The organism is Streptomyces atratus (assembly GCF_040655115.1).
GTDB classification, from domain to species: domain Bacteria; phylum Actinomycetota; class Actinomycetes; order Streptomycetales; family Streptomycetaceae; genus Streptomyces; species Streptomyces atratus_D.
The window spans coordinates 169,065-225,094 of sequence record NZ_JBFAJH010000009.1 but is presented as its reverse complement, the minus strand read 5'-3'; the positions used below and the strand labels follow the sequence as shown (position 1 = coordinate 225,094).

At 67.1% G+C, this 56,030-nt stretch carries 47 protein-coding genes, 2 tRNA genes and 1 pseudogene (1 of these 50 only partly in view); 29 read left to right on the top strand and 21 right to left on the bottom strand.

Going from position 1 to position 56,030, the window contains the following annotated elements:
* Nucleotides 1–90 (top strand): annotated as a pseudogene (locus AB0I23_RS14140) (dihydrofolate reductase family protein); the annotation flags it as partial.
* Nucleotides 91–359: 269 nt separating this feature from the next.
* Here the strand turns inward: AB0I23_RS14140 and dnaB are convergent.
* Nucleotides 360–1,820 (bottom strand): replicative DNA helicase, encoded by a 1,461-nt coding sequence (gene dnaB, locus AB0I23_RS14135; protein WP_359109487.1) that lies wholly within the window; start codon nucleotides 1,818–1,820, stop codon nucleotides 360–362.
* 478 nt (nucleotides 1,821–2,298) lie between these two features.
* Between dnaB and AB0I23_RS14130 the strand changes: the two genes are divergently transcribed.
* A complete protein-coding gene (locus tag AB0I23_RS14130; RefSeq protein WP_359109472.1) occupies nucleotides 2,299–3,636 on the top strand; it encodes an MATE family efflux transporter in 1,338 nt (445 codons plus the stop codon).
* Nucleotides 3,637–3,726: 90 nt separating this feature from the next.
* Here AB0I23_RS14130 and rplI read toward each other — a convergent pair whose 3' ends face one another.
* The 4 genes from rplI to rpsF all read right to left on the bottom strand — a co-directional run bounded on the left by rplI (nucleotide 3,727) and on the right by rpsF (nucleotide 5,442).
* Nucleotides 3,727–4,173, bottom strand: coding sequence for a 50S ribosomal protein L9 (rplI, locus tag AB0I23_RS14125; protein WP_037702131.1), 447 nt, complete (start codon nucleotides 4,171–4,173; stop codon nucleotides 3,727–3,729).
* 18 nt (nucleotides 4,174–4,191) lie between these two features.
* On the bottom strand, nucleotides 4,192–4,428 hold the full coding sequence (gene rpsR / locus AB0I23_RS14120) for a 30S ribosomal protein S18 (protein WP_003967857.1): 237 nt from the start codon (nucleotides 4,426–4,428) through the stop codon (nucleotides 4,192–4,194).
* A 43-nt stretch (nucleotides 4,429–4,471) separates the two neighbouring features.
* Nucleotides 4,472–5,077: a single-stranded DNA-binding protein gene (locus AB0I23_RS14115; RefSeq protein ID WP_037702128.1), complete on the bottom strand. Its 606-nt coding sequence runs from the start codon at nucleotides 5,075–5,077 to the stop codon at nucleotides 4,472–4,474.
* A 74-nt stretch (nucleotides 5,078–5,151) separates the two neighbouring features.
* A complete protein-coding gene (gene rpsF / locus AB0I23_RS14110) occupies nucleotides 5,152–5,442 on the bottom strand; it encodes a 30S ribosomal protein S6 (RefSeq protein ID WP_015609864.1) in 291 nt (96 codons plus the stop codon).
* A 276-nt stretch (nucleotides 5,443–5,718) separates the two neighbouring features.
* Here rpsF and AB0I23_RS14105 point away from each other — a divergent pair, with 276 nt between their 5' ends.
* From AB0I23_RS14105 to AB0I23_RS14095, 3 genes are all read left to right on the top strand, one after another.
* Nucleotides 5,719–6,030, top strand: a complete 312-nt coding sequence (locus AB0I23_RS14105; RefSeq protein WP_359109471.1) for a hypothetical protein — start codon at nucleotides 5,719–5,721, stop codon at nucleotides 6,028–6,030.
* A gap of 217 nt (nucleotides 6,031–6,247) precedes the next feature.
* The gene (locus AB0I23_RS14100) at nucleotides 6,248–7,366 is read left to right on the top strand and encodes a lipid II:glycine glycyltransferase FemX (RefSeq protein ID WP_359109470.1); all 1,119 of its coding nucleotides are present in this window, start codon (nucleotides 6,248–6,250) and stop codon (nucleotides 7,364–7,366) included.
* A 133-nt stretch (nucleotides 7,367–7,499) separates the two neighbouring features.
* Nucleotides 7,500–8,531 (top strand): alanine racemase, encoded by a 1,032-nt coding sequence (locus AB0I23_RS14095; RefSeq protein ID WP_037702122.1) that lies wholly within the window; start codon nucleotides 7,500–7,502, stop codon nucleotides 8,529–8,531.
* A gap of 89 nt (nucleotides 8,532–8,620) precedes the next feature.
* Here the strand turns inward: AB0I23_RS14095 and AB0I23_RS14090 are convergent, their stop codons facing one another.
* Both AB0I23_RS14090 and AB0I23_RS14085 read right to left on the bottom strand, forming a co-directional pair.
* Entirely contained in the window at nucleotides 8,621–10,147 is a 1,527-nt protein-coding gene (locus tag AB0I23_RS14090) for a glycosyltransferase family 87 protein (RefSeq protein ID WP_359109469.1), read from the bottom strand.
* Between the two features lie 113 nt (nucleotides 10,148–10,260).
* Entirely contained in the window at nucleotides 10,261–12,546 is a 2,286-nt protein-coding gene (locus AB0I23_RS14085) for a transglycosylase domain-containing protein (protein ID WP_359109486.1), read from the bottom strand.
* 810 nt (nucleotides 12,547–13,356) lie between these two features.
* Here AB0I23_RS14085 and AB0I23_RS14080 point away from each other — a divergent pair.
* The 4 genes from AB0I23_RS14080 (at nucleotide 13,357) to AB0I23_RS14065 (ending at nucleotide 17,208) form a co-directional block, all read left to right on the top strand.
* Nucleotides 13,357–14,064, top strand: coding sequence for a PadR family transcriptional regulator (locus tag AB0I23_RS14080; protein WP_359109467.1), 708 nt, complete (start codon nucleotides 13,357–13,359; stop codon nucleotides 14,062–14,064).
* A 67-nt stretch (nucleotides 14,065–14,131) separates the two neighbouring features.
* The gene (locus AB0I23_RS14075; protein ID WP_359109466.1) at nucleotides 14,132–15,214 is read left to right on the top strand and encodes an inositol-3-phosphate synthase; all 1,083 of its coding nucleotides are present in this window, start codon (nucleotides 14,132–14,134) and stop codon (nucleotides 15,212–15,214) included.
* 124 nt (nucleotides 15,215–15,338) lie between these two features.
* Nucleotides 15,339–16,607, top strand: coding sequence for an MFS transporter (locus AB0I23_RS14070; protein ID WP_359109465.1), 1,269 nt, complete (start codon nucleotides 15,339–15,341; stop codon nucleotides 16,605–16,607).
* Between the two features lie 49 nt (nucleotides 16,608–16,656).
* A complete protein-coding gene (locus AB0I23_RS14065) occupies nucleotides 16,657–17,208 on the top strand; it encodes an LppU/SCO3897 family protein (RefSeq protein ID WP_359109464.1) in 552 nt (183 codons plus the stop codon).
* Between the two features lie 124 nt (nucleotides 17,209–17,332).
* Here the strand turns inward: AB0I23_RS14065 and AB0I23_RS14060 are convergent, their stop codons facing one another.
* Nucleotides 17,333–18,775 (bottom strand): CCA tRNA nucleotidyltransferase, encoded by a 1,443-nt coding sequence (locus AB0I23_RS14060; RefSeq protein WP_359109463.1) that lies wholly within the window; start codon nucleotides 18,773–18,775, stop codon nucleotides 17,333–17,335.
* A gap of 192 nt (nucleotides 18,776–18,967) precedes the next feature.
* Here AB0I23_RS14060 and AB0I23_RS14055 point away from each other — a divergent pair, with 192 nt between their 5' ends.
* The 7 genes from AB0I23_RS14055 to trxA all read left to right on the top strand — a co-directional run bounded on the left by AB0I23_RS14055 (nucleotide 18,968) and on the right by trxA (nucleotide 28,621).
* Complete coding sequence (locus AB0I23_RS14055) at nucleotides 18,968–21,271, top strand: DUF6049 family protein (RefSeq protein WP_359109462.1); 2,304 nt, start codon at nucleotides 18,968–18,970, stop codon at nucleotides 21,269–21,271.
* A 49-nt stretch (nucleotides 21,272–21,320) separates the two neighbouring features.
* Complete coding sequence (gene murJ, locus AB0I23_RS14050; RefSeq protein ID WP_359109461.1) at nucleotides 21,321–23,483, top strand: murein biosynthesis integral membrane protein MurJ; 2,163 nt, start codon at nucleotides 21,321–21,323, stop codon at nucleotides 23,481–23,483.
* A 126-nt stretch (nucleotides 23,484–23,609) separates the two neighbouring features.
* Nucleotides 23,610–25,328, top strand: a complete 1,719-nt coding sequence (locus AB0I23_RS14045; protein ID WP_359109460.1) for a serine/threonine protein kinase — start codon at nucleotides 23,610–23,612, stop codon at nucleotides 25,326–25,328.
* Nucleotides 25,329–25,489: 161 nt separating this feature from the next.
* On the top strand, nucleotides 25,490–26,194 hold the full coding sequence (gene sigM / locus AB0I23_RS14040; RefSeq protein ID WP_359109485.1) for an RNA polymerase sigma factor SigM: 705 nt from the start codon (nucleotides 25,490–25,492) through the stop codon (nucleotides 26,192–26,194).
* A 101-nt stretch (nucleotides 26,195–26,295) separates the two neighbouring features.
* The gene (locus AB0I23_RS14035) at nucleotides 26,296–27,147 is read left to right on the top strand and encodes a hypothetical protein (protein WP_359109459.1); all 852 of its coding nucleotides are present in this window, start codon (nucleotides 26,296–26,298) and stop codon (nucleotides 27,145–27,147) included.
* 133 nt (nucleotides 27,148–27,280) lie between these two features.
* Entirely contained in the window at nucleotides 27,281–28,243 is a 963-nt protein-coding gene (gene trxB, locus AB0I23_RS14030) for a thioredoxin-disulfide reductase (protein WP_359109458.1), read from the top strand.
* 45 nt (nucleotides 28,244–28,288) lie between these two features.
* Nucleotides 28,289–28,621 (top strand): thioredoxin, encoded by a 333-nt coding sequence (gene trxA / locus AB0I23_RS14025; protein WP_030930508.1) that lies wholly within the window; start codon nucleotides 28,289–28,291, stop codon nucleotides 28,619–28,621.
* An 82-nt stretch (nucleotides 28,622–28,703) separates the two neighbouring features.
* On the opposite strand, the gene AB0I23_RS14020 is transcribed toward trxA, so the two are convergent.
* From AB0I23_RS14020 to rpmH, 9 genes are all read right to left on the bottom strand, one after another.
* Entirely contained in the window at nucleotides 28,704–29,321 is a 618-nt protein-coding gene (locus AB0I23_RS14020; RefSeq protein ID WP_359109457.1) for a GNAT family N-acetyltransferase, read from the bottom strand.
* 303 nt (nucleotides 29,322–29,624) lie between these two features.
* A complete protein-coding gene (locus AB0I23_RS14015; RefSeq protein ID WP_359109456.1) occupies nucleotides 29,625–30,725 on the bottom strand; it encodes a ParB/RepB/Spo0J family partition protein in 1,101 nt (366 codons plus the stop codon).
* On the bottom strand, nucleotides 30,722–31,798 hold the full coding sequence (locus AB0I23_RS14010; RefSeq protein ID WP_359109484.1) for a ParA family protein: 1,077 nt from the start codon (nucleotides 31,796–31,798) through the stop codon (nucleotides 30,722–30,724). Before AB0I23_RS14010 ends, AB0I23_RS14015 begins: the two co-directional genes overlap by 4 nt.
* Before the next feature lie 292 nt (nucleotides 31,799–32,090).
* Nucleotides 32,091–32,807, bottom strand: coding sequence for a 16S rRNA (guanine(527)-N(7))-methyltransferase RsmG (gene rsmG, locus AB0I23_RS14005; protein WP_359109455.1), 717 nt, complete (start codon nucleotides 32,805–32,807; stop codon nucleotides 32,091–32,093).
* Nucleotides 32,808–32,916: 109 nt separating this feature from the next.
* Entirely contained in the window at nucleotides 32,917–33,426 is a 510-nt protein-coding gene (locus AB0I23_RS14000) for a protein jag (protein ID WP_359109454.1), read from the bottom strand.
* Nucleotides 33,427–33,440: 14 nt separating this feature from the next.
* Entirely contained in the window at nucleotides 33,441–34,706 is a 1,266-nt protein-coding gene (gene yidC / locus AB0I23_RS13995) for a membrane protein insertase YidC (RefSeq protein WP_359109453.1), read from the bottom strand.
* Nucleotides 34,707–34,709: 3 nt separating this feature from the next.
* Nucleotides 34,710–35,069: a membrane protein insertion efficiency factor YidD gene (gene yidD / locus AB0I23_RS13990; protein WP_078840445.1), complete on the bottom strand. Its 360-nt coding sequence runs from the start codon at nucleotides 35,067–35,069 to the stop codon at nucleotides 34,710–34,712.
* Complete coding sequence (rnpA, locus tag AB0I23_RS13985; protein ID WP_078840444.1) at nucleotides 35,066–35,437, bottom strand: ribonuclease P protein component; 372 nt, start codon at nucleotides 35,435–35,437, stop codon at nucleotides 35,066–35,068. The genes yidD and rnpA overlap by 4 nt, the downstream gene beginning before the upstream one ends.
* An 18-nt stretch (nucleotides 35,438–35,455) precedes the next feature.
* A complete protein-coding gene (rpmH, locus tag AB0I23_RS13980) occupies nucleotides 35,456–35,593 on the bottom strand; it encodes a 50S ribosomal protein L34 (RefSeq protein ID WP_030930485.1) in 138 nt (45 codons plus the stop codon).
* 379 nt (nucleotides 35,594–35,972) lie between these two features.
* On the opposite strand from rpmH, the gene dnaA reads away from it, so the two are divergent.
* From dnaA to AB0I23_RS13935, 9 genes are all read left to right on the top strand, one after another.
* Nucleotides 35,973–37,778, top strand: a complete 1,806-nt coding sequence (gene dnaA / locus AB0I23_RS13975) for a chromosomal replication initiator protein DnaA (protein ID WP_359109452.1) — start codon at nucleotides 35,973–35,975, stop codon at nucleotides 37,776–37,778.
* Nucleotides 37,779–38,854: 1,076 nt separating this feature from the next.
* Nucleotides 38,855–39,985: a DNA polymerase III subunit beta gene (gene dnaN, locus AB0I23_RS13970; protein WP_030930479.1), complete on the top strand. Its 1,131-nt coding sequence runs from the start codon at nucleotides 38,855–38,857 to the stop codon at nucleotides 39,983–39,985.
* A gap of 131 nt (nucleotides 39,986–40,116) precedes the next feature.
* Nucleotides 40,117–40,995: a phosphogluconate dehydrogenase (NAD(+)-dependent, decarboxylating) gene (gene gnd / locus AB0I23_RS13965; RefSeq protein ID WP_359109450.1), complete on the top strand. Its 879-nt coding sequence runs from the start codon at nucleotides 40,117–40,119 to the stop codon at nucleotides 40,993–40,995.
* A gap of 84 nt (nucleotides 40,996–41,079) precedes the next feature.
* Nucleotides 41,080–42,210, top strand: a complete 1,131-nt coding sequence (recF, locus tag AB0I23_RS13960; RefSeq protein WP_359109449.1) for a DNA replication/repair protein RecF — start codon at nucleotides 41,080–41,082, stop codon at nucleotides 42,208–42,210.
* Complete coding sequence (locus tag AB0I23_RS13955; protein ID WP_359109448.1) at nucleotides 42,207–42,788, top strand: DUF721 domain-containing protein; 582 nt, start codon at nucleotides 42,207–42,209, stop codon at nucleotides 42,786–42,788. Before recF ends, AB0I23_RS13955 begins: the two co-directional genes overlap by 4 nt.
* Before the next feature lie 427 nt (nucleotides 42,789–43,215).
* A complete protein-coding gene (gene gyrB / locus AB0I23_RS13950; RefSeq protein WP_359109447.1) occupies nucleotides 43,216–45,285 on the top strand; it encodes a DNA topoisomerase (ATP-hydrolyzing) subunit B in 2,070 nt (689 codons plus the stop codon).
* A 47-nt stretch (nucleotides 45,286–45,332) separates the two neighbouring features.
* Nucleotides 45,333–47,954 (top strand): DNA gyrase subunit A, encoded by a 2,622-nt coding sequence (gyrA, locus tag AB0I23_RS13945; RefSeq protein ID WP_359109446.1) that lies wholly within the window; start codon nucleotides 45,333–45,335, stop codon nucleotides 47,952–47,954.
* 93 nt (nucleotides 47,955–48,047) lie between these two features.
* Nucleotides 48,048–48,659 (top strand): DUF3566 domain-containing protein, encoded by a 612-nt coding sequence (locus tag AB0I23_RS13940; RefSeq protein WP_359109445.1) that lies wholly within the window; start codon nucleotides 48,048–48,050, stop codon nucleotides 48,657–48,659.
* 70 nt (nucleotides 48,660–48,729) lie between these two features.
* A tRNA-Ile gene (locus AB0I23_RS13935) sits at nucleotides 48,730–48,803 on the top strand.
* Between the two features lie 404 nt (nucleotides 48,804–49,207).
* Here the strand turns inward: AB0I23_RS13935 and AB0I23_RS13930 are convergent.
* Nucleotides 49,208–49,573, bottom strand: coding sequence for a DUF6344 domain-containing protein (locus tag AB0I23_RS13930; RefSeq protein ID WP_359109444.1), 366 nt, complete (start codon nucleotides 49,571–49,573; stop codon nucleotides 49,208–49,210).
* 275 nt (nucleotides 49,574–49,848) lie between these two features.
* Between AB0I23_RS13930 and AB0I23_RS13925 the strand changes: the two genes are divergently transcribed.
* The 3 genes from AB0I23_RS13925 to AB0I23_RS13915 all read left to right on the top strand — a co-directional run bounded on the left by AB0I23_RS13925 (nucleotide 49,849) and on the right by AB0I23_RS13915 (nucleotide 53,445).
* A complete protein-coding gene (locus tag AB0I23_RS13925) occupies nucleotides 49,849–49,983 on the top strand; it encodes a DLW-39 family protein (protein WP_208857699.1) in 135 nt (44 codons plus the stop codon).
* Between the two features lie 229 nt (nucleotides 49,984–50,212).
* On the top strand, nucleotides 50,213–52,090 hold the full coding sequence (locus AB0I23_RS13920) for a vWA domain-containing protein (protein WP_359109483.1): 1,878 nt from the start codon (nucleotides 50,213–50,215) through the stop codon (nucleotides 52,088–52,090).
* Nucleotides 52,090–53,445 (top strand): hypothetical protein, encoded by a 1,356-nt coding sequence (locus tag AB0I23_RS13915; RefSeq protein ID WP_359109443.1) that lies wholly within the window; start codon nucleotides 52,090–52,092, stop codon nucleotides 53,443–53,445. The genes AB0I23_RS13920 and AB0I23_RS13915 overlap by 1 nt, the downstream gene beginning before the upstream one ends.
* Nucleotides 53,446–53,467: 22 nt before the next feature.
* On the opposite strand, the gene AB0I23_RS13910 is transcribed toward AB0I23_RS13915, so the two are convergent.
* Nucleotides 53,468–54,853 carry a serine/threonine-protein kinase gene (locus AB0I23_RS13910; RefSeq protein ID WP_359109442.1) on the bottom strand — a complete coding sequence of 462 codons (1,386 nt, stop codon included), beginning with the start codon at nucleotides 54,851–54,853 and terminating at the stop codon, nucleotides 53,468–53,470.
* Between the two features lie 223 nt (nucleotides 54,854–55,076).
* On the bottom strand, nucleotides 55,077–55,625 hold the full coding sequence (locus AB0I23_RS13905; protein WP_037702051.1) for a helix-turn-helix domain-containing protein: 549 nt from the start codon (nucleotides 55,623–55,625) through the stop codon (nucleotides 55,077–55,079).
* Nucleotides 55,626–55,795: 170 nt separating this feature from the next.
* Here AB0I23_RS13905 and AB0I23_RS13900 point away from each other — a divergent pair.
* A tRNA-Ala gene (locus AB0I23_RS13900) sits at nucleotides 55,796–55,868 on the top strand.
* 85 nt (nucleotides 55,869–55,953) lie between these two features.
* Here AB0I23_RS13900 and AB0I23_RS13895 read toward each other — a convergent pair.
* A protein-coding gene (locus AB0I23_RS13895; protein ID WP_359109482.1) for a DUF5324 family protein crosses the window boundary here: on the bottom strand, nucleotides 55,954–56,030 show its 3' end. 643 nt of this gene lie beyond the right edge of the window; 77 of the gene's 720 nt are visible here — the last part of the coding sequence; its start codon lies off the right edge, out of view; it ends in the stop codon at nucleotides 55,954–55,956.

Genomic DNA, 56,030 nt, shown 5'->3' with positions numbered 1-56,030 from the left:
GCGCTGGACAGCTGGGTGAACCTGAACCTGGTGGAGACGCGGACGTGTCCCGGCGGCGTGGTCCTGACCAGGTACGAGACGAGGCGCTGAGCAGCTTCCCGCTGTCTCACGGCTTGGATGGGTGTTTCCTCTCACCGTCGCGGCGATCTCCCCCACCGCACACCCCCAAGCCCACGAGCGGTGCCCTGGTAGAAGCCCACGGTGTCAGCGGGCTTCTACCAGGGCACCAGCATCAGAGCCCAATCACCCATACGAGTGGGCGGCTTGACCTGCCAGTCTCAGATTCGTGTCAGATATGCCATCGCTTGGCCATCGCTCGTGAGATTTGGCCACGAAATCTGGGACCCTACAGGCGCCTTCTAGGTCTGCGCCATGTCCACGAAGCGTGAGTAGTGGCCCTGGAATGCCACAGTGATCGTCGCCGTCGGGCCGTTACGGTGCTTGGCCACCATCAGGTCCGCCTCGCCCGCCCGCGGGGACTCCTTCTCATACGCGTCCTCGCGGTGCAGCAGGATCACCATGTCGGCGTCCTGCTCGATGGAGCCGGATTCACGAAGGTCGGAGACCATCGGCTTCTTGTCCGTACGCTGCTCCGGACCACGGTTCAGCTGGGACAGCGCGATGACCGGGAGCTCCAGCTCCTTCGCCAGCAACTTGAGGTTTCGGGACATGTCCGAGACCTCCTGCTGACGGCTTTCGGCACGCTTCGAGCCACCGGACTGCATCAGCTGCAAGTAGTCGATGATCACCAGCTTGATGTCGTTCCGCTGTTTCAGCCGACGGCACTTCGCCCGGATCTCCATCATCGACAGGTTCGGCGAATCGTCGATGTAGAGCGGCGCGGCCGAGACATCCGGCATCCGGCGGGCCAGCCGCGTCCAGTCCTCGTCGGTCATCGTGCCGGAGCGCATGTGGTGCAGAGCCACCCGCGCTTCGGCGGACAGCAGCCGCATCGCAATCTCGTTGCGGCCCATTTCGAGGGAGAAGATCACGCTCGGCAGGTTGTTCTTGATCGACGCGGCCCGCGCGAAGTCCAGGGCCAGCGTGGACTTACCCATTGCCGGACGCGCCGCGATGACGATCATCTGGCCCGGGTGCAGGCCGTTGGTCAGGGCGTCGAAGTCGGTGAAGCCGGTCGGTACGCCGGTCATCTCGCCGGAGCGCGAACCGATCGCCTCGATCTCGTCGAGCGCGCCCTCCATGATGTCCCCCAGCGGAAGATAGTCCTCGCTGGTGCGCTGCTCGGTGACCGCGTAGATCTCGGCCTGTGCCGAGTTGACGATCTCGTCGACGTCACCGTCGGCCGCGTACCCCATCTGCGTGATCTTCGTGCCCGCCTCGACAAGCCGTCGCAGGACGGCCCGTTCGTGGACGATCTCCGCGTAGTAGGAGGCGTTGGCCGCAGTCGGCACTGACTGGACGAGGGTGTGCAGATAGGGAGCGCCGCCCACCTTGGTGATCGCGCCGCGCTTGACCAGCTCGGCCGCGACCGTGATCGGGTCGGCGGGCTCGCCCTTGGCATAAAGGTCGAGGATCGCCTGGAAGACGGTCTCGTGGGCGGGGCGGTAGAAGTCGTGCCCCTTGATGATCTCCACGACGTCGGCGATGGCGTCCTTGGAGAGGAGCATGCCGCCGAGGACCGACTGCTCGGCGTCCAGGTCCTGAGGGGGCACGCGCTCGAATCCGGGCGAGCTGCCGTCCCAGCCACCGCTCTCCCTGCCGCGGTCGTGCTGCTCTCCGCGGTCCCGGCCTTCGCCACGACGCTGGCGGGAAACGGGCAGACGGTCACTGGGACCGATGTCGGCCCAGGGATCGTCCAAAGGCTCGGGAATGCTCACCGTGCCACCTCCTCCCGTCCGCTCCGCGGACCTTCGCCGTGCCACTCTTTCTTACGGCACAGCACCGACAATCAAGACGCTCGACTCCGGTTCCGGCACGTCGAGTTCTGCGGGATTCCAGAGCTGAAACGGGGTGTGGGCGCCGGTCCACGGTAGGCCCCGCTGCACCGTCAGCCAATCTGGTTATCCACAGGGCATGTGGACAGCGGACCAGATGCTGTGGAGAACTCCGCAGAACCTGTGCACGGAGCAGGGGACAGCACTGTGGACAAACTCATAACGCGACCCTCACCTCAGCCCTGACCTGCACTTTCTCCATCCACTGGCTGTGGGGGAGAAAAACTTTCCGAGTCGGCACAAGATCACGGCAAACCGCACGCAGGAGAACACCCAGTGCCAGCAAATGTAAGGATCGCTATGGCATTGCATCCGTTACCTGTGGAAGATTAGATTGGCCCTCATGCCCCTGGCCCCCGCGACCTCACATTCCAGCCGCCGACGGCACGATCGCGAGATCGTCGCACTCGCCGTCCCCGCCTTCGGCGCGCTCGTCGCCGAGCCGCTCTTCGTCATGGCCGACAGCGCCATCGTCGGCCATCTCGGCACACCACAACTGGCCGGCCTGGGCGTCGCCGCAGCCCTGCTGACCACCGCCGTGAGCATCTTCGTCTTCCTCGCCTACGCCACCACGGCGGCGGTCGCGCGACGCGTAGGTGCGGGCGATCTCGCTTCCGCGATACGGCAGGGCATGGACGGCATCTGGCTGGCGCTGCTCCTCGGCGTCGCCGTCATCGCTGTGACGCTCCCTTCTGCTCCCTGGCTCGTCGATCTCTTCGGCACCTCCGACACCGCTGCGCCGTACGCCACCACCTATCTACGGATCTCGAGCCTCGGTATCCCCGCCATGCTCATGGTGATGGCCGCTACCGGCGTGCTCCGTGGCCTGCAGGACACCAGGACCCCGCTCTATGTCGCCATCGGCGGTTTCGCGGCCAACGGAGCCCTCAACACGGGGCTTGTCTACGGCGCCGGTCTCGGTATCGCCGGATCGGCCTGGGGCACCGTGATCGCCCAGGTCGGCATGGCCGCGGCCTATCTGATCGTGGTGGTGCGGGGCGCACGCCGCCACGGCGCATCGTTGCGCCCCGACGCGGCAGGGATCAGGGCCAGTGCCCAGGCAGGCGTCCCCCTGCTCGTCCGTACGCTATCTCTCCGCGCCGTCCTGATGATCGCCACCGCCGTCGCCGCGCGCCTGGGCGACACCGATATCGCCGCCCACCAGATCATCCTCTCCCTGTGGAGCCTGATGGCCTTCGCTCTCGACGCCATTGCCATCGCCGGACAGGCCATCATCGGCCGCTACCTCGGGGCCGATGACACCACGGGTGCACGCGAGGCATGCCGCCGTATGGTGCAGTGGGGTGTTTCCTCAGGTGTGGCGCTCGGGGCACTGATCGTGCTCGCGCGTCCCTTGTTCATCCCTCTGTTCACAGGCGACCAGGACGTTCGGAGCACCCTGATCCCCGCCTTGCTGGTGGTGGCCGTCGGGCAGCCGATCGCAGGCGTGGTCTTCGTGCTGGACGGTGTACTGATGGGCGCCGGAGACGGCCGGTACCTCGCCTGGGCCATGCTGATCACCCTGGCCGTCTTCGCTCCGGTCGCCCTGCTCGTGCCCACCTACGGCGGAGGTCTGACTGCTCTGTGGTGGGCGATGGCACTGATGATGACGGTCCGTATGGTGACCCTCTGGCTGCGCACGCGGTCGGGTAAGTGGATCGTCACCGGAGCCACCCGCTGAGCAGTGACCGTCGATCCTGTTTCACGTGAAACGGCAAAGGGCTGCACCCCGCGGGGTGCAGCCCTTCACTTGCTCTGGTGAGCTGTGCCCTTAGGCAGCAACGACCTCGATGCCGAGCTTCGCCGCGACCTCGGGGTGCAGACGCACGGACACCTGGTGCCCGCCGAGCGTCTTGATCGGCGAGCCGAGCTCGACGCGACGCTTGTCGACGTCCGGGCCACCGGCAGCCTTGATCGCCGAAGCGATGTCGGCCGGAGTGACGGAGCCGAAGAGACGGCCGGCGTCGCCGGAGCGAACGGCCAGACGAACCTTCACGGCCTCAAGCTTGGCCTTGACCTCGTTGGCCTGCTCGATCGTCGCGATCTCGTGGATCTTGCGGGCGCGGCGGATCTGCGCCACGTCCTTCTCGCCACCCTTGGTCCAGCGGATGGCAAAGCCACGCGGAACCAAGTAGTTACGGGCGTACCCGTCCTTGACGTCGACGACGTCGCCGGCAGCGCCGAGGCCGGAGACCTCGTGGGTGAGGATGATCTTCATTATTCGGTCACCCTTCCCTTATCGCGCGGTGGACGTGTAGGGCAGCAGCGCCATCTCACGGCTGTTCTTCACTGCCGTGGCGACGTCACGCTGGTGCTGCGTGCAGTTGCCGGTTACGCGGCGGGCACGGATCTTGCCGCGGTCGGAAATGAACTTCCGCAGCATGTTCGTGTCCTTGTAGTCCACGTACTGGGTCTTGTCCTTGCAGAAAGCGCAGACCTTCTTCTTAGGCTTGCGCACAGGCGGCTTCGCCATGGTGTTTCTCCTGTGTGATCAAGAAGTGGGGGTACGAGCTGCCCTAGAAGGGAGGCTCGTCCGAGTAGCCGCCGCCGGAACCGCCGGAGCTTCCGCCCCAACCGCCTCCGCCGCCCTGCTGACCCCCGCCTTGCTGGCCGCCGGCCGGCGCGCTGGTGGCCCACGGGTCGTCGGCGGGAGCACCGCCGCCACCCTGCTGGCCGCCGCCACCGGGACCGCCGCCCCAGTTGCCGCCACCCTGCTGGCCACCGCCGTAACCACCCTGGCCGCCCTGGCCACCGCGACCGGTGGTCTTGGTGACCTTGGCCGTGGCGCTCTTGAGACTGGGGCCGACTTCCTCGACGTCCAGCTCGTAGACCGTGCGCTTCACGCCTTCGCGGTCTTCGTACGACCGCTGCTTCAGCCGGCCCTGCACGACAACGCGCATGCCTCGCTGGAGCGACTCGGCGACGTTCTCCGCCGCCTGCCGCCAGACCGAGCAGGTGAGGAACAGGCCTTCGCCGTCCTTCCACTCATTGGTCTGTCGGTCGAAGATGCGGGGAGTGGACGCGACACGGAACTTCGCGACCGCCGCACCGGACGGGGTGAAACGCAGCTCGGGGTCGTCGACGAGATTGCCGACGACCGTGATGACGGTCTCGCCTGCCATGGGTGAACCTCTCGGCGGGGATTGCTTCTGGCTGCTTGCTGCTACTCGAACCCGATGACCACTGAGCTAGATGCTCAGTGGATCTCGGGACGGAGGACCTTGGTCCGGAGGACCGACTCGTTCAGGTTCATCTGGCGGTCGAGCTCCTTGACGACCGCAGGCTCGGCCTGCAGGTCGATGACCGAGTAGATGCCCTCGGGCTTCTTCTTGATCTCGTAAGCGAGACGACGACGGCCCCAGGTGTCGACCTTCTCAACCTTTCCGTTGCCCTCACGGACGACGGAGAGGAAGTTCTCGATCAGCGGGGAGACAGCGCGCTCCTCGAGATCGGGGTCGAGGATGACCATCACCTCGTAGTGACGCATGTGGAACCCACCTCCTTTGGACTCAGCGGCCACGGTCGTTCCGTGGCAGGAGGGTCGTGATGCGTAAGCAACAGTGTCTCCGAGTAAAACAGCCGCCACTGACAATGCCCCCTCCGAAGAGGGCTGACGTGCTGGCCTGGGCAGACACCGGTGCAGACCGTACAGAGTACCCGCACACCGGCTTCCGGTTGAAATCCGGTGCTCAGGAGACGCAATCTGTACACATCGGGTGTGAGCGGCGCCACGATGCGCCGCCTTCGGCCAGGAGGTACTTCGATGGCACAGACAACGCAAACCCGCCGCCCTGCCGTTTCCCTTCTCGCCACGGACGGAAAGCCCCATCCGCGCCAGGACATTCTGGTGGGGGTAACGGTGGCCCTCGGTCTGATCGCCTTCGTGACGGCGATGTTCCACGGCCTGCATCTGATCAGCTCGTGGGCCGGACTCATCGGGATCCTCACGGGTGCATACGGGCAGTACATCTCGGTGACCACCCGCGAGAGGTTCCCGCTGATCCTCGGTATAGGCGCGTCCGCCATCGGGTTCTACCTGGGCATGGCCCACGGCGGTCTCTTCGGCGGCCTGTAGCCGCGCCTGTCCCGGACACCTCCGGACCGCCGGTCACGGCGGTCCACCCGCATCCCCCCAGGGGGTCGTGCAGCCCCCCTGAGGGCGGACAGCCGGGACCCACCTGGCCGACAAGGTCCGACAGGGCCAGACGACGCGCTCCCCGGTCGCAGTAGGCTTCGGCGCGAGAGCCGGAGCCCCTGACCGATGGGGACACACCTGCCGAGGAGCGCCCCGCATGAGCCTGACCCTGAGGACCATCAGCCGAGAGCAGCATCTGGCGTACATCCAGAGTCTGCCGTCGGCCAGTCACTGCCAGGTCCCGGCGTGGGCGGATGTGAAGACCGAGTGGCGCTCGGAGAACCTGGGCTGGTTCGACAGGAACGGCGAGATCGTGGGCGCCGCCCTGGTGCTGTACCGCCAACTCCCGAAGATCAAGCGGTATCTCGCGTACCTCCCTGAGGGCCCGGTCATCAACTGGTACGCGCCGAACCTCAACGACTGGCTGCAGCCGATGCTCGCGCATCTCAAGCAGCAGGGCGCCTTCTCGGTGAAGATGGGCCCGCCGGTCGTCATCCGCCGCTGGGACGCAGCCGCCATCAAGTCCGGTATCCAGGACCCCGACGTGAAGCGCCTGCGCGACGTCGAGGCCACGCACATCGAGCCGCGTGCTTTCGAAGTCGCGGACCGGCTGCGGAAGATGGGCTGGCAGCAGGGCGAGGACGGCGGCGCCGGCTTCGGTGACGTGCAGCCTCGCTACGTCTTCCAGGTGCCGCTGGCGAACCGCTCCCTCGAAGACGTTCTCAAAGGCTTCAACCAGCTGTGGCGGCGCAACATCAAGAAGGCTGAGAAGGCCGGCGTCGAGGTGGTCCAGGGCAGTTACGAAGACCTCGCCGAATGGCAGCGGTTGTACGAGATCACCGCCGTGCGCGACCACTTCAGGCCGCGTCCCCTCTCCTACTTCCAGCGCATGTGGACCGTCCTCAACTCCGAGGACCCCAACCGCATGCGGCTGTATTTCGCGCGCCACAACGGGGTGAACCTCTCCGCGGCGACGATGCTCGTCGTCGGTGGGCACGTCTGGTACTCGTACGGCGCGTCCGACAACATCGGACGCGAGGTACGGCCCTCGAACGCCATGCAGTGGCGGATGCTGCGCGACTCCTACGCGATGGGCGCCACCGTCTACGACCTGCGCGGCATCAGCGACTCGCTCGACGAGACCGACCACCTCTTCGGCCTGATCCAGTTCAAGGTCGGCACCGGTGGCGAAGCCGTCGAGTACGTCGGTGAGTGGGACTTCCCGCTCAACAAGCTGCTGCACAAGGCGCTGGACATGTATATGTCGCGCCGCTGACGACACCGGCATCATCCGTTGCGATGAGCGTTTCAGCAGGCCCGCCGGCAGGCAGGCCGACAGGCTCGGACACTTCGACAAGCTCCACATACCTCTCATACACCGCTGCCACCAGAAAGGTTCCGGACCGGCCATGGCGCTCTCCCTCTACGTCGACACCGCGCGCTGGCGGGCGCACCAGAAATCCGTCCTCGACCAGTTCCCCGGGCTCGTCCCGGTCTGCAAGGGCAACGGATACGGCTTCGGTCACGAGCGACTCGCAGACGAGGCGATCCGCTTCGGCTCCGACACACTCGCTGTCGGCACCACCTACGAGGCAGCCCGCATAAAGGACTGGTTCAGCGGCGATCTGCTGGTCCTCACCCCGTTCCGGCGTGGTGAGGAGCCCGTGCCGCTGCCCGACCGCGTCATCCGGTCGGTCTCCTCCGTGGACGGCGTGCACGCGCTGGTGGGCGCCCGGGTCGTCATCGAGTGCATGAGCTCGATGAAGCGTCACGGCGTCAAGGAGGAGGAGCTGGGGCAGCTGCACGCCGCCATCGAGGACGTCCGTCTCGAAGGCTTCGCGCTGCACCTGCCGCTGGACCGCACCGACGGCTCGGACGCGGTCGAGGAGGTCATCGGCTGGATGGACCGCCTTCGCGCCGCACGGCTGCCGCTGCACACCATGTTCGTCAGCCATCTGCGCGCCGAGGAGCAGGCCCGGCTGCAGCAGCAGTTCCCGCAGACCCGCTTCCGTGCCCGGATCGGCACACGGCTGTGGCTCGGCGACCACGACGCGACGGAGTACCGGGGGGCCGTCCTCGACGTCACGCGTGTCGCCAAGGGTGACCGCTTCGGCTACCGCCAGCAGAAGGCCGCCTCCGACGGCTGGCTGGTGGTCGTCGCCGGCGGCACGTCGCACGGCGTGGGCCTGGAGGCCCCGAAGGCGCTGCACGGCGTGATGCCGCGCGCCAAGGGCGTCGCCCGCGCGGGCCTGGCCACCGTCAACCGGAATCTGTCGCCCTTCGTCTGGGCGGGCAAGCAGCGCTGGTTCGCCGAGCCGCCCCACATGCAGGTGTCGATCCTGTTCGTGCCCGCGGACGCACAGGAACCGAAGGTCGGCGACGAGCTGGTGGCCCATCTGCGCCACACGACCACTCAGTTCGACCGCCTCGTCGACCGCTGAGGCGTCGGGCCGGACGGCATCACGACCGGCTCCACAACCGATGGGGCCAGGGCCTCGCCCCGGGTTTCGCGCCCTTGGCGAGGCCCTGTTCAGTCCGCGGCCGGTCCATGTGACCCTGCTCGGTCCGCGGTCGGCTCGTACACTGCGCCCCACTCCACCCGCGGCCCCTCGACCGCGAGTGCCGCGTGCCGCGGCGGATGTGCCGCGGCATGCCCCAGCACGAAGACGTCCTCGGCACCGTCGAACACCCCGCCCGACGGATCGTCCGAACCGTCCCTGCGTACGACGTCCCGCTCCGGCATCAGAATGTCCCGTACGACGACGGCGCAGAGGTAGAGCGTGCCCAGCAGGTGCAAAGCAATCGCCACCTGATAGCCCTCGGTCGGCAGCCCCAGGTGCTTGTCGCCGCTCGTCGTGTACGCGAGGTACATCCAGATCCCGAGGACGTACATGGCCTCGCACGCCTGCCAGATCAGGAAGTCCCGCCATCGCGGCCTGGCCAGTGCGGCGAGGGGGATCAGCCACAACACGTACTGCGGCGAGTAGACCTTGTTGGTGAGAATGAACGCCGCGACGACAAGAAGGACCAGCTGGGCGAAACGGGGCCGACGCGGGGCCATCAGCGTCAGCACCAGGATGCATACGCAGAAGAAGAGCATCAGCAGCGTCGATGCGGTGTTCACCGTGTCGACCGGGATGGGAATGCCGGTGCGCTGCGAGATGATCAGCCAGAACGAGCCGAAGTCGAGCGGCCGGTCGTGGCTGAACGTGTAGAACTTCTTCCATCCCTCGGGCGCGAACACCATCACCGGCAGGTTCACCACCAGCCATGATGCGGTCGCGCCGAGTGTCGCCACGAAGAACTCCCGCCATTTCCCCGCCCGCCAGCAGAGCACGAAGACCGGCCCCAGCAGGAGTACGGGGTAGAGCTTGGCGGCTGTGGCGAGGCCGATGAGGATGCCGAAGGCCAGCGTCCGCTGCCGGGACCACATGAGCATGGCCGCGGCCGTCAGCGCGACGGCCAGCAGGTCCCAGTTGATCGTCGCGGTGAGCGCGAAGGCCGGCGCGAGGGCGACCAGCAGTCCGTCCCACGGACGGCGCCGGTGCGTACGGGCGACACACACCGCCATGACCGCGGTGCAGATCATCAGCATGCCCGCGTTGACCATCCAGTACATCTGCTCGCGGTACTGGATGGAGCCACCGGGCGTCAGCCAGGCCGCGACCTGCATGAACACCCCGGTCAGGACGGGGTACTCCAGGTACTGCATGGTGTCGCTCAGCCGGTCGAAGTACGGCACGAGACCGTCCGCGAAACCACGTCCGACGAAAAGGTGCGGAATGTCGGAGTAGCAGGCATGCGTGTACTGCGAGCTGGCGCCCCTGAACCACGCCCAGTTGTAACAGGGCACTTTCTGCACCATGCCGAGCGCGAACATCCCGATCGCCACCAGGGCGACGACACGCACAGGCGTGAGGGGGCCGGAGCCGAGCCGCGCCCAGCGCCCCGACCGCCCGCCGATCAGCTCGCTGCCGGCCGCGGCGATCTCGTCCTGGTGCGTGGGCCGAACGACGGGCCGTTCCTGGTGCACGCTCGTGTGTTCTGCGCTTGGCATGCCGCACATCCTGCCGTACGGGGCTGTGGAAACGGCGAGGGCCGCCGCACCGAGTGGTGCGGCGGCCCTGGTGGCCTTCTTTCGGCTGCGCCTATTGGCCTGCCGTTCGGGCGCTATCCGGTCGGGCCTCCGAAGAGACCGCCGTTCCCGTTGCCGTTGCCGTTCCCGTTGCCCCCGCTGACCGACGAGGTATCCGGAGACGTGGTCCCGTCGGTCGGAGTGGGAGATCCGCCGCCGCCGCTACCGGCCGAGTTGCCTCCGTTGTTGCCTCCGTTGCTGTTCTGGCAATTCCAGTCCAACCTCCCGCAGCTGCCGCTCGGGTCGGGCGTGGGGGAGGAGGGCGTCATCGAAGGTGTGGTGGACGGCGTGTCGGAGGGGGTCTCCGAAGGCACGATGCTCGGCGTCGGCGAAGGGCTCGGTGCGCCGCCCCCGTAGAGCGTCTCGCCCCACGGCTCCGGCTTCGGGAAGGTCAGGACCTCCGCCCCCTTCAGCGCGTCGGCCATGTAGTCGTGCCAGATCTGGGCCGGGAACGAGGCACCGTGGATCGTCTTCTCGCCACCCGTGCCGTACATCTTCTCGAACTTACGGTTCTTGTGCTTCTCGTTGTCGTCGTACCGGAACATGCTGATGGCGGTCGACAGCTGCGGGGTGTACCCCACGAACCAGGCGGACTTGTTGTCGTCCGTCGTACCCGTCTTGCCCGCGACATCACGGCCGGGGAGCTGGGCGGGCGTGCCGGTCCCCTTCTCGACGACGTTCTTCAGGACGTCGGTGACGTTGTCGGCGACGGCATTGTCGAAGGCGCGCTTGGGAACCTTCTTGTGCTGATAGATGATGTCGCCGCGGTATGTGACCTTCTCGACGGAGTACGGGTCGTGCTGCATCCCGCTGTCGGCGAAGGTGCCGTAGGCCCCAGCCATCCGGATCGCGCTGGGCTGGGACGTGCCGATGGAGAACGACGGAACGGTCGAGTCGGCCATGGAGACGTCGTCGTGCAGGCCTGCGGCGACGGCAACGTCCTTCACCTTGTCGGTGCCGACGTCCATACCGAGCTGGACGTACGGGGAGTTGGCAGAATGCTGCATGGCCTCGCGAAGGGTGATGTTCCCCCTCGACTCATGGCCGTCGTTGCTCTGCAGCCACTCCTTGCCCTTCTCGTCGCGCCAGATCTCACCGTTGTACTTCTTGATCTTCAGCTTGTCGTCGGCGTTGTAGATGCTCTTCGGGGAGACCTTCGTGCGCTGCGATTCGTCCTGATCCGCCGTGCCTTTCGGGTCACGCTTGCCGTACTCCATCGCGGCAGTCAGCACGAACGGCTTGAAGGTCGAACCGACCTGCGCACCGGTGGTGTCGGCGTTGTTGGTGTAGTGCTGCGTCGCGTCCTGACCACCGTAGATCGCGCGAATGGCGCCGGTTTTCGGATCCACCGAAGCGCCGCCGAACTGGACGTGCGTGTCCGTCTTGGGGCGCTGCTTCGGCTTGATCTTGCGGTCGTAGACCTTCTTGACCGCGGTGTTGAGCGCCTCGACCTTTTTCTCGTCGAAGGTGGTGTGGATCTCGTAGCCGCCCAGGGCAAGCTTTTCCGGGGTGACGTCCTTGTTGTTGTTGAGGAAGGTCTTCCGGGCGAGGGACACCAGATAACCGGTCTGACCGCCCAGCTGCGCGTTTTGCTTCGGCGGATCCGGCATGGGGAACTCCGTGTACTTGGCGCGCTCCTTCTGGGTCATCCGCCCGTCCTTCACCTCCTCGTTGAGGATCCAGCGCCAGCGCTTCTCCGCCCGAACCTTGTTCTTCGCAGGGGTCGCCTCCTTGGGGTCGGCCTCGGTAACGCCGGCCGGGTCGAAGTAGGTCGGGCCCTTCAGCAGGGTGGCCAGGAAGGCACACTGGCTCGGATTGAGCTTGCGGGCGTCCGTGCCGTAGTACGTACGAGCCGCGGCCTGGATCCCCGATGCGCCTCGCCCGTAATACGAGATGTTCAGGTAGCCGGCCATGACAGTCCGCTTGGTCTCCGTCTTGCCGACCTTGATCGTGATGAAGAGCTCTTCGAACTTCCGGCTCAGGGTCTGCTCCTGAGAGAGACGCGAGTTCTTCACGTACTGCTGGGTGATCGTCGAGCCGCCCTGGGTCTGTCCGCCCTTGGCCATGTTGTAGAAGGCCCGGGCGATACCCATCGGGTCGATGCCGCTGTCGGTGTCGAACGACTTGTTCTCCGCCGAGATGACGGCGTTCCGCATGGCCTCGGGGATCTGCTCGTAATCGATGATCTGACGGTTGGCCTCACCGCCCGTGGCGATCATCTGCCTCCCGTCAGCCCAGTAGTAGACGTTGTTCTCCGCCTGGGCCGCAGCCTTCACACTGGGCTTCCCGACCATCGCGTACGCGATACCGCCGAGGCCCATGAGAAGGCCGAGGAAGCCGATGCACAGGCCGGAGACCAGCTTCCAGGACGGCACCCAGCGCCGCGCTCCGTACTTGCCGGCGCGCGGGTAGTCGATGAAGCGCTTCTTCACAGGACGCTGACTGCCGCGCCCGCGGCCCCGACCAGGACCCTCGTACCCGTCGCCACCACCACCGCGGCGTCGGCCACCGCCGCCGCCATGACCCGCGCCACCTCCCTCGGCGGCACGTCGGCTCCCGCTTCCACGCTGCGCGGCTCGTCTGGCCGCGGCACGCCCGCCGTACGGACTCTCGTCGTCGTACGAACCGGAAGGTGACTCAATAGTTACTTCGCGTGACGGAGCTGCGCGGCGTCCTGCGGACTGCTGGGCGGCTCGTCTGGTCGCGGCACGCCCGCCACCTTGCGGTTGCTGCGTCTTGCGACGGTGCTCGCTCATCGAACGACTACTCCTCGGGCAGGCGAGAGCGCCTGGAAGCGGCAGGTGAGATCCGGTCCCCCGAATTACGGACGGACCCTGCGACAGGTTCATCCGCAGTGCGTCCGGTCAGTCCGCGACGACTGACGCTCGGGGGCGTCGCGCGGTTCCCGGTGGTCTGCATGCCGCACAGACTACGCACGGTCAAAACCCACCTAGGGCCCAAGTTCACCCCAAATCACGCAAGTCACTTCCTACGAATTGGTGATGTGACGCCGTTCACGATGCTCCCCCTTGTCGCATCGAGGTGAGCGATCTATCGTCATGATGTATCGAGTCGATACATCAGCTCGGCATAGGGCTCCGCGAGAGCACTCGGAGAAGGAGGAGGCGAAGTTGAGCAGACGCTCCGGCATCCTCGAATTCGCCGTACTCGGTCTGCTCCGCGAGTCCCCGATGCACGGGTACGAGCTGCGCAAACGCCTCAACACCTCGTTGGGGATATTCCGCGCCTTCAGCTACGGCACCCTCTACCCCTGCCTCAAGACGCTGGTGGCCAGCGGCTGGTTGATCGAGGAGCCGGGAAACGGTCCCGCAGAGGTTCCGCCCGCCGGCGGGCGTGCGGTCGCCCCTTCCTCTTCACTGGCAGGACGCCGCGCCAAGATCGTCTACCGGCTGACGGCAGAAGGTAAGGAGCACTTCGAGGAGCTGCTCTCGCACACCGGCCCCGACTCCTGGGAGGACGAGCACTTCGCAGCCCGTTTCGCCTTCTTCGGACAGACGGAGCACGAGGTGCGGATGCGGGTACTGGAAGGGCGCCGCAGCCGGCTGGAGGAGCGCCTGGAGAAGATGCGTGCCTCTCTGGCACGCACCCGCGAACGACTCGACGACTACACACTTGAGCTGCAGCGGCACGGCATGGAATCCGTGGAGCGCGAAGTGCGCTGGCTGAACGAGCTCATCGAGAGCGAGCGGTCGGGACGGGATCAGCAACGGTCCTCGCCCGAGGGCTCCGCTCAGCAGAACACAGCAGGGGAGACGGACGGCCTGCCCCGGCACCGGGGTCCTACCCCGCCGGATCCGTCCGCCGACACCGGCAAGTGAAGTCCCGGCACTTCCGCAGGGCCTTCATCGGAATGACCAAGAACACTCAACACAGGGAGCAACCGGAATGGGTTCGGTTCGCGTAGCCATCGTCGGCGTGGGCAACTGCGCCGCCTCGCTGGTGCAGGGCGTCGAGTACTACAAGGACGCCGATCCGGCCGGCAAGGTGCCCGGTCTGATGCACGTCCAGTTCGGCGAGTACCACGTGCGTGACGTCGAGTTCGTCGCCGCCTTCGATGTCGACGCGAAGAAGGTCGGCCTCGACCTCGCGGACGCCATCGGTGCCAGCGAGAACAACACCATCAAGATCGCCGACGTTCCGAACACCGGCGTGACCGTTCAGCGCGGCCACACCCACGACGGCCTGGGCAAGTACTACCGCGAGACCATCGAGGAGTCCACCGAGGCCCCGGTCGACGTCGTCCAGGTCCTCAAGGACAAGCAGGTCGACGTTCTCGTCTGCTACCTGCCCGTTGGTTCCGAGGTCGCTGCGAAGTTCTACGCGCAGTGCGCCATCGACGCGAAGGTCGCGTTCGTCAACGCCCTCCCGGTCTTCATCGCCGGCACCAAGGAGTGGGCGGACAAGTTCACCGAGGCCGGTGTCCCGATCGTCGGCGACGACATCAAGTCCCAGGTCGGCGCCACCATCACGCACCGTGTGATGGCGAAGCTCTTCGAGGACCGCGGTGTCATCCTGGACCGCACGATGCAGCTGAACGTCGGCGGCAACATGGACTTCAAGAACATGCTCGAGCGTGAGCGCCTGGAGTCCAAGAAGATCTCCAAGACGCAGGCCGTCACCTCGCAGATCCGTGACCGCGAGCTCGGTGCGGACAACGTCCACATCGGTCCGTCGGACTACGTGGCCTGGCTGGACGACCGCAAGTGGGCGTACGTGCGCCTCGAGGGCCGCGCCTTCGGTGACGTTCCGCTGAACCTGGAGTACAAGCTCGAGGTCTGGGACTCCCCGAACTCCGCCGGTGTCATCATCGACGCCGTGCGCGCCGCGAAGATCGCCAAGGACCGTGGCATCGGTGGCCCGATCCTCTCCGCGTCCTCATACTTCATGAAGTCCCCGCCGGTCCAGTACTTCGACGACGAGGCCCGCGAAAACGTCGAGAAGTTCATCAACGGCGACGTCGAGCGCTGACACGACCGGGAACGGCGTGTGACCGTGGCAGGGTGATGAACGGCAACGCTTCTCCCCTTCCGCCTCGTTGAGGGTCCCCGGGCAATCCGCCCGGGGACCCTCAACGTATGTGACCCTTGCCCACATGCCCGTCGTACGTGATCTGCGCGTACTCCTGCGCCTACGGAACTTCCGTCGCCTGCTGGCCGTACGGCTCCTCTCCCAGTCCGCCGACGGCGTCTATCAGGTCGCCCTCGCCGCACACGTCGTCTTCTCCCCGGAGAAGCAGACGTCGGCAGCAGCCATCGCCTCCGCGATGGCCGTACTGCTGCTGCCGTACTCGCTCATCGGCCCTTTCGCCGGTGTCCTGCTGGACCGCTGGCGGCGCCGCCAGGTCTTCCTGTACGGCAATCTGTTGCGCGCAGCCCTCGCCTGCTGCACCGCCCTGCTGATCCTCGGCTCCGCACCCGCTTGGCTCTTCTACGCCTCCGCGCTGTGCGTCACAGGGGTCAACCGCTTTGTGCTGGCGGGACTCTCGGCCGCGCTGCCGCGGGTTGTCGACAGAGACCGGCTGGTCATGGCCAACTCGCTCTCACCGACCGCAGGCACGCTCGCCGCCACGGCGGGCGGCGGCCTCGCCTTCGCCGTACGCCTGGTGGCGGCGGACTCGGATGCCGCGGTGGTGCTATTGGGCGCGGGGCTCTACCTCGCCTCGGCGCTGGCCTCCCTGCGCCTTGCCACCCAACTCCTCGGACCGGACACGAACGGCGGTCCTCTCCCGCTCAGGGACGCGCTGGCCATCACCGCTCACGGGCTCGTCGCCGGGCTGCGCCATCTGGCGGGACGGAAGGACGCCGCACGGGCACTGGCCGCCATGACAGTGATCCGGTTCTGCTACGGGGCGCTGACCGTGATGGTGCTGATGCTGTGCCGGTACGCCTGGTCCGACAGCGAATCCGGCGGCCTGGCCCTGCTCGGACTGGCCGTGGGCGCCTCGGGGGCGGGATTCTTCACGGCGGCCGTACTGACGCCTTGGGCTGTGGGGCAGCTCGGCCGGTTCCGCTGGATAGCGACTTGCGCCGCAGCGGCTGCCGTCCTAGAACCCGCGCTCGGACTGTGGTTCACCCCCGGGCCGATGCTGGTCGCGGCGTTCGTCCTCGGAGTCGTCACTCAAGGAGCGAAGATCACGACGGACACGGTGGTACAGACCGCGGTGGACGACTCATTCCGCGGTCGCGTCTTCTCCCTTTACGACGTGCTGTTCAACGTGGCCTTCGTGGGCGCTGCCGCAGTAGCCGCTGTGGCTCTGCCTCCTGACGGACGGTCGGCCACGGTGGTGATCGGACTTGCCGCGCTCTACGGGATCGTCGCCGTGACGACGTTCCGGTGGAGCCCTGTCGGTGAGGTGCTATAGCGTGCGCGCGTCGAGGGAAAAGCGGCGCACGATCCACGGGGGTATCAGCATGACCTATCCGCCTCAGCAAGGCCCTGGACCATACGGGCAACAGCCCCAACAGCCGTACCCGCCCCAGCAACCCGCGTACGGCTATCCGCAACAGCAGCCGTATCCGCAGCATCAGGGTCAGCAGCCGTACGGCGGCTATCCCGGCGGCCCTCCGTCCCAGGGAATGCCCCCACAGGGCCTGCCGCCTCAGAACATGCCCGGCGGCAAGAAAGCTTTCCTGGCAGTGCGCAACATCGTCATCATCGTAGTGGCGCTCGGCGCGCTCGCGGGCCTGAAGTTCGGCTGGGACAAGCTATTCGAGTCGGACGCCAAGGCCGCCTCGGTCGGTGACTGCCTGGAGAACAAGGGCTCCGACATCAGCCCAAACATGGCATCGGCCGACTGCGGTTCGTCGGCGGCCGAGTACAGGGTGACCGAGGTGCACGACGACACCGCGGACACGGACCTGTGCGACGCCAAGAAGTACATCGCCTACACCGAGACCTCCGGCAGCCGTAAGAGCCGGACCAGCGTGGTCCTCTGTCTGACACCGATGAAGTCGACGGGGTGACCGTCCGTCTTCCGAGGTGAGCACCGATAGCTGCATCGAGGGGTGCCGTTTCACGTGAAACAGCACCCCTCCGCACATCCGGCCGGGGTCATGTTTCACGTGAAACATGACCCCGGTTCCACCCTCAGCTCTGCTCGGCCCACCACTTCTTGAGCTCCGCGACGGCCACGTCATGCTCCATCGGGCCGTTCTCCAGCCGCATCTCCAGCAGGAACGCGTACGCCTTGCCGATCACCGGCCCAGGACCGACGCCCAGCGTCTTCATGATCGCGTTGCCGTCCAGGTCGGGCCGGATGGCGTCCAGCTCCTCTTGTTCCTTCAACTGTGCGATGCGCTCCTCAAGCGCGTCATAGGTGCGCGAGAGCGCGCCGGCCTTGCGCTTGTTCCGCGTCGTGCAGTCCGAACGCGTCAGCTTGTGCAGCCGCTCCAGCAGCGGGCCCGCATCCCGCACATACCGACGGACGGCGGAGTCGGTCCACTCGCCGTCGCCATAGCCGTGGAAGCGCAGATGCAGCTCCACCAGCTTCGAGACGTCCTTGACCAGGTCATTGGAGTACTTGAGCTCCGTCATGCGCTTCTTGACCATCTTGGCGCCCACCACCTCGTGGTGATGGAACGAGACGCGTCCGTCCTTCTCGAAGCGTCGGGTCCGCGGCTTACCGATGTCATGGAGCAGCGCAGCGAGCCGCAGAGTCAGATCGGGCCCGTCCTCCTCAAGGCCGATCGCCTGCTCCAGGACTGTCAGCGAGTGCTCATAGACGTCCTTGTGACGGTGATGCTCGTCACTTTCCAGTCGCAGCGCGGGCAGCTCCGGCAGCACCTGCTGTGCCAGTCCCGTACCGACCAGGAGTGCCAGTCCCTTGCGGGGGTGCGCGGAGAGCAGCAGCTTGTTGAGTTCCTCACGGACCCGCTCGGCGGAGACGATCTCGATACGGCCCGCCATCTCCGTCATCGCAGTGATGACATCAGGGGCGACCTCGAAATCCAGCTGCGCGGCGAAGCGCGCGGCACGCAGCATGCGCAGGGGATCGTCGGAGAAGGACTCCTCGGGTGTCCCGGGGGTGCGCAGCACCCGCTCCGCCAGGTCTTCGAGACCGCCGTGCGGGTCGACGAATTCCTTCTGCGGCAGCGCGACGGCCATGGCGTTGACCGTGAAGTCGCGGCGTACGAGGTCCTCCTCGATGGAGTGGCCGTAGGAGACCTCGGGCTTGCGCGAAGTCCTGTCGTACGCTTCCGACCGGAACGTGGTGACTTCGATCTGGTAGCCGTTCTTCTGGCAGCCCACCGTGCCGAAGGCGATACCGACCTCCCACACCGAGTCGGCCCATGGACGCACGATCTTCAGTACGTCCTCGGGCCGGGCGTCGGTGGTGAAGTCCAGGTCGTTCCCGAGCCTGCCGAGAAGCGCGTCCCGGACCGAGCCGCCGACCAGGGCCAGACTGAATCCGGCATCCTGGAATCGGCGGGCAAGGTCGTCGGCGACCGGGGAGACCCGCAGCAGTTCACTGACTGCCCGATGCTGCACCTGGGTCAGGGCACTGGAATTCTCTTCATTGGCGTTCGGCACAACAGAAAAGGGTACGTGCCCGGACCGGCCCGGGTGTCATCGTTTCTCTTCGCCCTGCAAGACTCTCCCGATCATGTAGCGCACACTCCAGCACGTAGCCCCCGCGCACATCGTTACCATGCGGGGACGCAGCAGACGCAGCAACCGACAACCATCGACAGCAGCTGACGACGACGAGGGACGGGTAGGCGCGTGGCCGAGGCGGCAGACATTCAGGGGATCAGTCCTGCTCCTGCCCGCCGGTGGCTGCGGCGCACAGCATCCTTGATCGTCGCAGCGCCGCTCGTCGCCGCGCTGCTGGCCGGTACGGCCGCGCCCACGGCGCAGGCCGACGTGGCGAGCAGGGCTCCCACCGGCTCCAGCACCGTCGATGTGTCCCTGGACACTCTGGCTCCCAGCGCGCCGGTCAAGGGGGACACGCTCACCGTCTCCGGCACCCTGACCAACAGGAGCAAGGAATCGGTCACCGATGCCCGGGTCGATCTACGCGTCGGGCCGAGGCTCTTCGGCAGGACATCGATCGACGCTTCCACCGAGCGCACCGGGTATGTGCCCGGCAGCGATCCCGCGGCGATCGGCGGCAAGTACACAGTGGAATTCGCGAAGCTCCCTTCAGGCATCAGCCAGGACTTCACGCTGTCCGTGCCCGTCGACAAGCTGGGACTCGACGATGCGGGTGTCTACCAGATCGGTGTCTCCCTGTCCGGACGGACCGCCCGCGCCCCCTCCGAGCAGGTGCTCGGAATCCAGCGCACCTTCCTCCCCTGGCAGGCGGAGGAGAGCGATTCGAAAACTCGTGTCACCTATCTCTGGCCGCTGATCGCATCCGCGCATGTCACTGCCGAGACCGGCTCGGACGAGCAGCAGACACCAGTCTTCGCCGATGACGACCTGGCGGCCGAGATCGCTCCGGGCGGGCGCCTTGACCAGATGGTCTCGCTGGGCAGCCAGCTGCCCGTCACCTGGGTGATCGACCCGGATCTGCTGGCCGGCGTCGATGCGATGGCGAAGAACTACCGCGTCAAGGTCGGCGACACCACCGTTCCCGGGAAGAAGGAGAACCAGGCCGTCGCCAAGAAGTGGCTCAACTCACTGGAGACGGCGGTGGCGGACGGCAAGGTCGTGGCGCTGCCTTTCGCCGACCCGGATCTTGCGTCCATCGCGCACCGCGGCAAGAACGTCTCAGGGACCCTCAGCCACCTGCAGACCGCCACCGAGGTGGCCGGCACGACGGTGGAGACGATCCTGCACGTGAAGCCGTCCATCGACTTCGCATGGCCGGTCGACGGCGCGATCGATCCTTCGATCGTCGATGTCGCCACATCGGCTGGTGCCCACAACGTGATCGCCCGCAGTGACAGCCTCCAGGAAACAGGGCGGCTGCCGTACACACCGACCGCAGCCCGGCCGATCGGTGGCGGTACCACCGCCGTCGTGGCCGACTCCCGCCTCTCCAAGGCCTTCGAGGGAGACATGTCGCATGCGGAGGATTCCACTCTCGCCGTACAGAAGTTCCTCGCCACAACTCTCGCGCTGACCGAGCAGGACACGGACACCGAGCGCAGCATCGTCGTCGCGCCACAACGGATGCCGACCGCCGCGCAGGCGCAGTCGATGGCACGTGCACTGCACGCACTCGACGACGAACGGTGGACGCAGCCTCTCGACCTGGTGGGCGCGGCCGAGGCCGAGCCCGACGCCCAGGCGACGACGAGGGTCCCCGGAACCTCCCAGTACCCGAAGAGGCTCCGCAGCCAGGAGCTGCCCACCCAAGCCTTCCAGGACATCAAGTCCACGCAGATCTCGCTGAGCAGCTTCCAGGTCATCCTCACTCAGCCGGAGCGGGTGGTGACCCCCTTCGGCAACGCGATCAACCGGTCCATGTCGACGTCGTGGCGCGGCAGGTCGCTGGAGGCGCAGCAGTACCGGGATTCCGTACGCACGTATCTGCAGGGCCTCATCAACGAGGTGCAGCTCATTTCGAAGTCGGACGTCACGCTGTCCGGCCGCAGCGCCACGATCCCGGTGACCGTGCAGAACAGGCTGTTGCAGGATGTCGATCATCTAAAGCTCCGGCTGAAGTCGGAGAACGCGACGCGGCTCAGGCTGAACAACGGCGGCGCAGTGGCCGAGCAGCCGATCCGTATCGCCGGTGGCCACAGCCAGTCCGTGAAGTTCGACGCAGCTGCGAACGCCAACGGCCAGGTGCAGGTTGTGGCCCAGCTGTACACCGAGGACGGCATGCCGTACGGCGAAGAGATGACCTTCACGGTAAAGGTCTCCGAGGTCACACCCACCGTGCTGCTGGTGATCGCCGGCGGGCTGCTGATGCTGGTCCTCGCAGGTATCAGGATGTACACCCATCGCAAGCGCGCCAACGCAAGCGACCCTGCCGGAGATGACGGCGGTGAACCCGAGCAGCCGAGTGACCCGACGCCGGACACCGGTCCGGAAAGCGGGGAGCCGTCAGGCACGGGTGAGAAAGTAGACCGTTGAGCGATGTCTGTCGTGGCCGGTCGGCCGGGGACGATGAGGTGGGGTTTCGATGAACGCGCCGTACGACGGTGACCGGGGCCAGAGTGCGGGCGGAGATGGCTCTTCCGGTGGCCCTCCCGTGTCACCTGGCCCGGGCCAGGTGACACCGCCGCCCGACCCGTACGTCCAGGACGCGTACGACCGCGATCCGTACCACGCCCAGGATCTGTCCGCCCAGGACCCCGTGGCCGAGGCGCTGTACGACCGCGCCGCCCACCCGCCACCTCCCCCTGGCACGTACCAGCAGCCGCAGCCGCTCTACCAGCAGCCGCCTACAGCGCAGTACGCCCCCGATCCACGCATCTGGGCGCAGGCCCCGCCGCCCGAGCCCGCCGGCCCGTCCCGGCACCTGCCGTACGGGGAAGACGCGTCGACCACTCAGTTCGTCGGTGTGGACGACCTCGTCACCCAGGCGTCCGAGCACCATGAGGAACCGGACGCGTTCGCTCACCTGTTCCGGGATCAGGAGGGCCCGGCCGGGTCCCCCGTTCCGTCCGAGCCGGAACCGGCTCCGGCTCCGGCACCCGCCCCGCCGAAGTCCGGCGGCCGGGCCTCCGGCCTGCTGAAGTCCAGCGCGGTGATGGCGGCCGGCACACTCGTGTCCCGTCTTACCGGCTTCGTCCGCAGCCTGGTGATCACCGCCGCACTGGGTGCGGCGCTGCTCGGTGACAGCTTCACCATCGCCTACACGCTACCGACGATGATCTACATCCTCACCGTGGGCGGCGGGCTCAACTCGGTCTTCGTTCCCCAGCTTGTCCGTTCCATGAAGGACGACGAGGACGGCGGCGAGGCGTACGCCAACCGTCTGCTCACGCTCGTGATGGTCGCGCTCGGCGTGATCGTCGCGATCGCGGTCTTCGCCGCTCCCCTGCTGATCCATCTGATGTCGAGCACGATCGCGAACGATCCGGCGGCCGACAATGTGGCCACCACCTTTGCCCGGTACTGCCTGCCGACCATCTTCTTCATGGGCGTGCACGTGGTGATGGGCCAGATCCTCAACGCCCGCGGAAAGTTCGGCGCGATGATGTGGACCCCGGTCCTCAACAACATCGTCATGATCTTCACGTTCGGCATGTTCATCTGGGTCTACGGCACCTCTGCCGAATCCCACATGGGTGTGCAGACGATTCCGCCGGAGGGCGTCCGGCTGCTGGGTATCGGCACACTGCTCGGCCTTGTCGTCCAGGCCCTGGCGATGATTCCGTACCTACGCGAGGCCGGCTTCCGCTTCCGTCCGCGCTTCGACTGGAAGGGCCACGGGCTCGGCAAGACGGTCAAGCTGGCCAAGTGGACCGTTCTGTTCGTCTTCGCCAACCAGGCCGGTGTACTGGTCGTCACGCAGCTCGCAACCGCTGCCGGTAAGGCTTCCGACAAGAACGGCACGGGTTTCCTCGCCTACTCCAATGCCCAGCTGATCTGGGGCATGCCTCAGGCGATCATCACCGTTTCGGTCATGGCAGCCCTGCTGCCCCGTATCTCCCGGGCCGCCCACGACAACGACCCGGGCGCAGTCCGTGACGACATCTCACAGGGGCTGCGCAACTCCGCCGTGGCGATCGTGCCGGTCGCCTTCGCGTTCCTCGCGCTGGGCGTACCGATGTGCACGCTGCTGTACTCCTCCAGCGGCACCGAGGCCGCCAGGTCCATGGGTTTCATCCTGATGGCCTTCGCCCTCGGCCTCATCCCGTACTCCGTGCAGTACGTGGTGCTCCGTGGCTTCTACGCCTACGAGGACACCCGCACACCCTTCTACAACACGGTCATCGTCGCCGGGGTCAACGCCGCCGCCTCCGCTCTCTGCTACGCGGTGCTTCCGGCCCAGTGGGCGGTCGTCGGCATGGCGGCTTCGTACGGGCTGGCCTATGCCGTCGGCGTGGGCATCGCCTGGCGCCGACTGCGCAACCGGCTGGGCGGCGATCTGGACGGCGCACACGTCGTCCGTACCTACGCCCGTCTGTGCCTCGCGGCGATTCCTGCGGCGATTCTCGGCGGTGGCGTGGGCTTCGCACTGCTCCAGGCACTGGGCGAGGGTGCCTTCGGTTCGCTGATCGCGCTGCTCTGCGGTGGGATCGTACTGATGGGGGTCTTCTTCGTCGCGGCAAAGCGCATGCGGATCGAAGAGATCAACGGCATGGTCGGGATGGTCCGGGGGCGGCTCGGACGCTGAGGATCAGTCCACCCGCACAACCATCGCCGGTCTCCGTGTGTCGTGCATAGCGCTGGAGTGTGGGCACAATTGGCGTGACTGTGCAGAGCTGGCTGGCGCGCAACGGATGGGGAGGCAGGAACGACGGTGGCGGAACGTAGCACGGCTGCCGTCGACGTGGCCGACAACAGCGGCGATGAGCCGCTGGCCGCCAAGGCGGACGAGGCCACGACCGACGGGACGGCAGAAGCCCAGGAAACGGCGGGCACCAGCCCCCAGGACGCAGACGATGAGCAAAGCAGCTCAGAGGCCGCCTCGGCGACCCCGGATCTGCACAGCGGCCACAGACTTGCCCAGCGGTACCGGCTGGAAGAGTGCGTCACCCGTCTGGACGGATTCAGCAGCTGGCGTGCCGTCGACGAGAAGCTGCGCCGCGCGGTGGGTGTCCATCTGCTCCCCGCGGACCACCCGCGAGCCCGCTCCGTGCTGGCTGCGGCCCGGTCCTCCGCCCTGCTCGGCGACCCCCGCTTCGTGCAGGTCCTCGACGCGGTCGAGGAGGACGACCTCGTCTACGTCGTCCATGAATGGCTTCCCGACGCCACTGAGCTCACGGCTCTGCTGGCCTCCGGCCCCATGGACGCTCACGACGCGTACCAGATGGTCAGCCAGATCTCCCAGGCCATGGCGGCCGCGCACCGTGAGGGCCTCGCGCATCTGAGGCTCACTCCGGGAGCGGTGCTGCGGAGCTCGACCGGTCAGTACCGGATCCGCGGCCTCGCGGTTAACGCTGCCTTGCGCGGCATCACCGCAGAGCGTCCTCAGCGCACGGACACAGAAGCGATCGGCGCCCTGCTCTACGCCGCGCTGACACTGCGCTGGCCGTACGAGAACGACGCGTACGGTCTCTCCGGACTGCCCAAGGGCGTGGGGCTGATCGCCCCCGACCAGGTGCGGGCCGGCATACACCGCGGCCTCTCCGAACTCGCCATGCGCGCCCTGGCCAACGACGGCGCCACCGCCTCCCGGCAGGAACAGCCGTGCACCACCCCGGACGACCTCGCCAAGGCCGTCGCGGCGATGCCGCGCATCCGCCCGCCCGAGCCCACGTTCACCGCTCCGCCCGAGTACCAGCGGACCACGTACCAGCAAGGCACCTACGGGCGCCCGGCCAGGCCCGGCGTCGGCGTGACGCAGCCGGTGCTCGCCGCGCCCCCCGCCCCGCTCCAGAGCCGTACCGGCAAGGTCCTCAAATGGGCCGTGTCCGCATTGCTGATCGCGGCCCTGGGCCTCGGTAGCTGGCAGCTCGCAGAGACGCTCCTCGACCGCGACAACGACCCGGGGAATCCCGGCAGCACACAGACCAACCCGGAGAACGGTGACAAGCACGCTCCCGCTCCGCCCAAGCCGCTGCGGATCGTCGAAGCGACGGAGTTCATGCCCGGCGGCTCGGGGATAAAGCAGGAGGACGTGCCCTATGCCGTGGACGGGAAGTCAGACACCGCCTGGATCACCCCTCAGTACAAGGGCTACGCGAATTTCGGCAACCTCGCGAACCGCAAGCAAGGCAGCGGCATAGTCGTTGACCTCGGCAGTGTGCAGGACGTCAGAGGCATCAAGATCGAGATGTATCGCAGTGGGCAGAAGGCCGAAGTGCTGGCCGCCGACAAGAGCGCATCCGCGCCGTCGTCCCTCTCCGACTTCTCACACCGCCTCACGGAGCTCGCTACGGCCGGGGGCGGCCTGGAGAAGAACCTCGACGAACCGATGCGGACCCGCTACATCCTGATCCACATCACCGAACTTCCGCCGGATGGGTCAGCGAGCCTCTTCCGCGGCGGTATCTCGGAAATCTCCGTTCTCGGCTGACGGCACAGGCCGACAGGGATTCGTCCTCCCCGTCGGCCTGCCGCGCGAGCAGCTGCGGACGACCACAGCACTCACCGGACCCAGCTTCCTCATCCCTCTGACCCCGCTCGCCTGAATCGTGATAGACAGACGAACCTGACGCACAGAGGGAGGGAGGGGTGGTGGCCGCCGAGCCCTCAGAGCCACTCAGCGACTTAGACCTCCTCGCTCGTCACGTAGCCGGTGAACCGGACGCCTTCAGTGAACTCGTAAGGCGCCACCGCGACCGGCTTTGGGCCGTGGCCCTGCGGACGCTGGGAGACCGCGAGGAAGCAGCCGACGCGGTCCAGGACGCCCTGGTCTCCGCCTTCCGGGCAGCTCATACCTTCCGCGGCCAGTCTGCCGTCACTACCTGGCTGCATCGCATCACGGTCAACGCCTGCCTCGACCGGGTCCGCAAGGCGACCTCACGCAAGACCTCACCCGTCGACGACACCGAGCGACTCGAACAACTTCTGGAGCCCCACGAGTCCGCCGAGGCACCAGCCGAACGTCAGGATCTTCACCGCGAACTTCTGGCGGCGCTCGGGACCCTTCCCGCCGAACAACGGGCCGCACTGGTTCTCGTGGACATGCAGGGCTATCCCGTGGCGGAGGCCGCCCGAATCCTCGAGGTGCCGACAGGCACTGTGAAGAGTCGCTGTGCACGAGGCCGAGCCCGGCTGGCCCCCCTCCTCGCCCACCTCCGCGGTGAAGTCGGAGAGAGCAGTGAACTCGGCGTGGGAAGGAACCGGACACAGAGGGCATCCGTCCCACCCGCATCGAGGCCAAAGGATGCAGAGAACAGCGACCCTGCTGGAGTGAAGGGCGGAGGTGGGCGCACATGACATCAACGTCCGACACGACGCAGCACCCGGACGTCTCGGAGATCTCCGAGCTCACCGAAGGGCTGCTCTCGCCGTCCCGTACAGCGGAAGTACGCCGCCACGTGGACGACTGCGAACTCTGTGGCGACGTCCGGTCCACCCTCGAAGAAATTCGCGGACTGCTCGGCACTCTGCCCGCTCCCGCGCGGATGCCCGATGACGTCGCAGACCGTATTGATGCCGAACTGGTCGCCGAGGCAGATGTTTCACGTGAAACAGAGACCGCCACAGAGCAGGTTCAGGAAGCGGGAAGGGACAAGGCGCGGGGCCCGGGCGCGGAGAACAGGGCGGTTCAGTCCAACGCTGCGGACCGTCCCGCAGGGCACCCTCGGGCCATCGGAGGTCCCGGGCGCCGGTCGGCCCCGCGCCGCCGTCGCATCATCTTCGGCACAGCGCTCGGCGCGGCCGCGGTGGGCATGAGTGTTCTCATGCTGCAGATGGTCCAGCCGTCCCAGAACTCCTCAGGGGCCAAAGCTGCGGATATGGGCGCCAGTGACTCGAAAACGGGGGAGAGCGCATTCTCGGGCTCCCCGCTCGACCAGCGCGTACACACGCTCCTGAGTAATGCCGAGGCGCCGCCTTCCAAGCCTCCCAACGCCGACAAGCAGGCTCCGTCCGTCGATGTCCAGTCGACCCCGGCAGGCGAGTCCCCTGCGGCCTCATCCTCCGACACGCCGCTGCGTGTTCCCGTCGCATCCATCCCCGCCTGCGTACACCTGGGCACTGGACGAAAGACTGCCGCCCTCGCTGTCGAGGAAGGCACTTACGAGGGCATCCACGCCTTCCTCGTCGTTCTGCCGCACGAAAGCGACACCACCCTCGTCCAGGCCTATGTCATCGATGCGAGCTGTGTCCACACAGACCCCGCAGGCAGGGGCGATCTTCTCCTGACTCGCGCCTACGCCCGCCCCTGAAAATGGCACCGCCTGCCGCTCCGGCACGTCGGGAATGCATCCCCCGTAGGATCCGTTGGGTGGGGTGAGAGTCGTTGAACCGACCCCAGTAGGCGTGGACAGTAGGCAGTCTGCAGAGACGAGGAAGAAACCCGTGAGCGACGTCCGTAATGTGATCATCATTGGCTCCGGCCCTGCGGGCTACACCGCCGCCCTTTACACCGCGCGTGCGTCGCTGAAGCCCCTGGTCTTCGAGGGCGCCGTCACCGCCGGTGGCGCGCTGATGAACACCACCGACGTGGAGAACTTCCCCGGCTTCCAGGACGGGATCATGGGCCCCGAACTCATGGACAACATGCGCGCCCAAGCGGAGCGCTTCGGCGCCGAGCTCATTCCCGACGATGTGATCGCCGTCGACCTCACCGGAGACATCAAGACCGTCACCGACACGGCCGGTACGGTGCACCGCGCCAAGGCTGTCATCGTCACCACCGGCTCCCAGCACCGCAAGCTCGGCCTGCCCAACGAGGATGCGCTCTCCGGACGCGGAGTCTCCTGGTGCGCCACCTGTGACGGCTTCTTCTTCAAGGACCAGGACATCGCTGTGGTCGGCGGCGGCGACACCGCTATGGAAGAGGCGACGTTCCTCTCCCGCTTCGCCAAGTCGGTCACGATCGTCCACCGCCGCGACTCGCTGCGTGCCTCCAAGGCCATGCAGGAGCGTGCCTTCGCCGACCCGAAGATCAAGTTCGCCTGGGACAGCGAGGTCGCCGGGGTTCACGGCGAGCAGAAGCTCTCCGGTCTGACCCTGCGCAACACCAAGACCGGCGAGACGTCCGAGCTTGCGGTGACCGGTCTGTTCATCGCTGTCGGCCATGACCCGCGTACCGAGCTCTTCAAGAGCCAGCTCGACCTCGACGACGAGGGCTACCTCAAGGTCGACGCTCCCTCGACGCGCACCAACCTGACCGGCGTCTTCGGCGCCGGCGATGTCGTCGACCACACGTACCGGCAGGCCATCACCGCTGCCGGCACCGGCTGCTCCGCCGCCCTCGACGCCGAGCGCTTCCTTGCTGTGCTCGCCGACGAGGAAAAGGCCGCTGCGGCAGCTGTCTGATCCACGCCTCTCACCCCCACACCCCGCGAAGTTAAGGAGGCCGCCGTGGCCGGCGCCCTGAAGAACGTGACTGACGACTCTTTTGACGAGGACGTCCTGAAGAGCGAGAAGCCTGTGCTGGTGGACTTCTGGGCCGCCTGGTGCGGCCCGTGCCGCCAGATCGCTCCCTCGCTGGAGGCAATCGCGGCTGAGCACGGCGACAAGATCGAGATCGTCAAGCTCAACATCGACGAGAACCCGGCGACCGCTGCCAAGTACGGCGTGATGTCGATCCCGACGCTGAATGTGTATCAGGGCGGCGAGGTCGCCAAGACCATCGTCGGCGCCAAGCCGAAGGCCGCAATCCTCCGCGACCTCGAGGGCTTCATCGCCGAGTAGGACCACGGTGCGCTGTTTCACGTGAAACGGGTCCGTCCCCTCGAGGGGACGGACCCGTTTCACGTTCTCCCGAGTTCTCGGATCACAGCGGGCGCAGTGCTGGTTCCTTCTGCACGGCGCCCAGCAATCGATCCAGTGCCAGTTCGACGTCTTCCTTCCATGAGAGCGTCGTGCGCAGCTCCAGTCTCAGCCGTGGATACACCGGATGCGGGCGTACGGTCTTGAAGCCCACCGCCAGCAGGTGATCAGCGGGAAGGACACAGGCCGGCTCCTTCCACCGGGCATCACCGAACGCCTCGATCGCCTTGAACCCTCGCCGCAGCAGGTCCTTGGCGACGGTCTGCACCATGACCCGCCCCAGACCCTGACCCTGGTAGCCGGGCGTGATCCACGCGGTCATCAACTGCACGGCATCGGAGGATACGGGGCTGGTAGGAAAGGCCGTCGAGCGCGGCACATAAGCCGGTGGCGCATAAAGAACGAAGCCGACCGGTACATCGTCCACGTAGATGACCCTGCCGCAAGATCCCCACTCCAGCAGGACAGCCGAGATCCACGCTTCCTTTTCCAGCTCCGGGGTTCCCGCCTTTACCGCAGCTTCCCCACTGACCGGATCAAGCTCCCAGAAGACACACGAGCGGCAGCGCTTGGGGAGATCGGGAAGGTTATCCAGTGTGAGCGGTACGAGCCGCCGTCCCATGAAGGCTGTTCCTCGCTTCCTTCGCCCGCCGCATCCCGTGCGGTGGTCAGTGCACTCCGTTCGCGGAGCAGGCCGCCGACAAACCCTCCGACGGCTCCCAAGCCCAGCCCCACTGTCACCAGCCGGCTGCGGCTCACTGATCGCATGGCCCTCCCTCCGCCGAGGTGGATCAAGCTGGATGTGCTATATCAGAACGAATCGTATCCACCCCGAGACGAAGCCGACACCGTGGGAAAGCAAAGGGCGGGCTGTGTTCGGGTAAGCATCCGGACACAGCCCGCCACATGGCCCATTCGGCGGGTGTCAGCCCTCGCCGTCCTCTGCCGCTTCCTCGGAAAGGCGCGGCTCCAGCACGCGGCCCTCACCCGGCGCCAGACTGCCGAGAATGCGGTCCAGATCCTCCATCGAGGCGAACTCGACGACGATCTTCCCCTTCTTCTGTCCGAGGTCGACCTTCACCCTGGTCTCGAAGCGGTCCGAGAGCCGGGAAGCGAGATCGGAGAGAGCGGGAGACAGCCGGCCACCGGCCCGGGGCCCCTTGGCCTTCGGGGTACTGGTGTTCCGGGAACCCATCAGGGTCACGATCTCCTCGACCGCACGTACGGAGAGACCTTCAGCCACGATGCGATGGGCCAGCCGATCCTGCTCCTCCGAGTCGTCCACGGACAGCAGCGCTCTGGCATGCCCGGCCGACAGCACCCCGGCAGCGACCCTGCGCTGCACAGGCGGCGAGAGCCGCAGCAGACGCAGCGTGTTCGACACCTGCGGGCGCGACCGCCCGATCCGGTCGGCCAGCTGGTCATGCGTGCACTTGAAGTCCTTGAGCAGCTGGTCGTACGCGGCTGCCTCCTCCAGCGGGTTCAGCTGAGCCCGGTGGAGGTTCTCCAGAAGTGCGTCCAGGAGCAGCTTCTCGTCGTCCGTGGCCCGCACAATGGCCGGGATGCGCTCCAGACCCGCCTCACGGCAGGCCCTCCAGCGCCGCTCACCCATGATGAGCTCGTAGCGCTCCGGTCCCAGCTTCCGCACGACGACAGGCTGGAGGAGACCGACCTCCTTGATGGAGGTGACCAGCTCGGCAAGCGCGTCCTCGTCGAACACCTCGCGAGGCTGCCGCGGGTTCGGAGTGATGGAGCCGAGGAGGACCTCGGCGAAGTACGCTCCCGCAGCGTTCGTCGCCTCGGAGGAGGCTTCGGGCTGCGAGACGGGCGCACTCGGTCCTGGTACAGCGGGAGCGGCCGCGAGCGTGGTCACCTTGGCAGCGGCCACCCCTCGCTCGGCCGTCATCACAGGGCTCGCGCCTGGCGAAGCCGCGCCCGGCTCGGAGGCCGGCACCCGACGTTCCTGCGGGGCAGCGGGAATCAGTGCGCCGAGCCCACGCCCCAATCCTCTACGACGCTCACTCACTGGATCCCCTCCGAAATGTTCTGCTGGCTGTTCTGGCTGCCCGAATGGGCATGCTGGGCCTCGTAGTGCACCCCGACCCCCCGCAGGGCAATCTCACGAGCTGCTTCGAGATACGACAGAGACCCGCTGGAACCCGGGTCGTAGGTCAGCACGGTCTGCCCGTAACTCGGTGCCTCCGAGATTCGCACCGACCGGGGGATGCTCGTGCGCAGCACCTCCTTGCCGAAGTGGCTGCGCACCTCTTCCGCCACTTGGGAAGCGAGCCTGGTCCTGCCGTCGTACATGGTGAGAAGGATCGTCGACACATGCAGGTCGGGGTTCAGATGTCCCCGGACGAGATCGACGTTCCTCAGCAGCTGCCCCAGTCCTTCCAGCGCGTAGTACTCGCACTGAATGGGGATCAGGACCTCGGCGCCGGCAACCATGGCGTTGACCGTCAGCAGACCGAGCGAAGGCGGGCAGTCGATAAGGATGTAATCCAGCGGCTGCTCGTACGCCTGGATCGCTCGCTGCAGTCGGCTCTCCCGCGCCACCAGCGACACCAGTTCGATCTCCGCACCGGCGAGATCGATGGTGGCGGGCGCACAGAAAAGACCTTCGACGTCCGGCACGGGCTGCACCACGTCGGAGAGCGGCTTGCTCTCCACCAGGACGTCATAGATAGAGGGAACTTCGGCATGATGGTCAATGCCCAGGGCAGTGGAGGCGTTCCCCTGTGGGTCGAGGTCGACCACGAGAACACGTGCACCATGCAGTGCCAGCGAGGCGGCAAGATTGACCGTCGTTGTCGTCTTTCCCACTCCGCCCTTCTGGTTGGCCACCACCATGACGCGTGTCTGGTCAGGACGGGGCAGCCCCTCGCCGGCGCGGCCGAGGGCTTCGACCGCCAGCTGGGCCGCACGACCGATGGGTGTGTCATCCATCGGCGGCGGTGTTTCACGTGAAACACCGTCCCCCGCCGATTCGGTTCGGGGACCGGGGACCGGATCGGTCATCGGTCCCGCGATGTTGGCGTCGGACCGCAAGGATTCACTCTCCTCGACTTCAGGCTCGCAATGAGCAGAGCCTGCCATGCTTTCGGGGTCGCGAACCAGCGAGGCCCGCTCTTCTGTGGATGAATCCACTTCTGTGGACAACTCCGTAGCCCTAACGGGCCTGCGATGGCGCGGAGCGGCAGCCGCGCGGCCGCGGCTGATGATTCCATGCAGCAGAGAGCGACGTTTCACGTGAAACACGATGCCCCTGCAGCCTAGCTACAGGGGCACGACACTCCGCACAGAGTACGTATGGCTGGTTGTGCTGAGCATTACTGATGGACGGCACGAACCGCACGTAACGACCGATTCAGCAGTGTGACTACACGGTTCAGCGCCGCCGCCGCGTGCGGCTTACCCTTGCGGCCTTGGCCTTCTTTGCGGCGAACCTCACACCACCCGGGCTTTCACCAACCACCACGCGCACCACGGTGGACATCGGTTCGACCACGCCCTCGCCGACGTGCAACACCTCGGTCTCCACCACCCCGAGCTTGCTCAGAGCCGCCCGCGCACCGTTGATCTCCTCCTCGGCGGTGTCGCCCTTGAGCGCCAGCATCTCCCCGTAGGGGCGTAGCAGTGGCACACCCCAGCCGGCGAGTCGATCGAGCGGTGCGACAGCACGGGCCGTGACGACATGCACCGGCTGAAGCGTCCCCAGGACTTCCTCGGCCCGGCCACGGACGACGGTCACATGGTCCAGCCCGAGCAGCTCGACGACTTCCTGGAGAAAGTTCGTCCGCCGAAGCAGCGGCTCCAGCAAGGTGATCTTCAAATCGGGACGCACCAGCGCCAGCGGAATCCCCGGAAGGCCCGCTCCGGAGCCCACGTCGCAGACTGTGACGCCTTCGGGTACGACCTCAGAGAGCACCGCGCAGTTCAACAGATGCCGTTCCCACAGCCGAGGCACTTCGCGGGGACCGATCAGACCACGCTTGACCCCGGCATCGGCAAGGAGCTCCGCGTACCGGACAGCCTCCGGGAAGAACTCGCCGAAAACTGCCCGCGCCTCTTCAGGCGCCTGGGGAAGCTCTACTTCCGCCGTCACGGGAACCGTCCTTCCATACCGCACTACCGCACTGTGGGTGGCTGACTATCAGGCTGACAAAGATCGGCCCCGCCTGCGAACAGACGGGGCCGACAGAACAAGGGTCCGGTCAGGCCGGGAGAACGACGACGAAGCGCTGCGGCTCCTCGCCCTCCGACTCACTGCGCAGACCTGCGGCCGCAACCGCATCATGCACAACCTTGCGCTCGAACGGCGTCATCGGGTCCAGCTTCACCGGCTCACCGGTTTCCTTGACCTCGTCCGCGGCCTTGGCACCCAGCTCGGCCAGGACCGCACGCTTCTTGGCCCGGAAGCCTGCGATGTCCAGCATCAGACGGCTGCGGTCACCGGTCTCCCGGTGCACAGCCAGTCGCGTCAGCTCCTGGAGTGCCTCCAGCACCTCACCGTCGCGGCCCACGAGCTTCTGCAGTTCACGTGCCGAGTCGCTGATGATCGAGACTGCGGCCCGGTCCGCCTCGACGTCCATGTCGATGTCACCGTCAAGGTCGGCGATGTCGAGCAGGCCTTCGAGGTAGTCGGCCGCGATCTCCCCTTCCTGCTCAAGACGGGTCAAGGTGTCGCTGCCCTCAGCGGCCGTGGAGGTGGTGCCTTCCGTCACGGATGGACTCCTTCTTACTTCTTGGACGGGTGCTTGGGCCGCTGCGGGCCCTTGCGCTGTCCGGACTTGGCTTGGCGTGAGGAGCCGGACGCGGGCTTGCCCGCCGGCTTCGGCTTGTCGTCCTGCGGTGCGTCCTGCTTCTGCAGCGAGGTTTCGGCCTCCGACTCGGTCGAGTCGGTCTCCTTCGCCGCACCGGGCTGGGTCGTACCACTCTGACGCTTCGCCTTGGTCTGGCGCTTGGGCTGCTGGCGCTTCTGTGCGGATCCGCCCTCGGCCTCGGCAAGAGTGGTATCGCTCTTCGTCACCGTGCCGTCCTCCTGGGCAGCGAAGCCGAGCTTGGCCAGCCCAGTGATGAACTTCCGCTCGATGTCGTTGCGGTCCGAGCCCTTGGCGACGACCCGCTTGACCGTGTTGCGCCTCGTCCGGCCGCGCACCTCACCGTGAGCGGTGACGCTCTTCAGCAGACGTTCCAGGTACTGGTTCTGCGCCTTGCTGCCCGGGGTCGGGTTCTGGTTGATCACGTACATCTGCTGACCCATGGTCCAGACGTTGGTGGTCAGCCAGTAGACGAGGACACCCACGGGGAAGTTGATGCCCATGACGGCGAAGATCAGCGGGAAGATATACATGAGCATCTTCTGCTGCTGCATGTACGGCGTCTTGACCGTCAGGTCGACGTTCTTCGTCATGAGCTGGCGCTGCGTGAAGAACTGCGACGCCGACATCAAGACGATCATGACCGCGGTGACCACGCGGACGTCGGTCAGCGAGGCACCGAGCGCTTCGACCTTGGCCGCGCTGTCCGTGAACTTGGCGGCGAGCGGAGCACCGAAGATGTGTGCCTGACGGGCGCTGTCGAGCAGCGGCTGGTCGATGACACCGATCGTCTTGCCCGAGGCGATGGCCGAGAGCACGTGATAAAGGGCGAAGAAGAACGGCGACTGCGCCAGGATGGGAAGGCACGAGGAGAGCGGGTTGGTACCCGTCTCCTTGTACAGCTTCATCATCTCTTCGGACTGACGCTGCTTGTCGCTCTTGTAGCGCTCCTGGATCGCCTTCATCTTCGGCTGGAGCACCTGCATGTTCCGGGTCGACTTGATCTGCTTAACGAAAAGCGGGATCAGGCAGATCCGGATCAGCACCACCAGGGACACGATGGACAGGCCCCAGGCCCAACCCGTGTCATCGCCGAAGATCGCTCCGTACAGCGTGTGGAACTGGACGATGACCCACGAAACGGGGTAAGTGATAAAGCTGAACAGACTGGCAATCGTGTCCACTAATCAGGCTCCTTGAGCATTGGGCGAAGTCTCTGCGGCCGGGCTCGGGGGTTCGGAGGCCGTCCCCCCGGGAGGCACATCAGCGGCGGAGTCCCCGCCCTTGCTGCCACGCAGTGCATTACGCAGCAGTTCGTGCCAACGCGGACGTTTGCGTGGCGGAACGTGGTCCACGCCGCCGGGTGACCACGGATTGCACCGCAGGATGCGCCATGCTGTCAGCGCGGTTCCCTTGATCGCTCCGTGCCGGTCGATCGCCGTATATCCATAGTGGGAACACGACGGGTAGTAACGGCAGACAGGCCCGAGGAGTGGGCTGATCGTCCACTGGTACAGCTTGATCAGAGCCAGCAGCGGGTACTTCATCGCGCGCCCCCTCCCAGCAGCCGCTGAAGGGCGGCGTCCAGGTCTCGGGCCAGCTGTTCATGGTCGGCGTCGCCCGATCCGGGCAGCGCTCGTACGACAACCAGGCTACCGGGGGGCAGCATGGCCAGACGATCGCGGACCAGATGGCGAAGCCTCCGCTTCACCGCTGTGCGTACGACCGCTCCACCCACGGCTTTGCTGACAACGAAACCCGCACGCGGCGGGGGAGCACTCTCCCCAGTCACGTGCGGGTCCGTTGCACCGCTGCGTAGATGGACGACGAGTAGCGGGCGTCCGGCCCGGCGTCCTCGACGTACTGCGGTCGCGAAGTCCTCGCGCCGCCTCAGCCGATTCTCGGTAGGCAGCACGTCATGACCTGTACGCGATCAGGCGGACAGGTTGGCGCGACCCTTGCCACGGCGGGACGCGAGAATCGCGCGGCCGGCACGGGTGCGCATACGCAGCCGGAAGCCGTGGGTCTTCGCGCGACGACGGTTGTTCGGCTGGAAGGTGCGCTTGCTCACTCGGGGGCTCCAGAAATGATTGTGTGTTGGCGGGACATCGCCTGGCTGTCACCGTGCGCCCACGAGAGACTCGCGTAAACGCCTTAGTGCACCGCTTCACAATCACAGATCGTGATCTTTGCCCATCGGAGGCAGGCGGCAGCAGCCATCGACAACTCGACCTGGTCACGGTACGCGCGGCTACGCCATCCGGTCAAACCGGCCTCACAACGACCCGCGCTGTACACAGCCTGTGGACAACAACTTGAACCTCACGGGTCGGCCTGACTACCGTGGCTGGACTGCGGTTCTTTTCTTCCCGCCTGCCGGGCCTCACCCGTCCCGACCCATCCCGTCCCGAGAACCACACATTCGTGGGACCAGCGAGAGAGCGTGCCTTGTGGCTGACGTACCTGCCGATCTTGCCGCAGTGTGGCCACGAGTGCTGGAGCAACTTCTCGGGGAGGGCCAGCAGGGCATCGAGCCGAAGGACAAGCAGTGGATCGAGCGCTGCCAGCCGCTCGCGCTGGTCGCCGACACCGCGCTGCTCGCCGTCCCCAACGAATGGGGGAAGCGCGTCCTCGAGGGCCGGCTCGCTCCGCTCATCAGCGAGGCCCTGAGCCGCGAATGCGGACGCCCGATCCGGATCGCGATCACCGTCGACGACTCGGCGGGCGAACCGCCGAACCCGCCGGCGCCCCCCATGCACCAGTCCCAGCAGCCGCAGCAGCACCGCTACCAGGGACCGCAGCACGACGAGCGGCAGCACAACGACGCGTACGACGGATACGGCCACCGGTCCTCGGACGACGGCATGCCCACGGCCCGCCCCGCCTACCCCGACTACCAGCAACAGCGCCCCGAGCCCGGCGCCTGGCCGCGCACCCAGGAGGACCTCTCCTGGCAGCAGCCCCGGCTCGGCGGATTCCAGGAGCGCGACGCGTCCGCGGAGCAGTGGCGTGAGCAGCAGCACGACTACCGCCCCCAGCAGCAGCACGACTACCGGTCCCAGCCGCCCGAGCGCCACGGTTACGAGCAGCAGCGCCCCGAGCGCCACGACATGCCGGAACCCCAGGCCCAGCACCGGCAGGGCGGTCCCGGCACCGGACGCCCCGGCGGCGCCACCGGACCGATGGGCGCACAGCCCGCACCCGCGCCCGGTCCCGGCGAGCCCCATGCCCGGCTGAATCCGAAGTACCTCTTCGACACCTTCGTCATCGGCGCGTCCAACCGATTCGCGCACGCGGCCGCCGTCGCCGTCGCCGAGGCACCCGCGAAGGCGTACAACCCCCTCTTCATCTACGGGGAGTCGGGGCTCGGCAAGACCCACCTGCTGCATGCCATCGGGCACTACGCGCGCAGTCTCTACCCGGGCACCCGGGTGCGCTATGTGAGCTCCGAGGAGTTCACCAACGAGTTCATCAACTCGATCCGCGACGGGAAGGGCGACACCTTCCGCAAGCGGTACCGCGACGTGGACATCCTCCTGGTCGACGACATCCAGTTCCTGGCAAGCAAGGAGTCGACGCAGGAGGAGTTCTTCCATACCTTCAACACGCTCCACAACGCCAACAAGCAGATCGTGCTGTCCTCGGACCGGCCGCCCAAGCAGCTGGTCACCCTGGAGGACCGTCTGCGGAACCGTTTCGAGTGGGGTCTGACCACCGATGTGCAGCCTCCGGAGCTGGAGACGCGCATCGCGATCCTCCGCAAGAAGGCAGTGCAGGAGCAGCTCAACGCTCCGCCGGAGGTCCTGGAGTTCATCGCCTCCCGCATCTCGCGCAACATCCGGGAGCTCGAGGGTGCGCTGATCCGGGTGACGGCCTTCGCCAGCCTCAACCGGCAGCCGGTGGATCTCGGACTGACCGAGATCGTACTGAAGGACCTGATCCCGGGCGGCGAGGACTCGGCTCCGGAGATCACGGCGACGGCCATCATGGCAGCGACCGCCGACTACTTCGGTCTGACCGTGGAGGACCTCTGCGGATCCTCACGCAGCCGGGTTCTGGTGACGGCTCGCCAGATCGCGATGTATCTCTGCCGTGAGCTGACAGACCTCTCACTGCCCAAGATCGGCGCGCAGTTCGGCGGCCGCGACCATACGACGGTGATGCACGCGGACCGCAAGATCCGTGCGCTGATGGCGGAGCGGCGGTCCATCTACAACCAGGTCACCGAGCTCACCAATCGCATCAAGAACGGCTGACAGAGCGCCGGTACGGCTTCTGCCACGACTTCACGCACGGCGCCGAGGGCGCCCCTGCCGGACTTCCAGCAGGGGCGCCCTTCGTCTTTCCTGCCCGCATCCACGCGGCCGAGGCTTGCGGAGGCATGCATCGGACGTGGTCCTTGAAGCCTGCCTGCCGACCACCGGGAGCTCTTCCGCCAGCTACTGGGAGCTCTTCTGCCGACCTCCCGAACGCCTCTGTGGGGCTGAAGAGACACCTCGGCGGGGCTTCCGAAGGCCTCCCGGAGCCCCTCGCAGCCCCATCCGTACACCTCCGCCCCGGTCCCGGTGTTCGAATACACGCCGCCGACCTGCGGTTCTCCACAGATCTGGGGAAAATCTCCCCTCCACAGCCTGGGGATCGCGAAGTTGTCCATATTGCTTCCACAGGGGCGACTGCCGATACTCCATCAGGCCAGGTCAAGAGCCTGGGGATTTGTGGTCAACAGTGATCCACAGCCTGTGGACAAAATACTCGTCCACAAGGACCCTTCGATGTTGTCCACCGACGGCGCACAGGTGGGGTTGTGTTGTCCCCAGCTTCTCCACACCCCTGTCCACTGTTCGGCAACACAACACCTGCCTTCACCTCGCGGAGTGAAAGGCGTCACACCAAGGAGCCCGGTTGGGCTGTGGGGAACCTGGGTAAAACTGGGGACAGCCCTGGGGAGAAACACCCCTGTCCTGTGCATCGGGTGTGCAGAACTTTTGCGTGTCCACAGAAACGCCGGGTTGTCCACCGATGCCACCCACAGGACCGGTGGATAAAAAACTGGACCTGACCTGGGAAAACGACGTTATCCACGGTTTCCACAGCCCCTACTACTACTGCCACATAGAGTTAGCTCGGATTCCGCTTCGAAGTGGGTGCTGTGCACAACTCGGCGCCGGAGCTCTCCGAACCTCTTGTCGCGACTTGACCCCGAGCAGCACCGAGTGTCGGTGCGGTAGGTCAGACTGGTCCCCGGACGTCCTCCCCCTGCCATCGGCGGAGCGACCCCGATCAGACGACGAAGGCCAGCAGGGCGAGCGAGCAACAGCAGGAGGCGGTTCCGGTGAAGATCCGGGTGGAGCGCGATGTACTCGCGGAGGCGGTGGCCTGGGTGGCCCGCAGCCTTCCGGCCCGTCCGCCGGCGCCCGTTCTTGCGGGCCTTCTTCTGAAGGCTGAGGACGGCGCCCTCAGCTTCTCCAGCTTCGACTACGAGGTCTCGGCCCGGGTCTCGGTGGACGCCGAGGTCGAGGAGGACGGCACGGTGCTCGTCTCCGGCCGACTGCTCGCCGACATCTGCCGCGCCCTTCCCAACCGACCGGTGGAGATTTCCACCGACGGTGTACGGGCCACCGTGGTCTGCGGCTCCTCGCGATTCACACTCCACACCCTTCCTGTGGAGGAATACCCGGCGCTGCCGCAGATGCCGACGGCGACAGGCACGGTCCCCGGCGAGGTCTTCGCCTCGGCCGCCGCCCAGGTCGCCATCGCCGCGGGCCGCGACGACACGTTGCCCGTCCTGACCGGTGTGCGGATCGAGATCGAGGGCGACACCGTCACCCTGGCGTCCACCGACCGCTACCGCTTCGCGGTCCGCGAGTTCCTGTGGAAGCCGGAGAACCCGGACGCCTCGGCCGTCGCCCTGGTGCCCGCCAAGACGCTGCTGGACACCGCCAAGGCGTTGACCAGCGGTGACACGGTGACGCTGGCGCTGTCCGGCTCGGGTGCCGGTGAGGGTCTGATCGGTTTCGAGGGCGCGGGCCGGCGTACGACCACGCGACTGCTCGAAGGCGATCTGCCGAAGTACCGGACGCTGTTCCCCACCGAGTTCAACTCGGTCGCCGTCATCGAGACCGCCCCGTTCGTCGAGGCCGTCAAGCGCGTGGCCCTTGTCGCCGAGCGGAACACCCCGGTGCGGCTCAGCTTCGAGCAGGGCGTGCTGATCCTGGAAGCCGGATCCAGCGACGACGCACAGGCTGTGGAGCGCGTCGACGCCGTGCTGGACGGCGACGACATCTCCATCGCCTTCAACCCGACCTTCCTGCTCGACGGGCTCAGCGCGATCGACTCCCCGGTCGCTCAGCTCTCCTTCACGACGTCCACCAAGCCCGCGCTGCTCAGCGGCCGGCCGGCGGTGGATGCCGAGGCGGATGACGCGTACAAGTACCTGATCATGCCGGTCCGCCTCTCCGGCTGATCCGGCGACCGGTCCTGTCACGGCAGCTTCCGACGGGCACGCTCAGAGCCGTGCATGCCCGTCGGTCTGTCCCCGGCCGGGCGTAGGCTCGGCCTTGGGTACGAATCGGCACAACGCTTAAGGAATCTCTGATGGAGCTCGGTCTCGTCGGCCTCGGCAAGATGGGCGGCAACATGCGCGAGCGCATCCGCCGCGCAGGCCACACCGTCATCGGTTACGACCGCAACCCGGACGTCTCCGATGTCCACAGCCTCGAAGAGCTTGTGGGCAAGCTGAAGGGCCCGCGGGTCATCTGGGTGATGGTCCCGGCCGGTGCCGCGACCCAGTCCACGATCGACGAGCTGGCCGCGCTGCTCTCGCCCGGCGACATCGTCGTGGACGGCGGGAACTCCCGCTGGACGGACGACGAGAAGCACGCGGTCGAGCTGGGCATCAAGGGCATCGGCTTCGTCGACTGCGGTGTCTCGGGCGGCGTCTGGGGCCTGGAGAACGGCTACGCGCTGATGTACGGCGGCGACGCCGAGAACGTGGCGAAGGTCCAGCCGGTCTTCGACGCGCTGAAGCCGGCGGGCAACTTCGGTTCCGTCCACGCGGGCAAGGTCGGCGCGGGCCACTTCGCGAAGATGGTTCACAACGGCATCGAGTACGCCATGATGCAGGCCTACGCCGAGGGCTGGGAGCTGCTGGAGAAGGTCGACTCCGTCACCGATGTGCGCGAGGTTTTCCGCTCCTGGCAGGAGGGCACGGTCATCCGTTCCTGGCTGCTCGACCTGGCGGTCAACGCGCTGGACGACGACGAGCACCTCGACAAGCTCCGTGGCTTCGCCGCCGACTCCGGTGAGGGCCGGTGGACGGTGGAGGCCGCGATCGACAACGCGGTGCCGCTGCCCGCGATCACCGCGTCGCTCTTCGCGCGATTTGCCTCGCGCCAGGACGACTCCCCGCAGATGAAGATGATCGCCGCGCTGCGCAACCAGTTCGGTGGCCACGCGGTCGAGAACAAGAAGTAGCCGCACCGAGGGCGGGCCGGACCAACATCACCGGCCCGCGCTGCGGAGCACGGAGCAGGAAGCCGGGAAGGTCGGCGTACACCCATGCATGTCACGCATCTCTCGCTGGCCGACTTCCGCTCGTACGCCCGGGTCGAGGTACCTCTCGACCCGGGCGTCACCGCGTTCGTGGGGGCGAACGGTCAGGGCAAGACGAATCTGGTCGAGGCCGTCGGCTACCTCGCGACGCTCGGCAGCCACCGCGTCTCCTCCGATGCGCCGCTGGTGCGGATGGGCGCGGACCGGGCTGTCATCCGGGCCGCCGTCACCCAGGGCGAGCGCTCGCAGCTGATCGAACTGGAGCTCAATCCAGGTAAGGCCAATCGCGCCCGGATCAATCGATCGTCGCAGGTCAGACCCCGTGATGTGCTGGGGATCGTACGGACTGTGCTGTTCGCGCCCGAGGATCTGGCGCTCGTCAAGGGCGATCCCGGGGAGCGTCGGCGCTTCCTTGACGAGCTGATCACTGCGCGTTCGCCGCGGATGGCCGGTGTCCGCTCGGACTACGAGCGGGTGCTGAAGCAGCGCAACACCTTGCTGAAGTCCGCGGCGATGGCGCGCAGACACGGCGGCCGGTCGATGGATCTGTCCACCCTCGACGTGTGGGACCAGCATCTGGGCCGGGTGGGCGCGGAACTGCTGGCACAACGGCTGGATCTGATCGCGACTTTGCAGCCGCTGACGGAGAAGGCGTACGAGGATGTCGCGCCCGGTGGCGGCCCGGTGACGCTGGAGTACCGCAGTTCGGTCGGTGCGGGTGCGGAGCCCGCCCGGACCCGTGACGAGCTGTACGAGCAGCTGCTCGCCGCTCTCGCGGAGGTCCGTAGGCAGGAGATCGAACGGGGCGTGACCCTGGTCGGTCCGCACCGTGACGATCTGCTGCTGGGACTGCGCGGGATGCCCGCCAAGGGGTACGCGAGCCATGGCGAGTCCTGGTCGTACGCGCTGGCGCTGCGGCTTGCCTCGTACGATCTGCTGCGCACCGAGGGCAATGAGCCGGTGCTCGTGCTGGACGATGTCTTCGCCGAGCTGGACGCGCGGCGCCGGGAGCGGCTGGCGGAGCTGGTCGCTCCCGGCGAGCAGGTGCTGGTGACGGCGGCGGTGGACGATGACGTTCCGGGTGTGCTGGCGGGAACGCGGTATGCGGTGTCGGCGGGCGAGGTGAAGCGGATATGAGCGGCTCCGTCGATCCGGCGAAGGGCTCTGCCGGCGGCCTGCAGGAACCGTTGGGCGAGGCGAAGCAGCCGGAGGCGTCCGGCGTCGACCTCGCGCGGGTGGCCTTGCGCGCCGCGAAGGAGCAGGCTCGGGCGCGCGGCGCCGCGGCGCAGCAGAAGAAGCAGGCCAGACGGGGCGGAGGGCTGCGTTCAGGCGCGCGGGCGGACGGGCGCGATCCGTTGCCGCTCGGCGCCGCGATCAATCGTCTGATCACCGAGCGCGGCTGGGAGACCCCTGCGGCGGTGGGTGGCGTGATGGGCCGCTGGCCGCAGATCGTGGGTGAGGATCTGGCCAATCACTGTGTGCCGCTGCGGTACGACGAGGCGCCCGAGGAGCGGGTGCTCACAGTGCAGTGCGATTCGACGGCGTGGGCGACGCAGCTGCGGCTGCTGGCGCCGCAGCTGGTCGCCCGGCTGAACGCGGATCTGGGGCACGGCACTGTGAAGTTGATCAAGGTTCTGGGGCCGGGCGGTCCGCAGCGCAGATTCGGTCCGCTGCGTGCGCCGGGGAGCACCGGCCCTGGCGACACATACGGCTGACCTACGGGCTGACCTGGGCTTTTCTTGCTCCGCGCGGTTCTGTACCTGTTTCGGCGGCTGCCGTTCCGTGGGCCGGAGAGGTTTGGTTGCGGTGGTGTGCTGCCTTTTCTGCGGTGATGTCCATTGCTTCGGTGATGTGTGGGTCTGTGCAGATTGAAACCCTGCGGTGTGGCCGAGGCGTCCCTCACCGTAGCGGGAGGTTGACAGGCCGAAGCGCTGAATGCCCGCGTGAGCCTCTTGAGGCCCCTTCCTGGATATGGGGAGTCGTCAGGCGCTCATTCAGGGCGGCACATGCGGACTCAGGTACCGGCAAACCCTCATTCATGTCGGCGCTACCGGTAGACTGGTGAACAATCCCGCATCCTTGCGGGAGTCGTCGATACAAGCCGAACGACGCAGCCGCTCCCGCTTGTCCGGAGAACGGCCTGTGCTGTGCCAGAAAGGGCGCTTCGTGGCCGATTCCGGCAACCCCAACGAGAACATTCCGTCCACACCCGGTGAGGGCGGCGAGGCGGCTGCCTCGTACGATGCCAGCGCGATCACCGTCCTCGAGGGCCTGGACGCGGTCCGCAAGCGACCTGGCATGTACATCGGCTCGACCGGTGAGCGTGGACTCCACCACCTTGTGCAAGAGGTCGTCGACAACTCGGTCGACGAAGCCCTGGCCGGGCACGCGGACACCATCGACGTCACGATCCTTGCCGACGGCGGGGTCCGAGTGATCGACAACGGTCGCGGTATCCCTGTCGACATCGTGCCGTCGGAGAAGAAGCCCGCGGTCGAGGTCGTGCTGACGGTGCTGCACGCCGGCGGCAAGTTCGGCGGCGGCGGATATGCCGTTTCCGGCGGTCTGCACGGTGTCGGTGTCTCCGTCGTGAACGCCCTGTCGACGCGCGTCGCCGTCGTCGTCAGGCGGGACGGTTACCGCTGGACCCAGGATTACAAGCTCGGTGTGCCCACGGCGCCGCTGGCCCGTAACGAGGCCACCGACGAGACCGGTACGACCGTCACCTTCTGGGCCGACGGCGACATCTTCGAGACCACCGAGTACTCCTTCGAGACCCTGTCGCGCCGCTTCCAGGAGATGGCGTTCCTCAACAAGGGCCTGACGATCAAGCTCACGGACGAGCGTGAGTCGGCGAAGGCGACGGCGGGCGCGGATGTCGCGGAGGTCGTCGAGGTCGCCGAGGAGGAAGCGGCCCGCACGGTCACGTACCACTACGAGGGCGGCATCGTCGACTTCGTGAAGTACCTCAACTCCCGCAAGGGCGACGTCATTCACCAGTCGGTGATCGACATCGAGGCCGAGGACAAGGAGCGACTCCTCTCGGCCGAGATCGCGATGCAGTGGAACACGCAGTACAGCGAGGGCGTCTACTCCTTCGCCAACACGATCCACACGCATGAGGGCGGTACGCACGAGGAGGGCTTCCGTGCGGCGCTGACGACTCTGGTCAACAAGTACGCGCGGGACAAGAAACTGCTGCGCGAGAAGGACGACAACCTCACCGGTGACGACATCCGTGAGGGTCTGACGGCGATCATCTCGGTGAAGCTGGGCGAGCCGCAGTTCGAGGGCCAGACGAAGACCAAGCTGGGCAACACGGAGGCGAAGACCTTCGTGCAGAAGGTCGTCCACGAGCATCTCACGGACTGGTTCGACCGGAACCCGAACGAGGCCGCGGACATCATTCGCAAGGGCATCGCGGCGGCCACGGCCCGCGTCGCGGCCCGCAAGGCGCGCGACCTGACCCGCCGCAAGGGGCTCCTGGAGAGCGCCTCGCTGCCGGGCAAGCTGAGCGACTGCCAGTCGAACGACCCGACGAAGTGCGAGATCTTCATCGTTGAGGGTGACTCCGCCGGTGGTTCGGCGAAGTCCGGCCGTAACCCGATGTACCAGGCCATCCTGCCGATCCGAGGCAAGATCCTGAACGTCGAGAAGGCCCGGGTCGACAAGATTCTGCAGAACACCGAGGTCCAGGCGCTGATCTCGGCCTTCGGCACCGGAGTCCACGAGGACTTCGACATCGAGAAGCTCCGCTATCACAAGATCATTCTGATGGCGGACGCCGACGTCGACGGTCAGCACATCAACACGCTGCTGCTGACGTTCCTCTTCCGCTTCATGCGGCCGCTGGTCGAGGCCGGCCACGTCTACCTCTCCCGCCCGCCGCTCTACAAGATCAAGTGGGGCCGCGACGACTTCGAGTACGCGTACTCGGACCGCGAGCGCGACGCCCTGGTCGAGCTCGGCAAGCAGAACGGCAAGCGGATCAAGGAAGACTCGATTCAGCGCTTCAAGGGTCTCGGCGAGATGAACGCCGAGGAGCTGCGCATCACGACGATGGACGTCGACCACCGCGTGCTCGGCCAGGTCACGCTGGACGACGCGGCGCAGGCCGACGACCTCTTCTCGGTGCTGATGGGTGAGGACGTCGAGGCACGGCGCTCGTTCATCCAGCGCAACGCCAAGGACGTCCGCTTCCTCGACATCTGAGTCGGCCGTACCAAGCAAGCCGCAGCTCGAAAGGACTTTGACCAGCAATGGCCGACGAGAACACCCCTGTGACCCCTGAAGAGGAACCCGCAGCCGCGGGTGTGGGCATGCGTGTCGAGCCCGTGGGGCTCGAGACGGAGATGCAGCGCTCCTACCTCGACTACGCGATGTCCGTCATCGTGTCGCGTGCGCTGCCGGACGTACGGGACGGCCTCAAGCCCGTCCACCGCCGTGTGCTGTACGCCATGTACGACGGCGGGTACCGGCCCGAGAAGGGCTTCTACAAGTGCGCCCGTGTCGTCGGTGACGTCATGGGCACGTACCACCCGCACGGCGACTCCTCGATCTACGACGCGCTCGTGCGACTGGCGCAGCACTGGTCGATGCGTATGCCGCTGGTCGACTCCAACGGCAACTTCGGTTCTCCGGGCAACGACCCGGCCGCAGCCATGCGGTACACCGAGTGCAAGATGATGCCGCTGTCCATGGAGATGGTCCGGGACATCGACGAGGAGACCGTCGACTTCCAGGACAACTACGACGGCCGCAACCAGGAGCCGACGGTTCTGCCGGCGCGCTTCCCGAACCTGCTGGTCAACGGTTCCGCGGGCATCGCGGTCGGTATGGCGACCAACATCCCGCCGCACAACCTGCGCGAGGTCGCGGCCGGTGCCCAGTGGTACCTGGAGCACCCGGAGGCCTCGCACGAGGAGCTGCTGGACGCCCTGATCGAGCGGATCAAGGGCCCGGACTTTCCGACCGGTGCGCTCGTCGTCGGCCGCAAGGGCATCGAGGAGGCGTACCGCACGGGCCGTGGCTCCATCACGATGCGCGCGGTCGTCGCGGTCGAGGAGATCCAGAACCGGCAGTGCCTGGTCGTCACGGAGCTTCCGTACCAGACCAACCCCGACAACCTCGCGCAGAAGATCGCCGACCTGGTCAAGGACGGCAAGGTCGGCGGTATCGCGGACGTCCGCGACGAGACGTCCTCGCGCACCGGCCAGCGCCTCGTGGTCGTGCTGAAGCGAGACGCGGTCGCCAAGGTCGTACTGAACAACCTGTACAAGCACACCGATCTGCAGACGAACTTCGGCGCGAACATGCTGGCGCTGGTCGACGGGGTGCCGCGCACGCTGTCGATCGACGCGTTCATCCGCCACTGGGTGACGCACCAGATCGAGGTCATCGTCAGGCGTACGAAGTTCCGCCTGCGCAAGGCGGAGGAGCGGGCGCACATCCTGCGCGGTCTGCTCAAGGCGCTCGACGCGATCGACGAGGTCATCGCCCTCATCCGGCGCAGCCAGACCGTCGAGATCGCGCGTGAGGGCCTGATGGGCCTGCTGGAGATCGACGAGATCCAGGCGAACGCGATTCTGGAGATGCAGCTGCGCCGACTGGCCGCGCTGGAGCACCAGAAGATCACGGCCGAGCACGACGAGCTCCAGGCGAAGATCAACGAGTACAACGAGATCCTGGCGTCGCCGGTGCGGCAGCGGCAGATCGTCAGCGAGGAGTTGGCGGCGATCGTCGACAAGTTCGGCGACGACCGGCGCTCCAAGCTGGTGCCCTTCGACGGTGACATGTCCATCGAGGACCTGATCGCCGAGGAGGACATTGTCGTCACCATCTCGCGCGGCGGCTATGTGAAGCGTACGAAGACGGACGACTACCGCTCGCAGAAGCGCGGCGGCAAGGGCGTCCGCGGCACGAAGCTGAGGGAAGACGACATCGTCGACCACTTCTTCGTGTCGACGACCCACCACTGGCTGCTGTTCTTCACCAACAAGGGCCGGGTCTACCGTGCGAAGGCGTACGAGCTTCCGGACGCCGGCCGGGACGCACGCGGTCAGCACGTCGCCAACCTGCTGGCCTTCCAGCCGGACGAGCAGATCGCCGAGATCCTGGCGATCCGTGATTACGAGGCCGCGCCCTATCTGATCCTCGCCACCAAGGGCGGCCTGGTGAAGAAGACCGCGCTGAAGGACTACGACTCCCCGCGTTCCGGCGGCGTCATCGCGATCAACCTCCGCGAGACGGACAACGGCGCCGAAGGCACCGCCGACGAGCTGATCGGTGCTGAGCTGGTCTCGGCCGAGGACGATCTGCTGCTCATCAGCAAGAAGGCCCAGTCCATCAGGTTCACTGCGACGGACGATGCGCTGCGCCCGATGGGCCGTGCCACCTCGGGCGTCAAGGGCATGAGTTTCCGCGAAGGCGACGAACTGCTCTCGATGAATGTCGTCAGGCCCGGTACGTTCGTGTTCACTGCCACTGATGGTGGGTACGCGAAGCGGACCGCCGTCGACGAGTACCGCGTTCAGGGTCGTGGCGGCCTGGGTATCAAGGCCGCCAAGATCGTGGAGGACCGGGGCTCGCTGGTCGGCGCGCTGGTGGTCGAGGAGACGGACGAAATCCTCGCCATCACGCTCGGCGGCGGCGTGATTCGTACGCGAGTCAATGAAGTCAGGGAGACGGGCCGTGACACCATGGGCGTCCAACTGATCAATCTGGGCAAGCGTGACGCGGTTGTCGGCATCGCACGTAACGCCGAGGCCGGTCGCGAGGCCGAAGAGGTCGACGGGGATGCGGACGCCGAGGCGACTGCAGAGAACCCTGTCGAGGGCACTGTCGAAGGCACGTCGCCTTCGGCCGGGGAGCACGAGGAGTAGAGCGTGAGTGGAGCCACGGGCGCCGGTTCGGCCGCTTCCGGAGCTGGAGCGAACGGTGCCCGTGGCCCTGCCACGGACTCCCAAGGGGGCACTGTGACGGACACCCGGGGGCCTCAGCCCCAGTACGAGGGATACGCGACCGGGCCGTTGCCCGGTGAGCGTGAGCCCGCACCGGGGCAGGCAGGCGGGCCTTACCACCCGCCGCAGGCGTACCCCTCGCCCGCGGGCGGGACGCAGGGCGGCCCGCCCGCAGGCGCGCAGCACGGCGGCGCGCAGGGCGTCGGTGCCGCTCAGGCGGCCCGTCGCCCCCGGACGGGGGCGCGGACCACCCCGCGTACCCGCAAGGCGCGACTGCGGGTGGCGAAGGCCGACCCGTGGTCGGTGATGAAGGTCAGCTTCCTGCTCTCCATCGCGCTCGGCATCTGCACGGTGGTGGCGGCCGCGGTCCTGTGGTTGGTGATGGACGCCATGGGCGTCTTCTCCACCGTGGGCGGCACCATCAGCGAGGCGACCGGTTCCAACGACAGCAACGGCTTCGATGTGCAGTCGTTCCTGTCGCTTCCGCGCGTCCTCATCTTCACGTCGGTCATCGCGGTGATCGACGTCGTGCTGGCTACTGCGCTGGCGACGCTGGGAGCCTTCATCTACAACTTGTCGGCCGGCTTCGTGGGCGGTGTCGAGCTCACGCTGGCCGAGGACGAGTAGGGCTGCGGGTATCGATTTTGGGACTGGCCCCGACGTGCGCTAATCTTCAGAAGTCAGCGCGCAGCGCGGCGGGGCTATAGCTCAGTTGGTTAGAGCGCATCCCTGATAAGGATGAGGCCACAGGTTCAAATCCTGTTAGCCCCACAGTGACAACAGAAGGCCCGGTACCTCTTCGGAGGTGCCGGGCCTTCTGCGTTGCCGGGCTGCTGGTGAGGGCCGTGGTGGGTTGTACGGGGGACGCCGGGTGCGACGGTCGTACGAGGGCGTGTGTGGTTCTACGGGATGCGCGCATGGCAGGGGTGTGCAGGGTTCCGCGGCGCGGGCTGCACGGCTTCGGGGGGATCGCAGCGCGGGGCGCGGGACCGGCCCTGCTGGGGCAGGGGATCGCGCGATCGGTATCCGTGGAGCAAGGCCTCGCGGGACTGTGCGGCGGTCCGCCATGGCCCTGGTGGGCACGGTAAGTGCCGGCCGCGGCTGCCCGGCGCGCGAAAAGGCCCCTGGTCCGGTGTGAACCGGACCAGGGGCCCTGTGCGTCAGTGGCGCTGCTCTCAGGGTGGCAGGAGGGACGCGTCCCTCGCCGGGGCCCCGTGGGCGGTTCGGGCGGCACCGGTGGTGTTCGTGGCGCCCAGGGTGTCCCTCATGTCCATCGACAGATGCCTGGCGGCCGGGGAGGAGCCGTGTGCCTCGGCGCGGATGCGCTGCTTCATCGTGGGCGGCAGCGACCTGTCACGCGGAAGGGTCCATCGCACCGACGGGGTGGTCGCGGTTGCCGCGGTCGCACCCGTGTGCTCGTGAGTCGGGGCCGTCGGCTGCGCGGCCGCGGCGGGGGTGCTGATGAGCCCCATCGACGCGAGAAGTGCGAAGAAGGCGGTGATGAAGGCGGTCCAGATGTTCTTGGCCTTGAAGGTGCTCATGGCCCCTCGCTTTCGGGTGGTCCGGTTTGCTTGCCTTTCTGATGATGTGGATGTGGCTCGCGATTTCAGGGACCGACGCCGCAGATCCGCCGATCTTCAGATGAACACCACTCGTATGGTGTAACCGGGCTGGACGAGTCGGTGCGGAGCCGGGCGGGATGGCCGCTTTTGTCCGGGAACCGGTCTGGTCGCAGGTAGGTCACCGATCGGTATCGGTCGGTGTGTATAGTCGGGCGGCAGAAGTCCCCTACGTCAAGGAAAGACGAGGTCGCGCGGTGAAGAAGCTTCTCCTGATCGCACTGGCCGCCATCGGCGGGCTCCTCGTGTACCGCCAGATCCAGGCGGATCGCGCCGAGCAGGATCTGTGGACGGAGGCGACTGACTCCGTGCCCGCAGGTTCGGGTGTCTGAGACAGAACAGCCTTGTGCGGGCCCCGGTCGCTGAGCGACCGGGGCTTCGTGCTGTTGCGGAACCGTGATGCCTGTGCTCTTGAGTTCGCCTACGCAAATCAATAGGTTGCGAAAGCAAAGAAGCCGGTATTCGGTTGAGGGGGCACGGGTGGGAGCACGGAACCATTGCCGCACTTCGGTAGCAGGAACATGGATCGGCGGGGCGCTGCTCGCCCTGGTCGCGGGCGCGATGCCCGCCACCGCGGCCGGCGGGGCTGCCGACGGCACATCCGCCGCCCCGGCCACGACCTCCCGGGACGGCAGCAGCAGCCTGGTCATGGTGCTGGACTCCTCCGGCTCGATGGCGGACGACGACGGTACGGGCCGGACCCGGATGGAGTCGGCCCGTACCGCCGTGGGCACCGTCGTGGACGGTCTCCCCGACGGCTACCCGACCGGTCTGCGGGTGTACGGCGCCGACCGGCAGCGGGGCTGCACGGACACCCGGCTCGTCCGCCCGGTGCAGGCGCTCGACCGGGCCGCAGTGAAGCAGGCCGTGACGGACCTGCGGCCCAGGGGCGACACCCCGGTCGGGTTTTCCCTGCAGAAGGCCGCGAAGGACCTTCCCGAGCCCGTGGACGGCTCCATCGGGACGCGCACGATCCTGCTGATCTCGGACGGCGCGGACACCTGCGGTACGCCACGGCCCTGCGAGGTGGCCGAGCGGCTCGGCAAGGACGGGACCGGGCTGCGGATCGACACCGTCGGCTTCCAGGTGAAGGGCAGAGCCCGCGAGCAGCTCGAATGCATCGCGGAGGCGGGCAACGGCCGCTACTACGACGCACCGGACGCCAAGTCGCTGGCCAGGCAGTTGCAGCGGGCGGCGCAACTCTCCTCGGACGGCTACAGGTTCCGTGGCAGGCGGGCCGTGGGCGCCGCCACCGGCGACCGGGCGCCGGTGCTCGTCCCCGGGCAGTATCTGGACACCGTCGGGCCGGGCGAGAAGCGGTACTACGCGGTCGGTCTGGACGCCGTGTCCACGGCGGACTTCTCGGCGACGGCGGTGCCGCAGCCCGGGGCTGCTGTCGACACCTTCGACGCACTGCGTACCAGCATTGCGTACGGCACTGACAGTTCCTGCGCGACGGACACGGCGCGCTTCTATCAGACGAAGGGCGCGACCCCGCTGACCTCGGCGGTCGCCCGCATCCCCTCCGCCGAGGGATCTCGCGGCTGCGACCGGGCGGGCCGCTACTGGCTGGTGGTGGAACGGGAGAGCAAAAAAGGCTCCGATGCCGCGCAATGGCCGCTGGAGCTCGTGTACGGGGTGGAGGCGCCGCTGAAGAAGGGCGTCACGCCTGCCGCGTCCGCGCCGGAGTACGGGGCGGGGGGCAAGAACGCGGTGCCGGCCTCCGGCAACCCGCGTGATGTGCGGGGCGGCACCGGATTCAACGACGCCGAGAAGCTCGGCAAAGGGGCGTGGCGCGACCGGATTCTGCCGTCGCAGACGCTCTGGTACAAGGTTCCGGCGGGATGGGGCCAGCAGGTGCGCTACAACGTGGAGTTCGCCAACGAACCCACGGTCGAGAGGGTCGCCCCGATGTACTCGTACGGTGCGACGCAGCTGTTCACACCGGCCCGCTTCCCGGTCGGCGGCGGCGCGGAGTTCACCTCGTCGACCCTGTACAGCGGCCGTCCGGCGGCGATCAGGATGGGTTCGGTACCGGTCGCCTGGACCAACCGCTACGAGTACCGGTCAACGGTCCGACCGGTGCATGCCGGGGGTGAGTTCTACATCTCGGTGACGCTGGGCGCACAGGCCGCCGAGATCACCGAGAACGCACGGATCGGTGTGGTGCTGCGGGTGTCGGTACTCGGGGACGAGCGGGCAGGGCCGGAGCACCATGCCGCCGTTATCGCCGAGAAGCCGGACGAAGGAGAGCGCAAGTGGGCGGACAAGAAGGGCAATTCGGCTTCGCCCGGAGACAGCGGCGGTACGGGCGGGGCAGGATGGACCGGCGTTGCGGCCGCTGCCGGGGCGGGCGCCGTGGTGGTGGTGATCGCCGGGCTCGTGTTCGTACGCGGCGGCCGTCGGTCGGCCACACAGACGACGAGGGGAAGCGCGTGATGAGGCAGCGCAACAGGGGCCGGACGACGCTGGCCGCGGCCGCGGCGATGTGCGCGGTGGTGGCGCTGCCGGGGCAGGCGTACGCGGCCGGTGAGCCTGCCGCGTACACCTTCGACCCCGGGGCGAAGAGGGTCCGGGGCGCGGAGGTCAGCACCGATGCGTCGGACCTGAAGACCGGATCGGTCTACAGGAGCTCGATCAAACCGGGCGAGAAGCTCTACTACCGCCTCGTTCTCGACGCCACCGCGAACGCGTACGTCTCGGCGGTGGTCGTACCCGAGGCCGGTGGCAAGGTCGCGTACGGGGACGGCATCACGGTCAGCATCAGGGACAGCACGGACCTGCAGTGCAGTTCCGAGCACGCCCGCTTCGAGGCGGCTGAGTTCCCGCATCCGATCGCCGCGTACGCCTACCGGATCACGGACAAGGACAGCAGCACCTGCCAGGACGGCGGTACGTACAACGTCCTGATCGAGCGGGAGAGCAAGGCCACCTCGACGCCCGACGCCTGGGACCTGGAGCTCCGTTACGAGTCGGAGCCGAAGCTGAAGAAGGGCGGGACGACACCGACCGAGGCGCCGGAGGACTGGCCCTCGGCGTCGCCGACACCGCCCACGCAGGCCAAGAAGGAGGAGGAGAGGCCCGGCGGCACGAGCTATTACGACGCCACCAGCCTGGATACCGGCACGTGGAAGGACGGCATCGAGCCGGGGCAGACCCTCTTCTACCGGGTGCCGGTGGACTGGGGACAGCAGATCTTCGTCGGCGTCGACCTCGGCAACAGTGTCGGCGGCTCGGACGAGTACGTCGGCAACGCGCTCGCAGTCTCCCTGGACAATCCGGCGCACGGCCATGTCGACAATGCCTCGCCGCTGTCGTACTCCGGCAACCCCGCCTCGGTGTCGCTCGATCCGCTGCCCCCCGTGGCGTACGAGAACCGCTTCACGTCCCGCGCCGACGAGAGTGCCATGCGGTTCGCGGGCTGGTACTACCTGTCGGTGTCGCTCAGCCCGGAGGTCGAGAAGGCCTACGGGAAGAAAGCGATCCCGATGACTCTCAGGGTGCAGGTCGAGAACGCGGCGGAGACATCGCCGTACGAGGGTTCCGCCGGAGTCTTCGGTGTGACGCAGGACGACAAGGACATGGCCAGGAGCGGCCAGAGCGCACCTCAGGCCGACAAGAGCGACACGATGAAGACGGTGGGCGCGGCCGGGATCGGCGCAGGCGCCGCGCTGGTGCTCGGGCTCGGGGCGTGGACGCTGCTCGCGCGTCGCCGCACGGCGGCCGCCGCAGGCGGTCCTGCCGGTGGTACGGCCGGGCAGCAGCCGTACGGAGGGCCGCCGCAGTCCTGGTGACAGCGGCTGCGACCACCGGGCCTCAGGCCTGGGTCAGTGCCCAGATTCCGACGGCGAAACAGATCAGCGCCACCAACAGGACCGGGATCGCCACCTTCGGCGGCGGTCCCGGACGCTTCTGCGCTGCCGGTGCGGGAGCGGCGGCCATGGGGTGGGCCGGGGGCGATGCCGGAGCGACGTGCGGGGGAAATCCCGCCCCGGGATGCGGAACCTGCTGCTGCTCGGCGGTGTATGCACGAGTAGGAACCGGTTCGCGCCGCACCGCGGATGTCGGAGCCTGGGAGAGATCCGATGGGGCGGCAGGGAAGGGGGAACCCATATGCGCCGGGAGCGGATTGGGGGCAGCGGCAGGCTGTGCCGGCTGGGGCAGTGGTGTGGGCGGCTGCCGCGGAGGCGGGGCGAGATGGAAGCTGCCCGTCTCCGACATCGGGGAGGGCGGCGGGGTCTGCTGCTGTGCGGCCTGGCCCGTCTGTGGGACGTGGCCCGTGTGTGCAGTGTGGTCGGCCGGGGAGGGGGGCCGGGGGGTGACGATCGGACCTTCGGGGCCGAAACCCGCGGGCAGCGGTCCGAGTTGGTCGAAGACCTCCACCGGTTCGTCTTCTGCACCCGGCTCCGGCAGCATCTCGACCGCGGCCGTCAGCGCCTTGCGCGCGCCGGTGGCCGTGCGGAAGCGGGCCTGCGGATCCGGCTGCAGAAGACCTGCGAGGACCTGCCACAGCGGTTCCGGAATGCCTTGCGGGGCGCCGGGGGTGCCGTGCGAGGCGAAGTATTCGACGAGGGCCCGGGCGTCCGGTTTCTTCCCCTGCAGCAGATAGAGCGCGACAAGCCCCACGGCGAAGAGGTCCGCGGGGAAGTCGGGCTCCGCGCCCATCATCTGCTCGGGCGCGAAGTAACCCGGCGTTCCCACCACATAGTTGGTCTCGGTCAGGCGGGGCTCGCCCTTGCGCATGGAGATGCCGAAGTCGGAGAGCCGCAGGTGCGGCCGGCCGGTGCCGGTGGCCTCCATCAGGATGTTGGCGGGCTTGATGTCGCGGTGCACGACTCCTTCCGCATGCACCGTCGACAGTCCGGACAGCAGCTGGTCGAGCAGCGTGCAGACGAAGCGCGTGGGCAGCGGACCATAGTCACCGATGACATGCGCAAGCGAGCCGCCGCTCACCAGATCCATGGTGAACAGGACCTTGTCGTCGTCCGCGGCCCAACTGGCCGGGGCGAGCACATGCGGATGCTCGATCCGCAGGGCCTGTTCGCGGACGAAGCGCAGCAGCGTGTGTGCGTCGCTCTGCTGAAGAACCTTGGCCGCCACGTACCGGCGGCGCCGGTGGTCCCAGGCTCGCCAGACGGCGCCGACGCCACCACGTCCGATCGGATCGATCAGCTCGTACCGACCAGCGAAGACCTCACCCATTGCGCTGTGCCCGCTCCCAGTTCCTGTTTTGGCCCGTGCCCGGCTCTCGGGGGTAGTGCACCAGGATCTTTCGTCCGGATCATGCCGGGCTCGTGGGGTTGGGTACGCACATCCGCCGCGTTGTCTTCGGGCCACAACGCCCGGCGTCGTTTCCCTCCCCCGCCTGGCAGCCGCACGTACCAGGTTCCGCCCCCTGAATCCGGCCCGAACCGAAAGAAAGGTCCTAGCTCTGGTGTCCTTCGTAGTGCGCGACCGCGTCCGCGGTTCGGCCCGCGCCGTACACCCTGAGGAACTCTGCCAGTTCCGGGTGGGTCGGGGCGAGGGAGTCGGCGGCATCGATGATGTCACCGGCGGCCGCGACCGACCGCAGCAGCGACTGGATCTCGCGGACCACACGACGGACGGTGGGTGCCCCGCCGCTGGTCGCGGTCTGACCGGTGCCTGTGAGGACGGAACCGCCCTGGGACTTCTTGATCTCTTCCATGCGGTCGGTGGCCTCGCCCGCGCTGACGCTGCCGTCGGCGACCTGGCTGGCCAGCTCCTGCAGAGCCTGGACACGCTGGACGACCGCGGGGTTCCCGATCTTCGCCCGCTGACCGCTCATCAGCTGGGAAAGCATGGGTGCGGACAGCCCGAGTACGGCGGCGAGCCGGGCCTGGTTCAGGCCGAGATCGTCGATGAGCCGGCGGAATAGTGCGCCCAGTGGTTCCCCGTACCAGCTGCGCTGAAGTTCCCTGGCTCTTGCCGTTGCTTCCTGCTGAACTGCATCCATGGCGTCTCCCCTTCGCTGAGGCTTCACTGCTGCGAACCTCGCCCAGCATCTTACGGAGAGTGGTTGCCGACCGGGAGTCCCAATCTTTTTGGAAGATTCAGGGGGTCACCCGGTACTCTGGTCTGCGGCGGTGAACGAGACGCTGATGTGTCCGGTGCTGCCTCTATTTCGGGGCCTTAGCTCAGTTGGTAGAGCGCTGCCTTTGCAAGGCAGATGTCAGGAGTTCGAATCTCCTAGGCTCCACGTCAAGAGCCCCTCGGACCTGCGTAAACGCAGGTCCGAGGGGCTCTCTTTGTATGTCTGTCCCTGGTCGGGCGGCCGTGGCGGCTCAGCGGCGGTCGTCGAGGTCGGTGCCGTCCACCTCGTCCGTTCCGTCCGACTCGGCCTGCTTGGCGCGGACCTCGG

What these genes read in the sequence shown, in the direction of transcription:
- rpsR (WP_003967857.1), bottom strand. Translation starts at nt 4,428, where the DNA reads ATGGCGAAGCCGCCTGTGCGCAAGCCTAAGAAGAAGGTCTGCGCTTTC.
- AB0I23_RS14070 (WP_359109465.1), top strand. Translation starts at nt 15,339, where the DNA reads ATGCCCGTCGTACGTGATCTGCGCGTACTCCTGCGCCTACGGAACTTC.
- AB0I23_RS13910 (WP_359109442.1), bottom strand. Translation starts at nt 54,853, where the DNA reads ATGGGTGAGGTCTTCGCTGGTCGGTACGAGCTGATCGATCCGATCGGA.
- yidD (WP_078840445.1), bottom strand. Translation starts at nt 35,069, where the DNA reads ATGAAGTACCCGCTGCTGGCTCTGATCAAGCTGTACCAGTGGACGATC.
- AB0I23_RS14065 (WP_359109464.1), top strand. Translation starts at nt 16,657, where the DNA reads ATGACCTATCCGCCTCAGCAAGGCCCTGGACCATACGGGCAACAGCCC.
- AB0I23_RS13905 (WP_037702051.1), bottom strand. Translation starts at nt 55,625, where the DNA reads ATGGATGCAGTTCAGCAGGAAGCAACGGCAAGAGCCAGGGAACTTCAG.
- recF (WP_359109449.1), top strand. Translation starts at nt 41,080, where the DNA reads ATGCATGTCACGCATCTCTCGCTGGCCGACTTCCGCTCGTACGCCCGG.
- AB0I23_RS14115 (WP_037702128.1), bottom strand. Translation starts at nt 5,077, where the DNA reads ATGGCAGGCGAGACCGTCATCACGGTCGTCGGCAATCTCGTCGACGAC.
- AB0I23_RS14090 (WP_359109469.1), bottom strand. Translation starts at nt 10,147, where the DNA reads ATGCCAAGCGCAGAACACACGAGCGTGCACCAGGAACGGCCCGTCGTT.
- AB0I23_RS13915 (WP_359109443.1), top strand. Translation starts at nt 52,090, where the DNA reads ATGAGGCAGCGCAACAGGGGCCGGACGACGCTGGCCGCGGCCGCGGCG.
- gnd (WP_359109450.1), top strand. Translation starts at nt 40,117, where the DNA reads ATGGAGCTCGGTCTCGTCGGCCTCGGCAAGATGGGCGGCAACATGCGC.
- AB0I23_RS14130 (WP_359109472.1), top strand. Translation starts at nt 2,299, where the DNA reads ATGCCCCTGGCCCCCGCGACCTCACATTCCAGCCGCCGACGGCACGAT.
- AB0I23_RS14100 (WP_359109470.1), top strand. Translation starts at nt 6,248, where the DNA reads ATGAGCCTGACCCTGAGGACCATCAGCCGAGAGCAGCATCTGGCGTAC.
- AB0I23_RS13930 (WP_359109444.1), bottom strand. Translation starts at nt 49,573, where the DNA reads ATGAGCACCTTCAAGGCCAAGAACATCTGGACCGCCTTCATCACCGCC.
- AB0I23_RS14085 (WP_359109486.1), bottom strand. Translation starts at nt 12,546, where the DNA reads ATGGGCCTCGGCGGTATCGCGTACGCGATGGTCGGGAAGCCCAGTGTG.
- AB0I23_RS14105 (WP_359109471.1), top strand. Translation starts at nt 5,719, where the DNA reads ATGGCACAGACAACGCAAACCCGCCGCCCTGCCGTTTCCCTTCTCGCC.
- AB0I23_RS13955 (WP_359109448.1), top strand. Translation starts at nt 42,207, where the DNA reads ATGAGCGGCTCCGTCGATCCGGCGAAGGGCTCTGCCGGCGGCCTGCAG.
- rpsF (WP_015609864.1), bottom strand. Translation starts at nt 5,442, where the DNA reads ATGCGTCACTACGAGGTGATGGTCATCCTCGACCCCGATCTCGAGGAG.
- AB0I23_RS14020 (WP_359109457.1), bottom strand. Translation starts at nt 29,321, where the DNA reads ATGGGACGGCGGCTCGTACCGCTCACACTGGATAACCTTCCCGATCTC.
- gyrA (WP_359109446.1), top strand. Translation starts at nt 45,333, where the DNA reads ATGGCCGACGAGAACACCCCTGTGACCCCTGAAGAGGAACCCGCAGCC.
- AB0I23_RS14095 (WP_037702122.1), top strand. Translation starts at nt 7,500, where the DNA reads ATGGCGCTCTCCCTCTACGTCGACACCGCGCGCTGGCGGGCGCACCAG.
- AB0I23_RS14010 (WP_359109484.1), bottom strand. Translation starts at nt 31,798, where the DNA reads ATGGCAGGCTCTGCTCATTGCGAGCCTGAAGTCGAGGAGAGTGAATCC.
- AB0I23_RS14075 (WP_359109466.1), top strand. Translation starts at nt 14,132, where the DNA reads ATGGGTTCGGTTCGCGTAGCCATCGTCGGCGTGGGCAACTGCGCCGCC.
- rplI (WP_037702131.1), bottom strand. Translation starts at nt 4,173, where the DNA reads ATGAAGATCATCCTCACCCACGAGGTCTCCGGCCTCGGCGCTGCCGGC.
- murJ (WP_359109461.1), top strand. Translation starts at nt 21,321, where the DNA reads ATGAACGCGCCGTACGACGGTGACCGGGGCCAGAGTGCGGGCGGAGAT.
- AB0I23_RS13920 (WP_359109483.1), top strand. Translation starts at nt 50,213, where the DNA reads ATGCCCGCCACCGCGGCCGGCGGGGCTGCCGACGGCACATCCGCCGCC.